The sequence below is a fragment of the Streptomyces griseocarneus genome, from assembly GCF_014655595.1.
In the GTDB taxonomy this organism is placed as follows: Bacteria; Actinomycetota; Actinomycetes; order Streptomycetales; family Streptomycetaceae; genus Streptomyces; species Streptomyces griseocarneus.
The window spans coordinates 208,755-266,425 of sequence record NZ_BNBL01000011.1 but is presented as its reverse complement, the minus strand read 5'-3'; the positions used below and the strand labels follow the sequence as shown (position 1 = coordinate 266,425).

The 57,671-nt window shown below is 73.0% G+C and carries 25 protein-coding genes and 2 pseudogenes (1 of these 27 only partly in view); 16 read left to right on the top strand and 11 right to left on the bottom strand.

The window, feature by feature from the left end; genetic code table 11:
- The 3 genes from IE295_RS26200 to IE295_RS26190 form a co-directional block, all read right to left on the bottom strand.
- On the bottom strand, positions 1-434 hold the start of the coding sequence (locus IE295_RS26200) for a cytochrome P450 family protein (protein WP_190066231.1). 778 nt of this gene lie to the left of the window's left edge; 434 of the gene's 1,212 nt are visible here — the first part of the coding sequence; its start codon is at positions 432-434; its stop codon lies beyond the left edge, outside the window.
- Positions 431-3,559: an amino acid adenylation domain-containing protein gene (locus tag IE295_RS26195; RefSeq protein WP_190066230.1), complete on the bottom strand. Its 3,129-nt coding sequence runs from the start codon at positions 3,557-3,559 to the stop codon at positions 431-433. The genes IE295_RS26200 and IE295_RS26195 overlap by 4 nt, the downstream gene beginning before the upstream one ends.
- Positions 3,560-3,670: 111 nt before the next feature.
- Positions 3,671-4,159 (bottom strand): pyridoxamine 5'-phosphate oxidase family protein, encoded by a 489-nt coding sequence (locus tag IE295_RS26190; RefSeq protein WP_224323319.1) that lies wholly within the window; start codon positions 4,157-4,159, stop codon positions 3,671-3,673.
- Positions 4,160-4,404: 245 nt separating this feature from the next.
- Here IE295_RS26190 and IE295_RS26185 point away from each other — a divergent pair, with 245 nt between their 5' ends.
- The 6 genes from IE295_RS26185 (at position 4,405) to IE295_RS26160 (ending at position 9,661) form a co-directional block, all read left to right on the top strand.
- Positions 4,405-5,331, top strand: a complete 927-nt coding sequence (locus IE295_RS26185; protein ID WP_190066229.1) for a helix-turn-helix transcriptional regulator — start codon at positions 4,405-4,407, stop codon at positions 5,329-5,331.
- A 129-nt stretch (positions 5,332-5,460) separates the two neighbouring features.
- Complete coding sequence (locus tag IE295_RS26180; RefSeq protein WP_190066228.1) at positions 5,461-6,123, top strand: dioxygenase family protein; 663 nt, start codon at positions 5,461-5,463, stop codon at positions 6,121-6,123.
- A gap of 83 nt (positions 6,124-6,206) precedes the next feature.
- Positions 6,207-7,007, top strand: coding sequence for an alpha/beta fold hydrolase (locus IE295_RS26175; protein WP_190066227.1), 801 nt, complete (start codon positions 6,207-6,209; stop codon positions 7,005-7,007).
- A gap of 158 nt (positions 7,008-7,165) precedes the next feature.
- Positions 7,166-7,573 carry a hypothetical protein gene (locus tag IE295_RS26170; protein WP_190066226.1) on the top strand — a complete coding sequence of 136 codons (408 nt, stop codon included), beginning with the start codon at positions 7,166-7,168 and terminating at the stop codon, positions 7,571-7,573.
- 279 nt (positions 7,574-7,852) lie between these two features.
- Positions 7,853-8,560 carry a M24 family metallopeptidase gene (locus IE295_RS26165; RefSeq protein WP_190066225.1) on the top strand — a complete coding sequence of 236 codons (708 nt, stop codon included), beginning with the start codon at positions 7,853-7,855 and terminating at the stop codon, positions 8,558-8,560.
- Between the two features lie 150 nt (positions 8,561-8,710).
- Positions 8,711-9,661 (top strand): GDSL-type esterase/lipase family protein, encoded by a 951-nt coding sequence (locus IE295_RS26160; protein WP_229923001.1) that lies wholly within the window; start codon positions 8,711-8,713, stop codon positions 9,659-9,661.
- 75 nt (positions 9,662-9,736) lie between these two features.
- Here the strand turns inward: IE295_RS26160 and IE295_RS26155 are convergent, their stop codons facing one another.
- Positions 9,737-11,077 carry a YhgE/Pip domain-containing protein gene (locus tag IE295_RS26155; protein WP_190066224.1) on the bottom strand — a complete coding sequence of 447 codons (1,341 nt, stop codon included), beginning with the start codon at positions 11,075-11,077 and terminating at the stop codon, positions 9,737-9,739.
- 133 nt (positions 11,078-11,210) lie between these two features.
- Here IE295_RS26155 and IE295_RS26150 point away from each other — a divergent pair, with 133 nt between their 5' ends.
- Positions 11,211-11,873 carry a MerR family transcriptional regulator gene (locus tag IE295_RS26150; protein ID WP_190066223.1) on the top strand — a complete coding sequence of 221 codons (663 nt, stop codon included), beginning with the start codon at positions 11,211-11,213 and terminating at the stop codon, positions 11,871-11,873.
- 73 nt (positions 11,874-11,946) lie between these two features.
- On the opposite strand, the gene IE295_RS26145 is transcribed toward IE295_RS26150, so the two are convergent.
- Complete coding sequence (locus IE295_RS26145) at positions 11,947-12,846, bottom strand: helix-turn-helix domain-containing protein (RefSeq protein WP_190066222.1); 900 nt, start codon at positions 12,844-12,846, stop codon at positions 11,947-11,949.
- Positions 12,847-12,928: 82 nt separating this feature from the next.
- On the opposite strand from IE295_RS26145, the gene IE295_RS26140 reads away from it, so the two are divergent.
- Positions 12,929-13,723, top strand: coding sequence for an NAD(P)H-dependent oxidoreductase (locus IE295_RS26140; RefSeq protein WP_190066221.1), 795 nt, complete (start codon positions 12,929-12,931; stop codon positions 13,721-13,723).
- A gap of 27 nt (positions 13,724-13,750) precedes the next feature.
- Here the strand turns inward: IE295_RS26140 and IE295_RS26135 are convergent, their stop codons facing one another.
- The 6 genes from IE295_RS26135 to IE295_RS26110 are packed head-to-tail and all read right to left on the bottom strand — an operon-like array spanning position 13,751 to position 21,015.
- Positions 13,751-14,575: an SDR family NAD(P)-dependent oxidoreductase gene (locus IE295_RS26135; protein ID WP_190066220.1), complete on the bottom strand. Its 825-nt coding sequence runs from the start codon at positions 14,573-14,575 to the stop codon at positions 13,751-13,753.
- Between the two features lie 27 nt (positions 14,576-14,602).
- Positions 14,603-15,355 carry an SDR family NAD(P)-dependent oxidoreductase gene (locus IE295_RS26130; protein ID WP_190066219.1) on the bottom strand — a complete coding sequence of 251 codons (753 nt, stop codon included), beginning with the start codon at positions 15,353-15,355 and terminating at the stop codon, positions 14,603-14,605.
- On the bottom strand, positions 15,355-16,524 hold the full coding sequence (locus IE295_RS26125) for an enolase C-terminal domain-like protein (protein ID WP_190066218.1): 1,170 nt from the start codon (positions 16,522-16,524) through the stop codon (positions 15,355-15,357). Before IE295_RS26125 ends, IE295_RS26130 begins: the two co-directional genes overlap by 1 nt.
- On the bottom strand, positions 16,521-17,339 hold the full coding sequence (locus IE295_RS26120; protein ID WP_190066217.1) for an alpha/beta hydrolase: 819 nt from the start codon (positions 17,337-17,339) through the stop codon (positions 16,521-16,523). Before IE295_RS26120 ends, IE295_RS26125 begins: the two co-directional genes overlap by 4 nt.
- 11 nt (positions 17,340-17,350) lie before the next feature.
- Positions 17,351-18,970, bottom strand: coding sequence for a thiamine pyrophosphate-binding protein (locus tag IE295_RS26115; RefSeq protein ID WP_190066216.1), 1,620 nt, complete (start codon positions 18,968-18,970; stop codon positions 17,351-17,353).
- Positions 18,967-21,015: a CoA transferase gene (locus tag IE295_RS26110; RefSeq protein ID WP_190066215.1), complete on the bottom strand. Its 2,049-nt coding sequence runs from the start codon at positions 21,013-21,015 to the stop codon at positions 18,967-18,969. Before IE295_RS26110 ends, IE295_RS26115 begins: the two co-directional genes overlap by 4 nt.
- Before the next feature lie 830 nt (positions 21,016-21,845).
- On the opposite strand from IE295_RS26110, the gene IE295_RS26105 reads away from it, so the two are divergent.
- From IE295_RS26105 to IE295_RS26075, 8 genes and pseudogenes are all read left to right on the top strand, one after another.
- Positions 21,846-24,305, top strand: a complete 2,460-nt coding sequence (locus IE295_RS26105; protein WP_190066214.1) for an acyltransferase domain-containing protein — start codon at positions 21,846-21,848, stop codon at positions 24,303-24,305.
- A gap of 150 nt (positions 24,306-24,455) precedes the next feature.
- Positions 24,456-28,889, top strand: a pseudogene (locus IE295_RS26100) (type I polyketide synthase); the annotation flags it as partial.
- A gap of 347 nt (positions 28,890-29,236) precedes the next feature.
- Positions 29,237-39,748: a type I polyketide synthase gene (locus IE295_RS26095; protein WP_190066212.1), complete on the top strand. Its 10,512-nt coding sequence runs from the start codon at positions 29,237-29,239 to the stop codon at positions 39,746-39,748.
- Positions 39,745-44,640 carry a type I polyketide synthase gene (locus tag IE295_RS26090; RefSeq protein ID WP_190066211.1) on the top strand — a complete coding sequence of 1,632 codons (4,896 nt, stop codon included), beginning with the start codon at positions 39,745-39,747 and terminating at the stop codon, positions 44,638-44,640. Before IE295_RS26095 ends, IE295_RS26090 begins: the two co-directional genes overlap by 4 nt.
- A 38-nt stretch (positions 44,641-44,678) precedes the next feature.
- Positions 44,679-51,086 (top strand): type I polyketide synthase, encoded by a 6,408-nt coding sequence (locus IE295_RS26085; protein WP_190066210.1) that lies wholly within the window; start codon positions 44,679-44,681, stop codon positions 51,084-51,086.
- A pseudogene (locus IE295_RS26080) lies at positions 51,083-54,958 on the top strand (type I polyketide synthase); the annotation flags it as partial. The gene IE295_RS26085 and the pseudogene IE295_RS26080, both read left to right, overlap by 4 nt.
- Positions 54,950-56,311 (top strand): thioesterase domain-containing protein, encoded by a 1,362-nt coding sequence (locus IE295_RS34650; protein ID WP_444545288.1) that lies wholly within the window; start codon positions 54,950-54,952, stop codon positions 56,309-56,311. The pseudogene IE295_RS26080 and the gene IE295_RS34650, both read left to right, overlap by 9 nt.
- A gap of 64 nt (positions 56,312-56,375) precedes the next feature.
- Positions 56,376-57,563, top strand: a complete 1,188-nt coding sequence (locus IE295_RS26075; RefSeq protein WP_190066208.1) for a cytochrome P450 — start codon at positions 56,376-56,378, stop codon at positions 57,561-57,563.
- Positions 57,564-57,671: the final 108 nt, after the last annotated feature.

The following is a 57,671-nucleotide window of genomic DNA, read 5'->3' as shown; positions in this document are numbered from 1 at the left end:
TCGGCGTAGGCGGCGACGAGGTCCGCCGTGCCGTCCTGCGCCCCGGCCACCATCGCGTCGACGAGTTCCTCGGCCATCGTCCTGATCCGGGGCCCCATGAACTCCAGCCGTTTCCGGCCGAACATCGGCAGAACGGTACGACGCACGCGTTCGTGGTGCGCGCCGGTCATCTCCAGGAAGGTCGGCAGGCACGGCGGCGGGGCGTCGTCGCCCTCGCGGGGCGGCCAGGCCGACAGCAGCGGCCGTACGAGCCGGGGGTCGGCGAACGCGGCGCGTGCGTCCTCGTAGCGGCTGATGAGCCAGCCCGTCTCGCCGTTGGGAAGCTGTGCCTTGACGACGGGTGCTTCGGAACGCAGGCGGGCGTAGGCGCACGGCGGTCCGGCGGTACCGGGCTCGACCTCCGGGACGGGGACGAGGGCCTCGGGGTGGCTCATGCGGTGTGCTCCGATCCCTCGGGCCGTGCGATGTAGCCGGAGGTGAAGAAGTGCTCCAGGTACCGGTCCAGCAGCGCGGAGTCGACCGGTGGGCAGTGCAGTCCGCTGCCGGCCAGCGCCTCCTCGGCGTTGCGCCGCCCCAGGACCGGGAAGGTGTCCTTGAGGTACATCTCCTTGACGGACATGTCGGCGTTGCGGCTGCGGTCGACGCACAGGGACACGAAAGGCGCCGTGGCGCTCGTCGGGTTCTCGGCGACGTGGCGCACCAGCTCGCCGACCCACCGGTCGTACGGCAGCGTGCGCAGGGTGAAGCCCGCCGCGCGCATCCGGTCCAGGACGTCCGACAGCATCGCCGGGCGGGGGTTGGTGAGGTGGTAGACCCGGCCGTCGGCCGGCCGGCGGGTGGCGATGTGGACCACGGACTCGGCGAGGTGGTCGACGGGGACGAAGTCCATCGGCAGGTCGATGTCGGGGGCCACACCCGTTTCCGCGATCGTCTTGAACAACGAGCAGATGGCCGTCTCGGTGTTGCACGCGCCCTTCACCCGGTCGCCGGTCACCTCGTACGGCCGGTACACGGCCACCGGCAGGCCCTGTTCGGCCGCCCGCCGCAGCACTCCTTCGGCGACCCACTTGCTCTCGGCGTAGCCCATGGTGAGCCCGTCCGCGTGGGCGAGCGGCAGGTCCTCGTCCACCTCGCGTACCCCGGCGGTGCCGAATCCGGCGACGACGGCGACGGTCGAGACGAAGTGCACCGGCACGCGGCGGGGTGCCGCGAGACGGATGACCTCCCGGGTTCCGTCGACGTTCGCCGGGCGCAACTGCTCGTAGGGGTAGAGGAAGTTGACCCGGGCGCCGTTGTGCAGGACCAGGTCCAGCCGGCGGGCCAGTTCGGCGGCGTGTCCGGCCGGCAGCCCCAGCCCGGGCTGGGTCAGGTCGCCGGGGAAGCACTCCACGCGCTGCCACTCGGCCTCGTCGAGGCGCAGCCCGTAGCGGGCGAGCGCGGTGCGCACCCGCTGCTCGGCGTGGGCCGGACTCGTCGCCCGTACGGGGCAGTGGACGCGGGCGGCCGTCGAGCGCAGCAGACGGTGCAGCAGGAACACGCCGACGAACCCCGAAGCGCCCGTGAGCAGCACGTCCTTCGGGTCCTGCGGGCACGGGGCCGGGCCCTCGGCGGCAGGGAGGGCGAAGCCCAGTTCGGTCTCCCGGACGAAGTCGACGGCCGGTTCCGGTCCTGCCGTCCCGCCGAAGCCGCCCCGCGCCTCGCGCACGGCGGCGGTGAAGCCCTCCAGCGTGGGTGTGGCCAAAAGGGCCCTGATCAGGGTGGAGCCCAGGGCGGCGTCGAGGCTGAGCACGGCGAGGGTGCGCGTGACGGCCTCCGAGGCGAGCAGGGAGTCGCCGCCGAGGAGGAAGAAGTCGTCCTGGGGCAGGGGGCGTACGCGCAGCACCTGATGCCACACCTCGGTGAGGACGTCGAGCAGGCCCTCGACCTTCGGCTCGTCCGTCTCCTCCGGGCCCATGGTGGATATGAGCGGTGCCGTGGCCTTCAGCCGGGTGCGGTCGACCTTGCCGCCGCTGGTCACCGGGAAGTGCTCCATGGGCACCAGGGCGGGGACGGCCTGCGGGGGGAGCCACTGGGCGCAGTAGGCGCGCAGGGCGGGCAGCGGCAGGGGCCGGCCGGGTACGGCGGCGGTGACGTAGGCGGTCAGGGAGCCCGACTCGACCTCGACGACGGCTTCGCCGACCTCGGGGTGGGCCCGTAATCGGGCCTCCACCTCGTCGAGCTCCACGCGTGCGCCCCGCAGCTTGACCTGGCGGTCGAGGCGTCCGCGGTACTCCAGCAGGCCGTCGGCGTGCCGCACGACCCGGTCGCCGGTCCGGTACAGCAGTCCGCCCGGTTCCACGGCGGGCAGCGGGACGAACCGCTCGGCGGTCAGCCGCGGGTCGCCGAGGTAGCCCAGGGCCAGTCCGTCCCCGCCGACGTACAGCTCCCCTTCCTCGCCCGGCTCCGCGACCGAGCCGTCGGACCGCAGGACGTGGCAGGTGGAGGCGCCGAAGGGGCGGCCCAGGGGGACGTGCGCGGCGTCCTCGGGCAGGGGGCGCAGCACATGGGCGGTGGAGACCACGGCGTTCTCGGTCGGGCCGTAGAAGTTGACCACCGTGGTGCCGGGGCAGGCCGCGAGGACGGCGTTCGCGAGGTGCGGGTCCATCGCCTCCCCGCCGGCGGAGACGAAGCGCAGCACGGCCAGCGCCTCGGGGCGGGTCCGGGCGACGAGGTGGAAGACGCTCGTCGTCAGATAGGCCACGGTGACGTCCGCCGCGCGGAAGAGCCGTTCCAGTGCGGCGGGGGAGAGCAGTTCCTCCCGGTCGGCGATGACCAGGCAGGCGCCGGTGAGCAGCGCGCCCCAGATCTCGATCGTCGAGGCGTCGGAGGACAGGCCGTAGGCGTGCAGCACCCCGTCGGCCGGTGTGGGCGGGGGCAGTTCGGGGTCGGACAGCACCAGGCGCACCACGCCCCGGTGGGGTATCGCGACCGGCTTGGGGCGACCGGTCGTACCGGACGTGAAGACCACGTAGGCGCAGTCGCTCGCGGAGCCGGTACGGGCGGGGGCGGCGGCCCGGTCGACGGCGGCAAGCGCGGGGTCGCCGACGGCCCCGTCGAGGGAGCCGACCTCGACCGACGCGCGTAGACCACGCACGCGGCGCGTACTGCCCGGCAGGGTGACCGCGGCGCTCAGCCCCGCGTCCTCGGCCATGGCCCGCAACCGGGACGGCGGAAGGTCGTCGTCGAGCGGTACGTACGCGCAGCCGGCCTTGAGGATGCCCAGCAGCGCCACCAGCGCCTCCAGCGAGCGGCTGCCGCACACGCCGATCAGCTCACCGGGGCGGACGCCGTGCGCGATCAGGCGCGCCGCCAAGGCGTCGGCATGGGCGTCGAGTTGCCCGTAGGTCACGACCCGCTCCCCGTGCCGGGCCGCCGGCGCGTCCGGCCGCGCCGCGGCCTGCGCCTCGAACAGCTCCGGAATGCGGCTGTCCCGTGGATAGCCGGGCACGGGCGGCCCGGCCGCCGGGGACGAGGCCGGGGCCAGGGGTAACGGGCGTGACGAAACGTCGATGTCGGTCATCAAGTCCTTCTCGGTCGATCGGCTTTCCTGCGACGCGGCCGTGCGGCCGGCGCGACGATGCGGCGATGCCGCGACGCGGCCGGTACAGCCGTGCGGCTGACGCGGCGGTGCTCAGCCGGTGCGTCCCTCCACGCCGGCGGCCTCCTCGGCGAAGTCCGCCGCGAACGCGGCGAAGTCGGCGCAGCGCCAGTGCTGCGGGCGCATGCGGAAGAGGACGTCGTCCTCGAGCTGGGCCGAGGTCGCCGCCAGATACGCGCGCGCCTCCTCGGGGTCCAGGTAGCGGTGGGCCAGGGCCTCCCGTACGGCCGGATCCACCGGGTCCTCGATCGCCGTGACCGGCCCCTCGACGCTGACGTACCGGTACGGCCGCGCCTCGTCCTGCACGCAGAGGCTGAAGCGCCCGGCGGTGCGCAGGAGCTGCGCCTTGATGGTCTCCCGGCCCGTCCCGACGACGACCTCGCCACCGGGCTCGTAGCCGTACCACACCGGCACGGTCAGGGGAGCGCGGTCGCCGCCCCGGGAGTCGGTGACACCCAGGACGCCGACACGCGGTTCGGCGAGGAATCGTTCACGGACGTGGCGTGGCATGGAAGGCAGCACGCGGGGCTCCTGTCTCGGCGAATGTGGCTGACGTGACGCTGTTGCGGTGACCTCACCGCGATCAAAAATCTTGAGAGCGAGAGATCACTCCCCGACCGAATAGCCAATAAACTCAGGTTTTAGGCGGTTTTGAGCCGCTTCCTGCGGTGCCGTGATGTCCGGATCGGACACTCCGGGGGACGTTCTGCGCGCGGCAGCCGGTGAGCCGGCCGAGGGCCCGGGCCGCCCGGACCGAGAGGCGGAGCATGAACGCGTGCACGCACGACGACGCGCACCACACCGACCCCGTCCCCCTGCACCGGCTGCGGGTCCCCCCGCCGCAGGTGCCGCCGTTCGCCATGGGCTCGTTCGAGTCCCTCGGCCCCGACTCCCGGGCGGGCTATCCCCACCGGCACACCTTCTACGAGATCGTGTACGTCACCGGCGGCTCGGGGACCCACGTCATCGACCTCGTCCGCCGGCCGCTGCACCCGCCGCACCTGTGCGTCCTGCTGCCCGGCCAGGTGCACTACTGGGAAGCGGCGTCCGACCTGAGCGGTGTCCTGATGCTGTTCACCGAGGACTTCCTCCTGACCCGCCCCGGCGACCGGCACCTTCTGCGCGCGCTCGGCGAGCGGTCCTGGCTGCGGCTGCCGCCCGGGCCGACGGCCGGGCCGGGCGAGGACGCCGCCGGCATCGGGACGCTGGTGCGGTCGATGGAACGGGAGTGCACCGCCAAGGCGGACGGCTACGCCTCCGTACTGGAGGCCTACCTGCACATCCTCCTCGTCCGCGCCCTGCGCCTGCCCGCCGCGCGGGAGCACGGCACGGCCACGGGCGGTCGCGACGGCCGGGCCGCGGAGGTGGCCCGGACGTTCGGCCTGCTCCTGGCCGAGAGCGCGGGGGCCGAGGGGTCCGTCGGCGCCTACGCGGCCCGCCTCGGCGTCTCGGTCGGCCATCTCAACGAGGTGGTGAAGCAGGCGACCGGCCGCACCCCCGGCGAACTGGTGCGCGCGGCCCGGCTCCTGGAGGCGAAGCGGCTGCTGACCGGCTCCGGCCTCGCCGTGGGGCAGGTCGCGCGGCGCGTGGGGTTCACGGATCCCGCGTACTTCTGCCGCTTCTTCCGCCGGGAGACCGGCATCAGCCCGGGGACGTTCCGGCGGGCGGCCTCGGGGGCGGCCGCGGACGAGTGAGCCCGGGGCCGCCGGCCCGCGTCCACAGGACCCGAAGGAATCACCACGTTCACCGAACGGAGTCCATCGATCCGCCCGTTCGTCCTCCCTAGGTTCGTCAATGAGCCACTCACCCCCAGGAGGCGGACCATGACGGACGACGAGCACACCGGCACCGGCACCCCCGAGCCCGTGGGGCAACGGCCGGTCAGCCGCAAGACGCTGCTGAAGGCGGCACTCATCGCGGTGCCCATGCCGGCACTGCTCGGCAGTGGCGTGGCCCTCGCGCGCGACCACCGGCCGTCGGACCCGCCCCTCACCCCGACGCCGTACTGCGACGACGGTGACGACCCGACGCCGCCGCAGACCGAAGGCCCGTACTTCAAGCCCCACTCTCCCGAACGCGCCTCCCTGCTGGAACCCGGCATGCGAGGCACCCGGCTCACGGTCAGCGGCTACGTCTTCGGCCCGACCTGCCGACCGGTCGCGCACGCTCTGCTCGACTTCTGGCAGGCGGACACGGCCGGCGCGTACGACAACACGGGATTCCGGTTGAGAGGGCATCAGTACACCGACGTACGCGGAGCGTTCGCGCTGACCACGATCGTCCCCGGGCTCTATCCGAGCCGCACCCGCCACATCCATGTCAAGGTCCAGGCCCCCGGTGGCCCCATCCTCACCACCCAGCTCTACTTCCCCGGTGAGCCCCGCAACAACACCGACCCGATCTTCAACGCGGCCCTCCTGATGAACGTCCGCCAGGCCGGTCCCGCGAAGCAGGCGACCTTCGACTTCGTCGTCGCCGGAGGCTGAACGTATCGTGCGGAATTGCCACGCACGGGCCATTGCCGGACGTCCCGTCGCCGGTGCACCCTGATGGTCCTATGGAGACAGGTATGTTGACCGTGCCCGGGGCCGAGATCTACTACGAAGTGCGCGGATCGGGCCGGCCGCTTCTGCTCGTCAACGGTGGTGACGGTGACGCGGCCCTCTTCGGGCCGCTGGCCGCGCTGTTGGCGGAGTACTGCACCGTCATCACGTTCGACCTGCGCGGCAACTCCCGCAGCCGCCTCACCGGCCCGCCCGAGGAGCAGCGGATCGAGGGGCACGGCCAGGACGCCCACCTGCTGCTGAGCGCGGTCGCCGGCGGCGAACCGGCGTACGTCTTCGGCACCAGCTACGGCGGGATGATCGGCATGGACCTGCTGGCCCGGCACCCCGGCCAGGTGCGGGCGCTGGTGGCGCACGAGCCGTTCGTGATCGACCTCCTGCCCGACGCGGACCGCTGGCACGCGTTCTTCCAGGAGGTCTGCGAGCTGCACGAGCGCGAGGGTCTCGACCCCGCCCTCCAGAAGTTCTGCGACGCGCTCGGCGTGGACGCGCCGCCGGAACCGGCGGAGGAACTGCCCGAGCCGGTGCGGCAGGTGCTGGCGCGCCTGAGGGCCAACGTGGACACCTGCCTGAAGTACGAGCTCCGCTCGTTCGTCCGGTTCAGGCCGGACGTCGCCGCACTGCGCTCGGCGCGGTTCACGCTGGTGACCGGCGGCGAGGGGCCGCGGACGCTGCTCCACCGTACGACGAGCGCCCTCGCGGACAGCGTGGGCACCGGGATCGTGGAATTCCCGGGCGGACACGTGGGCTTCCTGACGCACCCGGCGGATTTCGCCACGGCGCTGCGCGCGACCTTCGAGAGCTGAACCGCCACGGCGGGCCCCGGACGGCCCGCCGTGGCCTTCGTGGTCGTGTGCGGGCCTGCTCCCCTTCGAGTGAAACAGCCGGATCGGCCGTGTCCCGGCCTGTGGTCGGCTCCTAGCCTGGCCGCACAGGCCGTCAGTCCCAGGGGGAGGACCGATTCATGCTCGGCAGGACGCTGCTCGCCACCACTGCCCTCGCCGCCGCGATGACCGTCCCGGCGGCGTTTCCGGATGCCGCGGCGGCGGTGCGCGCCATCGCGACGCTGTCCAACGCCGACAACGGGCGCTCCGTCACCGTTCATCAGGGTGACCGCGTCAGGGTCCAGCTGCGCGCCGTCACGAGGAACGGCGAGAAGTGGGCGTGGGACGAGCCCACGACGTCCGCACCCGACGTGCTCGGCCGGGACAGCGGCAGTACCGCATCGAACGGGGACGCCTCCGCCGACTTCACCGCCTCCGCCCTCGGCGCCGGCGACATCACCGCCCACCGTCGCTGCGTCGTCGCCAGGCCCGGTCACACCTGCCCTCACGTGACCCCCCGCTGGAAGGTCACGATTCACGTCAAGTGAGCACGTGACACCGGGCGGAGGACAGGAAGCCGCCCGGCCGGGCGGGCGGGTGGCCGGCGTCCCGTATTCCCGTGCGCCCGCGCGGAACGGTGTGGTGATCGACACGCAGATGCGCGGCTCGGTGGATGGCTAAGCTGACGAACGCGTGGCCGATGAAAGGTTTTTCCGGTGGCGGCGGCTCCGCGCCCGTGGGCGTGGCGGGGCCGCCTGCGTACGAGCGGGCCGGTCCGCCGTCGCGAGGAGCAGACCACCGTTCCAGGTGAAGTGGGGGAATCGAACATGGCAGTGGATCCGCCCGGGCACGACGAGGCCCGACGCGTCGCGGGCCTGGAAGCCGCACAGGAGAAGGCGATCGCGCTGTTCGCCGAGGTGGAGGCGCGCGGGCTGGTGACCCCCGGGGTGGGGGAGCGGGAGGCGAGCGACCGCATCCGGGACCTGGCGAACGAGATGTTCGGCACGACCAAGCACTGGCACAAGCGCATCGTCCGATCCGGCCCCAACACCCTCGCCCCGTACCAGGAGAACCCGCCGGACCGCCTCATCGGCGAGAACGACATCGCCTTCGCCGACTTCGGCCCGATCTTCGAGGAGTACGAGGCGGACTTCGGCCGGACCTACGTCTTCGGTGACGACCCGGACAAGCACCGGCTCGTACGCGACCTCCCCCGCATCTTCGACGCCGGGCGCGCCGCGTTCGAGGCCGATCCCGAGATCACCGGCAAGCAGCTGTACGCCGAGGTCGAGCGCCTGGCCGCCGAGGCCGGCTGGGAGATCGGCATCTGGCACGCGGGGCACCTCGTCGGCGAGTTCCCGCACCAGACCAACGAGGGCGTGAAGGCCCAGTCCTACATCACGCCCGACAACGACGGCCTCCTGCGCCGCACCGACCGCGCGGGACGGGTCTGCCACTGGATCCTGGAGCTGCACCTCGTCGACGAACGGCGCCGGTTCGGCGGCTTCTACGAGCAGCTGCTCGACCTGGCCTGACGTTCGCCGTACGCCGCCGGCGCGGGGGAGGGCGCCGGTGGGGTCGGCGGGGCGTCGTCGCAGGTGAGGGGTGTGCGGTGGGCCTCCCCGGCCTGTCCCGCGGCCCGGCTCGGTCATTAGGGTGGAGTGATCATTCCTTGAAGAAAGGCCATGGCGCTCACGGTGACCGAGTCCCGTCCCCACTCCCTGTTTTCCTTCGGCACGCTGATGGACGAGCGGGTCCAGACCGCTCTCTTCGGCCACGCCGTGCCCAGTTCGGCGGCGTCGCTGACCGGCTACACGACCAGGCCCCTGCCGATCACCGACCAGTCCGTGATCGACGCCAGCGGCCTCGACGTGCACCTGACTCTGGAGCGTGAGTACGGAGCCGTGGTCGAGGGCGCCGTCCTGCGCCTCAGCGACGAGGACCTCGCGGCGGCCGACGCCTACGAGGTCGACGACTACGCCCGCCGGCGGGTGCTCCTCTCCTCGGGGGAGACCGCCTGGGCCTACCTGGACGCGAAGCCGCTGCGCTCGGCGGAGCGCATCGTGATCGTGGGCGACAGCATCGCCTACGGGCGCTGCGATCCGCGCGGAGGATGGGCGGCGCACCTGGCGGCCACTCACATCGCCCGGAACGAGGCCGCACACCGGGTCTTCAACCTGGCCATCCCCGGCAGCACCCTGACCGGTGTCAGTGAGCAGACGCCCGCGCTCCTGGCCGCTCGCCTGCCCGACACCCTCCTGGTCGCCGCCGGCATCAACGACTCGGCCCTGCCCCTCGCCACGTCACAGGCCCCCCGCGACGGGCTGGCGCACCTCGCGGACAACCTCGGCTCGCTGGCCGCCACGGCCCTGAGCCACAACGCGCGACTCGTCGTCGCGGGACCGGCGTGGCTGGACGAAGCACGCACCGGCGACTACGGGGGCCTGCGCTTCACCCGGGCGCGGGCGCTGGACCTGCGGGAGTCCATACAGGCCTGGTGCGCCGAGAACTACGTCGACTTCCTCGACATGTGGGAGCCGCTGCGCGACAGCGCCGAACTGTTCGTCGACGGCCTGCATCCCACCGCCGAAGGGCACCAGGCGCTGTACCGGCACCTCGAGGCCCTCAGCCGCTGAGGCCGGAAATGAGCGAGCGGCGAGGGCCCGTGCCGACCGGCACGGGCCCTCGCCGCTCTGGTGTTGCTACGCCCCTCAGGCCGATGCCGGTGCCGGTGCGGACTCGGCGGCCTTGTCGGACTCGTCGGAGTCGGCGGACTCGTCGGTGTCGGTGGGACGGGGGATGCGGTGCAGGCCCTTGCGGTCGTAGAGGCGGGTGACGCCGAAGCCGAAGACGACGGAGACGGCCAGGGCGATGCCCATGGAGACCCAGGCGCGGGCGAGGCCGGCGTCGGCCTGGGCGTCGTAGTAGAGGATGGAGCGCAGGCCCCCGGTGATCTGCCGGAGCGGCTCGAATTCACCGAGCGCGCGGAAGAAGTCGGGCAGTGCCTGCAGCGGGACGGTCGCTCCGGAGGAGGGGACGGCCATGGCGACGAAGATGATGGCCGAGAGCAGCATGCCGGGCGTGCCGAAGGCGGCGAGCAGCGCCAGGGCGCTCACGCCGACGACCGCGATGGTGGCCACGGAGTAGACCCACAGCAGACCGAGGTGGGAGGCGTCCATGTCGAGGATGCCGACGGTGGCCACCTGGACGAGCGAACCCATGACGACCGAGAGGCCGAGCATCAGGACGGTGCCGATGGCCAGCGTGCGCACCCGGCTGGTGTGCTGCACGGGCATGCGCTGGCGGAAGGGCCCGAAGTCGGTGTGCACGTAGCCGAGGGCGGTGTCGACCTGCGAGCTGATCGCGTTGGCGCCGAGCATGCCGCAGACGACCAGGACCAGTGCGTAGTAGAAGGCGCTCAGGCCCATGGCGCTGTGCGAGCCGACCGGGTGGCCGTCGGCGATCTCCACGGCCGCGGGGTCGGCGAGCATCAGCTGGGCGGCCGGGGCGAGCCGGGCCCCCTGCTTGTTCGCACGGCTGAGGAGTTCCTTGCCGATCTGGGCCGAGGCGGCGTGGGCGGCCTTCTGGGTCGCCTGGCTGGCCATGGAGGAGCCGATGCTGCCGGCCGACTGGTTGGTCAGCACCGTCAGGGTCGGCCGGGCGGCCTGCTTCTGCTGCGGGCTGGTCAGCCCCGACACCGCGGCGGTGAAGTCCTTCGGCACGACGAGCGCGCCGAAGACCTTGCCCTGACCCAGCCGCTTGTCGGCTTCCTTCCGGCTGAGGACCTGCCAGTCGATGCTGTGGTTGTTCGCGGCGTTCTTCTTGATGCCCGAGACGACCTGGTCGCCGAGGTTGACGTGCTTGCCGCCCGTGTCGGCGCCGCGGTCGCTGTTGACCAGGGCGACGGGCAGGTCGCGAAGGTTGCCCTTGGGGTTCACGTTGCCACCCACATAGAGCAGGGCGAACAGGGTGGAGACCACGGCGAGGATGAGGCCCGATCCGATCCACAGCCGCGGGCTGCGGAGCGCGGAGGGAGGCTGAGGGGAAGGCATGACTGCTCCGGATGGTTACATAGAGTAGCTAGATACTTTGGGTATCCAGTACTGGATAGTGGCAGTATCTTCTTAGGGTGTCCAGTCGTCACCGGCGGCGGATGTCCGGCCGCACCATCAGCGAGGACGCCGTATGAAGATCTCGGAGCTCAGCCGCAGGACCGGCGTGCCGGTCGCCAGCATCAAGTACTTCCGGCGGGAAGACCTGCTGCCCGCCGGAAGGGCGACGGCCGCGACGCTGGCCGAGTACGGGGAGGAGCACGTCCAGCGGCTGCGGCTGATCAAGGCGCTGACCACCCTGGGCGGGCTGTCCATCGCCGCCACCCGCGACGTCCTGGCGGCGGTCGACCAGGCCGAGAGCACCGACAAGACCCTCGAGGCGATCAGCTACGCCCTGCCCGTGCCCGTCACGGCGGCCTCGGCCGGGGACGCCGACCGGGACGCGGCCGCCGAATCGGCCGCGGAAGCGGACGTGGCGGGCCTGATCGCGGCCATGGACTGGCAGGTCCCCAGCACCTCCCCCCACTTCCGGGGGCTGACGACGGCGCTGAGGGAGCTCAGGCGGCTCGACGCGGACTACCGGCCGGAAAGGCTCGTCGCCTACGCGGAGCTGGCCCATTCCATCGCCCGCCTGGACCTCGAGCGCGCGGCCGCCTTCGACGACTCACCGGCCCTGGCCGAACAGGCGGTCATCGTCCTCGCTCTCTCCGGCCCCATGCTCGAACTGCTGCGACGGCTCGCCCAGGAGGACCAGGTCCGCCGCCGGGCCGCCCCCGACGGTCCTGACGCCGGATGACTCCCGCCGTCCTGGACGGCGGCGTTCCGGGCCTGTGACAGGTCGAACCGTTCTCCCCCGGGGCCGCCCCCGGTCACCCCGCGCGCGGCTCGGGCGTCTCCGTCAGGGTCATGGCCAGCCCGGCGAGGGCGACGGCCTCCCGGCTGCCCTCCTCGGCGCTGAACACGTGCACCAACAGCCCCGTCTCGCCCGGGGCCGCCGGCACGTGCAGCGTCTCGAAGTCCAGGGTGAGCAGCCCGGCCTCCGGGTGACGCAGCCGCTTCCGTCCCGCCGCGCACGTCACGACCTCGCCGCTGTCCCAGATCTCGCGGAACTCGGCGCTGAGCGCGACCAGTTCGGTGACGAGCTCGGCCAGTTCCGCGTCGTCGGGGTAGCGCCCCGTGGCGACCCTCAGCTGCCCCACGGCCTCCCTGGCCCTGTCCTCCCAGTCCGGGTGGACGAGCCGGGAGGCGGGGTCGAGGAAGAGGTACCTGGCGTTGTTCCGGTCGCGGCGCTCGGGGTCGTCCAGGCCGCCGGTCAGTTCGGCGCCCAGGCTGTTCCAGGCCACCACGTCGAGGCGGTGGTCGGTCGCGAAGGCCGGCATGCGGGTCATGGAGTCCAGGAGCCGCCGCAGCAGGGGGCTGACCCGGGCCCGGGGTGCGGGGGCGCGCCTGCCGCAGGCCAGGGTGGTGAGGTGATCGCGCTCCGCCGTGTCGAGGCCGAGCGCCTTGGCGAGCGCGTCGAGCACCTCGAGGGACGGCTGGGTGGCCCGGCCCTGCTCGAGGCGTACGTAGTAGTCCACGCTGATCCCCGCGAGCTGGGCCAGCTCCTCGCGGCGCAGCCCGCGCACCCGCCGGCGCCGGCCTCCGGCGAGCCCGACGTGCTCCGGAGCGACGCGCCCCCGGCGGGCGCGCAGGAAACCGCCGAGCGCCCGCCGGGTGTCACCGACCCCGTCGATTCCGTCGCTGCTCACGTCCTTGATCACGCCGCTCATGCGCTCAAGTATGGGTGGCCCTCGCAGTACCAGGAACAACAGGGTGCTGGCTGCCCGGCCGCGCCCGGGAGAACGTGGCGTCATGACCGAAACCACGTCGCGGCAGCAGAAGAAGATCCTCGTCGTCAGCGCCCACCCGGAGCCCCGTTCGCTCAACGCCAACCTGACCGCCTTCGCGGTCGAGCACCTGCGTGCGGCAGGACACGAGGTGCGGGTGTCCGACCTCTATGCGATGAAGTGGAAGGCGGCGGTGGACGCCGACGACTTCCCCGACCACCCCGGGGACCGGCGGCTGTCGGTGATGGCCGCCTCCGAACGGGCCACGCTGGACGGCCGGCTGTCGGCCGACGTCTCGGCCGAGCAGGAGAAGGTGCGCTGGTCGGACGCGGTGATCCTGCAGTTCCCGATGTGGTGGTTCTCGATGCCCGCGATCCTGAAGGGCTGGGTCGACCGGGTGTTCACCGCCGGCTTCGGCTACGGCCCGGCGGTCCCTCCGCCCTATGCCGAGGGCGCCCTGGCGGGGCGGCGCGCGCTGGTGTCGGTGACGGCCGGTGCCCGGGAGTCGGCGTTCTCCGACCGGGGCATCCACGGGCGGCTGGCGGACGTCCTCCATCCGGTGCAGCACGGCCTGTTCTGGTTCACCGGCATGGCGCCGCTCGAACCGTTCGCGGTGTACGGCGCGAACGACCTGCCGGAGGAGCGGGTCGAGGCGGCGAAGCGGGAGTACGGGCGCCGGCTCGACCGGCTCTTCACGGACGAGCCGGTCCCCTTCCGTTCGCTCGTCGGCGGCGACTACGACCACGACATGCGGCTGCTGCCGGACGTGGAGGCACCGGGGACGAACGGCCTGGACCTCCACGTCCGCCCGCGCGACTGAGCGGCAGCACGGGCGGGCAGAGCGCGGCTACGAGCGGCCTGCCCCTTCCCCCAAGCGATCGCCGGGACGCTCGCCGGGGCGGTCGCTCCGGGGTACGGCCGAGCCGGCCGTGACGCCGCCGTCGACGACGATCGTCTGCCCCGTGACGTATCCGGACAGCGGACTGATCAGCCAGGCGGCCGCGTTGGCCACCTCCTCGCAGGTGCCGAGCCGGCCCAGCGGGGCCCGGCGGGCTCGCAGGGCCAGGGCGTCGGGGTCGGCGTAGAGGTCGCGGAGCATGGGCGTGTCGGTGGATCCGGGGCTGACCACGTTGACCCGGATGCCGTCGCCCGCGTACTGCAGCGCCGCCGACTTGCTCAGGCCGATGACGGCGTGCTTGGTCGCCGAATACACCGGGCTCTGGGCGTGGCCGATGTGCCCGGCCACCGACGCGCAGTTCACGATGGAGCCGCCGCCCGTGGCCAGCATGGCCCGGGTCTGGCCGCGCACGCACGCCCACACCCCGCGGAGGTTGGTGGCGACGACGCTGTCGAAGTTGGCGGGGGTGTCCTCGTGCAGCGGGCCGAACGCGCCGAAGGTGCCCGCGTTGTTGAACGCCCCGTCCAGCCGGCCGAACCGGGCGATCGTGTCGGCCACGAGGGCGTCCACCCGCTCGGGATCGGCGACGTCGCAGGGCGCCACGAGGTGGTTCTCCGGGGGCAGGCCGGCGGCCGCCTCCCGCAGGGTCTCCTCGGTGCGGCCCGCCAGGACGACGCGCGCGCCGAGCCGCGCGAACAGCCGGGCCGCCGCCCGTCCGATGCCGCTGCCGGCCCCGGTGACCACGATGACGCGGTCGGTGAGTTCCAGGCTCATCGATGTCCAGCTCTCCGTTCTCGTTCCTCAGATGTGCAGTCCGCCGTTGACGTCGACGACCGCGCCGGTGGTGTACCCGGAGTCCTCGTCGCAGAGGTGACAGACGATGCCCGCGGCTTCCGCCACGGTGCCGAACCGGCCGGCCGGGATGTGGCCGACCCTGTCGGCCATCCACTGCGCGGGCTTGTCCTGCCAGGCCAGGCGGATGCGTTCGGTGCCGATGGCCCCGTGGGCGACCGCGTTCACGGTGATGCCGTGCGGGGCCAGTTCGAAGGCGCACTGCTTGGTGAACCCGATGACGCCCGCCTTCGCCGCGACGTACGCGGCGTTGCTGAAACGGGTGTAGGTGCGGCCCGCGACCGACGCCAGATTGACGATGCGGCCCCAGCCCGCCTCGATCATCGCCGGCGCGCAGAGCCTGGTCGTGTTGAACACGCTGCTCAGGTTGTGCGCGACGGCCGTCTGGAGGTCGGCCTCGGTCAATTCGGTCAGTGGGCGCCCCCGGGTGTCGCCGCCCACGCCGTTCACCAGGACGCCGGGCCTGCGGTCGTCCGGCAACGAGGCGATGGCGGACTCCAGCGCCCGCGTGTCGGTCACGTCGACGACCAGGGGGTCGCACGCCAGCCGGTCACCGAGCTCGTCCGCGAGGCGGTGCACCGCCTCGGGGTCCTTGTCCAGCAGGACGAGCCGCATGTTCCGGCCGGCCAGGCCGCGCGCGACCTCCGCGCAGATGCCGCTGCCCGCGCCCGTCACCAGGGCCACTCGCTGTGGTGGTGTCATCACTTCCTCTGCCAGCCGCTGTCGGGTCGCCATGCCGCCAGGCACCGCGTGTGCCGCAGCAGTGCCTCGGTGGGTTCGATGCCGATGCCCGGCCCGGCCAGGGGCATCACCTGGTGCCGGACCCTGTCGACCGTGAACGGCGGCCGGGTCAGCCGGTCGGGGAACCATTCGTCCCCCCGGCCCGCTTCGACCGTCTGCCACGGCCCCCACTCGGTGGCCAGCGCCCGGCCCGCCGCCCAGAGCGGTCCGACCTCGGCGACGTGCACGCCCAACTGGCAGCCGACGCCGAGCTCCTCGGCCCTGGCCGCCAGCCGTGCGGCGGCGAACAACCCGCCGCACTTCGACAGCCGTACGTTGATGTGGTCGGCCGCACCGGTGTCGACGGCGGTGTGCAGGTCCGCCGGGCCGGTGCACGACTCGTCGAGCATGACCGGCAGCCCGGTGCGCCGCCGCAGCCGCGCCAGCTCCGGCCAGGAACGCGGCGCGAGGGGCTCCTCGACCCACGCCACCCCGGTGAGTCCGCCCGCGACCTCCTCGGCCTCGGCCGGGGACCAGCTTCCGTTGACGTCCAGCGAGACGCGGGCGCCGGCCGGTAACCGGTCGCGCGCCGCGGACAGCCGCCGGGCGGCGTCGGCGGGATCCGCCACCTTGATCTTCACGTGCCGCAGCTCCGCCAGGGCACGCGGCTCCAGGGCGTCCAGCGTCGCGGCGACGTCGCGGGAGAGGTGGATCACCAGGCTCACGCTCGCCGGCCCGCTCCGGCGCGGCCGGGCGGGCGCGCCGAGCACCCGCAGGGCGTCGGCCAGCGGCCGGTCGAAGCGCCTGCACACCGCGTCGAGCAGGGCGATCTCCAGCGCGGCCGCGGCCGACGGGCCGGCGACGAGCTCCGGCAGGTCCAGCGCGGCGACGGACGCGACGGTGCCGTCGAACGTACGCCAGTCGATCCGGTCGGCGAGCGCGGCGACGTCGCACGCCTGTAAGGCCTCGGCCGTGCTCTCCAGCGTCTCGCCCGTGACGTAGCCGCGCGGGGCTCCCTCGCCCCACCCGCGCACACCGCCCGCCCACAGCTCGACCAGGACGGACTCCGACCGCCGGCGCGAGCGGGTGGCGTGGTCGAAGGCCGTGGCCATGGGCACGGTCGCGGTGTGCAGTCGCACGTGGCTGATCACGCGGCCTCCAGGACGCGAGCGGCCAGCCAGTCCCAGTACGCGGTCCTGGCCGTGGTGAACTCGAGATAGTGCCGGTCGGCCCCGAAGACCTCCGCGCGGGCCCCGGGTGCCAGGCAGTGCAGCACCGCGCGCGCGGCGGTCAGGTCGATGATCGGGTCACGGGCGGGCAGGGCCAGGTCGACGGGGAGCGCGGTCCGGGGTGACGCGCCGGTGTAGAGGTCCTCCAGGCGCACCAGCGTCGCCTGGGTCGCCGACGTGACCTCACGCAGCATCAGGGGATCGGCCGCCAGGAACGTCCGGTAGCCGGGCAGGTCGGTGTAGTCCTCGTCGGCGAGCCCGACCGGCTGGGGAGCGTGCCCGGTACGGCCGCGGCGGTCCTCGAGGACGGCCGGCGCGTGGCGTGCGCGCTGCTGCCCCAGCGCAGGCGCGCAGAAGATCAGCCTGTGCACCGGCAGGTCGTGGCCGCACCACAGGGCGGCCAGCACGCTGCCGCCCATGCTCTGGCCCAGGGCGGCCAGGCCGCGGCCGCCCACCTCCTCGGCCACGACCCGCAGCGCGTGCGCGTGGTCGTCCAGGACCTGCCCGGCCGACGGCAGGTGCCCGCGAAGCCCTCCGCTGCGCCCGGAGCCCCGGCGGTCCAGGGCGTAGACGTCGATGCCGCGCGCGTTGAGCTCGGGACCGGTCTCGTACAGCCAGCCGGCGTGGCTCTGGATGCCGTGGATGTAGAACAGCGCCGCGGTGGCACCGGTCACCGTCCACCGGTGCAGGGCGAGCGCGGTGCCGTCGGCCGCGGTCAGCGTGCTGATGCCTGGCATGTCCCTCCCTTTCAGTACCGGACGAGGTTGACGTCCGGGTCGAGCCGGACGTCGATCAGGAGCGGGCCGTCGAGCTTCGGTAGAAGCTCCCCGACGGCGTCGAGTTCCCCGGCCTCGCGGACGGTCAGCGCCCGCGCGCCCATGACGGTGGCCAGGTCGGCGAGGTCCGGCCAGGCGAAGGCCGAATGGGCCGGGTCGTAGCCGTGGTTCCTCAGCTTGTAGTGCTCGGCGCCGTAGGCGCCGTCGTTGAGGACGACCACGACGAGCGGCAGCTTCTGGCGCACCGCGGTGGTGAGCTCCGCCAGGTGCATCATGAATCCGCCGTCCCCGACCGTGGCGACCACGGGCCGGTCCCGGCCCGCCATCGCCGCGCCGATGGCCCCGGCCAGCCCGAGCCCGATCGAACCGAAAGCGCCCATGACGGTGAAGTGCAGCGGGTCCGCCACCCGCAGATAGGGCCAGACACCCACATTGAAGCGGCCGATGTCACTGACCACCGTGCGCCGTTCGGGCAGCACCCGGTCCAGACGGATCATGGCCGAGCGGATGTCCACCGTGCCCGGGCCGCTGCGGTCGGCGAAGTCGTCCTGCGGAGTCCAGTCCGCCATCGCCTTCTCGATCCGCTCGGCCCAGTGCCGCTTCCCGCCGGGTGGCAGGGCCTCGTCCAGCAGCGCGTTCATCGCCTCCGCGGTCAGCCGGGCGTCCCCGGCCACGCACTCGTCGGCCGGCGTGTACGAGCCGAACCGCGCCGGGTCGGTGTCCACGTGCACGACCTTCTTGCCCCTGAACAGCTCGCCGTTGAGCGCGGTCCACATGTTGAGGCTCGCGCCGAAGGCGATCACGCAGTCGGACTCGGCGATGACCGTGCTCGCGACGCCGTGCGCGAGGCTGCCGAAGATGCCGATGTCGCGGGGATGGCCGGCGAACATCTCCTTGGCCGCCACGGTGGTCGCCAGCGCCGCGCCGAGGCGGTCGGCGAGCCCGGTGAGGCTGTCCCGTGCCCCCGATACGGCCGCGCCGTGCCCGGCCAGCACCAGGGGACGCCGCGCCGAGGTGATCAGGCCCAGCGCGCCGTCCAGTGCTTCCGGGCGCGGCCCCGCGGCGGCCGGCGGTGCCACCGGCAGTACCACCGGGGCCTGTTCGCCGGCCTCGGCCTGCATGAAGGCGATGGGGATGTTGAGCACGACCGGCCGCCGCTCGGCGACGATCCGCCGCAGCGCCCGGTTGAGGTCCCGGACCAGCGACGCGGGCTCGTAGACCTTCTCGTACGCCGCGCCCGCCGCGGTGGTGGCCGTCTCGATGTCGAAGTGGTGGAAATGGCTGGGCACCGGCGGCGGGTCGCCCGTGATCAGCAGGACGTGGCTGCGGTTGCGGACGGCCTCGACCAGGGAGGTCAGGGTGTTGGTGAACGCGGGGCCGTGCGTCACCGAGGCCACGCCGACCCTGCCTGACATCCGTGCGTAGCCGTCGGCCATGGCGACCGCGCCCGCCTCGTGGGTCACTGCGACGAAACGCCCCCCGGTGTCCGCGAACGCTGGCAGGTAGAGCAGGTTGGCGTTGCCCATCAGCCCGAAGACGGTGTCGACGCCGTGCCGGGCCAGCGCGTCCGCCAGCGCTTGGAAGACCTTCATCCTTGTCCTTCGATCGTGGTGGGCACGAGCGTGGTGGGCACGAGCCAGGCGGGCTCGTCGTGGTCCACCGGAGCCGGACCCGGTGCCGGTGCGCCCCGCAGCAGGGAACGCAGGTGGTTGCCCGTGATCAGCACGGTGGTGCCCGCGCAGGCCTGTTCGACGACCATGTGCCGGGCGCGGACCTGCGGATGCCGCACCACCCGGGTCAGATCGTGCAGGGGGGCGGCCGGCAGCCCGGCGGCCGCCGCCGCCTCGACGACCGCGGAGACCGGGCCGCCGGTCCCGGGCAGCGGTCGTGCGGTGTCGGCGACGACCGTCCCGTCCGCCGCCTCGATCAACTGCGGCGCCTCCACCGGAACGTCGTCGAACCACCGGTCCTGTGTCGCCCACACCGCCGCGTCGAACAACGCGACGTCGGCGGTGGCCCCGGCGCCCGTGCGCAGGCGGACGTAGGACGACACGATGGCGGCCGCGGCGGCCAGATAGGCCCCCATCACGTCGGCGCTGGAGACCGGGGTGCGCTGCGGCGTGCCGGTCGCGCCGCCCACCAGGTGCATCACCCCGGATTCGGCCTGGATCACCGTGTCGACGCTGCGGTCGGCGGCGGCCAGGCCGTGGCCGGTCACCGCGCAGTGCACGACGGCGTGCCGGGGCAGTACCTGCTCCGGCGCGATGCCGCCCGCGGCCAGTGTGTCGGCCGCGAGGTTGGTGAGCAGGATGTCGGCGTTCGCGATCAGGCCGTCGAACGTGCTCCGGTCGCCGGGGTCGCCCAGGTCGAGCCGGCAGGAACGTTTGCCCGCGTTGTTGACGACGTACAGATAGCCGACCGGTCCGACGCGCTGGGCCAGGTGCCGGGAGCCCTCGCCCCGCGGCGGCTCGACCTTCAGCACGTCGGCGCCCAGTTGGGCGAGCAGCCTGCCCGCGTGCGGTCCGGCCGTGTACGAGCCGACCTCCAGCAGCCGGACCCCGCTCAACGGTGGGCTCCCGCGCGGTATCGGCTCCCACAGGCGGCCCTGCCGGGGGGACGGTCCAGTGGTGTGCACGGTCGGCACCAGCGAGCGCAGCGGGCTGCCCGGCTCGCCGAGCGGGCCGGTCGCCAGGCCGCGGCGCCGGGCCGCGGTGCCGTGCCGTACGTCTTCGGGCGTCGCGATCCGTGCGGACGGGATTCCCTCCGCACGCAGCCGGGCCACGAGCTCGTCGGCCTCGTGTCCGGCGGTCCACTCGGCGAGGGCGCCGTCGAGCTCGCCGGCGTGCCGCACCCGGGCGGCGGTGTCGGCGAACCGCGGGTCGTCGATGAGCTCCGGCCGTCCGGCCAGAGTGGCGAGCCGCCGCCACATCGTCTCGCCCATGGTGCAGATGACGACGGGCGCGTCGCGGCAGGGATAGGTGTTCCACGGGGCGGCCATGCCGTGCCGGTTGCCCGTGCGCCGTGGTGGGCGGCCGGTGAGGGCGACGCTCGGCAGGATGGTGCCGACATGGGTGAGGAGGCTGTCGAACTCGGCGATGTCCAGGTAGTCGCCGCCGGCGCCGCGTGCGCGGCCGATGAGCTGGGCCGTGACGGCGATCAGGCCGGAGAGCGCGGCGGTGCGGGAGGCGAGGCCGACCGTGGACGTGGCCGGGGGTTCCCCTTCGGCTCCGGTCGCCGCGGTCAGCCCGGCCAGCGCCTGCAGGGTCCGTTCGGTGGCCGGTGCGTCGCGCAACGGGCCCGTGAGGCCGAACGCGCTCAGCCGTACGGTGACCAGTTCGGGGTACGCCTCGAGTAATGTCCGGGGATCCAGGCCGCGTTCGGCGAGACGGTCGCCGCCCCGCGCGTCGCACACCAGCACATCGGCCCCGCCCAGCAGCCGGTCCGCCTCGTCCCATCCGACGGCGGGTGCCAGGCCGGTGCGCAGCCACCGTTCGAACCCGCCGGCCGGCTGCGGGCGTTCGCCCACGGGTGTCGCACGGGCGCCGAGGTCCACGAGCAGCTTGACCAGCAGCGCGGCCGTGGTGTCATGGCCCGCCGCGATGACGGTCATGCCGTTCAACGGCTGTTCCGTTGTCATTCAAGCCCCCCTTGCAGCGCTTCGAATTCCCCTGCATTCGCCCTGCGTCGGTGTGCACGGTGCCCGTGCCGTCACCGTCACCATCACTGTCGTCGTCGGTTGTGAGGCAGTCCGCGTCAGCTGTGCCGGGTGTCGCATCGGCAGGCCCGTACGGCCGCCTGCTGTCTTTCTCGGATCGGTGAATCGGAGCCGGTGAGCGTTCCTCCGGCCGACCGTTGGGCGGGTTTCCGTTTTTTCGGTCCCACGTGATCACTTCGGGGGCGACGGTATCACCGGTGTCGCCGTATAAACCACTGCGCGATTTCATGGATTGGAATCGACCAGCCCATACCGCAAGGTGGTGGGACGGTCAACAAACTTCACAGAAAAATTGCCGTGGCCGGGTCGATTTACCGAAGGCATGACACTGGCGGGTGACCGATTTAACCCGACAGATTCGTATTTTTAGAGCTCCGTCGCGTGATCTGGGTCACGTTGAACGTTGGTTGACGCAAGATCTTTGAGGCTGGCACAGTGCATCGGGAAGTTGCTTCTGGAAGATGCATGAATAGCGGCCGTTAATCTTGCCGCAATCTGGAAGGGGCGTTACGGGGGATGCTTGTTTCGAGTTGTTCCTATGGATCGATCTGATGGCGGAACGCCCCATTTCTATAGCGCCCGGTGAAGGTTCCGTGGCAGACACACAAAGCGTCGACGAGGCAATCGATAACGACTGTTCCGGTGCGATGCGCGATGAGAACCCGATCGTCGTCATAGGCGTCACGGGTTTGCCGGACAAAGATGTCCGGTCGGGCCGGGACGCCGCAGACGAACGGGCCGCGGGCGAACGGATGGTGGAAGCGGCGCGCGCGGCAGTTGAACACGCCGACCTGGGCCTGGATATGCTGCGGGAAGACGGCACGGCGGTGGTCACCGGTGCGGCAGACCGGACCGGCTCCGCCGGCCGCATCGCCGCCGCCCTCGGCCTGACCGGCCCGTCGATCTCCCTCAACACCGCCCACACACCCGCACTGGCCGCCCTCCACCTCGCCGCCCAGACGCTGCGCTCGGGCGAAAGCTCCTACGCACTGATCGGCACGGAACTGCACGACGGAGTCTGCGCGTTACTCCTGACCCGGGAGTCACGCCTGGCCTCCACCAAAACCACGGCGCTCGCCGTGTTACGCGGCTCGGCCATGGGCCACGACCCCGCACCGGACGACCGGACGCGGGTGACCGGCCAAGCGCTGAAGGCCGCCTGCCTGGAGCCGGGTGAGATCGTGACGCAGCCGGCCGGCGGGCTGGCCGGAGTGATCGAAACCGTGCTCACCGGGCCGTCCCGCGAGGCGGATCCCCCCGAAGAGCCCGGACCGAGGCGACCCACCGTCGTGTCGGAGTCCGGCGCCGACGGCACCACCGTGCACGTGGTCCTGGACGCCCCCCGCACCGGGACGGACTCCGCTCAACTCCCCTGGGTGGTCACGGCCATGAGCCGACCGGCCCTCCAGGCACGCGCCGCGAGCCTGGCCGTCCACCTCGACGCCGCACCGGCCTCACCCGCCGATGCCGCCCACTCGCTGCTGACGATCCCGCCCGCCCGCCACCGAGCGGTCGTCGTGGGATCCGGCCGGACCGCGATGCGCCAGGGACTGCGGGCACTCGCCACGGGCGGCGACGCACCCCACCTCGTACGCGGCACCGCGAACGAGGCACGACGCCCGGTGTTCGTCTTCCCCGGACAGGGGTCGCAGTGGATCGGCATGGCCGTCGAACTGCTCGACTCCTCCGACGTCTTCCGCGACAGCGTGCACGCCTGCGCCGACGCGCTGTCCGAGTTCGTCGACTGGTCACTGATCGACGTACTGCGCGAGGCACCTGGCGCGCCACCACTGCGCCGCGTCGACGTCCTGCAACCCACGCTGTGGGCGACGATGGTCTCGCTGGCCGAGGTCTGGCGCTCCTACGGAGTGGAACCGGCGGCCGTGGTGGGGCACTGCTACGGGGAGATCGCCGCCGCCCAGGTGGCGGGCGCTCTCGACCTGCGCGACGCCGCGCGACTGCTGGCACGGCGCAGCCGCGCATGGCTGCGGCTGGTCGGCAAGGGCACCGTGATCTCGGTCGGCACGTCCGAACAGGACATCACCGGCCGCATGGCCGCCTGGCCCGACTCCGTGGAGCTGGCGGCCGTCAACGGCCCCCGATCGGTGGCCCTGTCCGGACCGCCCGATGCGCTGGACGACATCGTTGCCGAACTCACCGCTCAGGGCGTCTACGCCAAACGGATCCCCGGCGTGGAGACCGTAGGACACTGCTCCCAGGTCGACACGTTGCGCGAGCACCTCCTGGAGGTCCTCCGCCCCGTCTCGCCCAGAGCGTCCCTCGTTCCCTTCCATTCCACAGTGGACGGCCAACAGCGGGACACGGCGACGCTCGACACGGACTACTGGTACCTCAACACCCGCAGCCAGGTGCGGTTCCACGACGCCGTACGATCGCTGCTCGCCGCCGGGCATCGGACGTTCATCGAGGTCAGCCCGCATCCGCTGCTCGGCATGTCCATCGAGGACACGGCCGCCGAGCTCGGCATCCGGGACGTGACCGTGCTGGGCACGCTGCGCCGCGGCCAGGGGGACACCCACCGGGTGCTCACCTCGGTGGCCGAGGCGTACGTCCGCGGCGTGGACGTCGACTGGTCGCCGGCCTTCGCCGGAACGCACACCCGGCGGATCGACCTGCCGGCTCTCGTGGACTTCAGCACCGACGCCGAGTCGTCCTGGACGGACCGCGTCGGAGCGCTGCCCGAGGCCGACCGGGCGGAGGCCGTGCTGGAGCTCGTCCGCCGCACGCTCACCGAGGTGCTCGCACCGGACTCCACCGACGACATCGAGGCCGGGACCGCCTTCAAGGAGATGGGCCTCGGCTCCCTCAGTGCCGTTCAACTGCGCAACCGGCTCAAGGAAGTTACAGGACTGCACCTGCCCGCTACGATCGCCTTCGACCACCCCACCCCCGCCGCGCTGGCCCGACATCTGCAGACCGCGCTCTTCGAGAACACCGGCGCTCGGCGGCCGCAGGAGCGCCCCGAGGCCGCGCTCCTCGCCGCCCTGGACCAGGCCGACGCGGCACTGGAACGACTGTCGGCCGACAACGACTCCGCCCAGCGGATCGAGGAACGCCTCAAGGCCCTGACGGACAGGGTCAGGCGGATGCGGCACACCGACGACCCGGAGGGCTCCGCCGCCGACCGGTTCGAGTCGGCCGACGACGACGAGATGTTCGCCCTCATCGAGGAGCGGTTCGGCATCTCCTGAACCGGCCCCCGAGCCCCCCACGCACTGCCCGATTGCCGACGGCGACTTTCCGACGCCGTTTTCCCGAACCCCAGCGCACTCGCCGCTCCCTGAACGCGCCGGTGGCTGTACGAGTCCGCCGAATCCCACCAGTCCTGAAGGCAGTCTCCCATGGCACATGAAGACAAGCTTCGATACTTCCTCAAGCGGGTCAGCGCCGAGCTCGACGAGGCGCGGCAGCGGGTGCGTGAGCTGGAGGACGGCGAGCGCGAGCCGATCGCGATCGTGGGCATGAGCTGCCGCCTGCCCGGGGGCGCGGGGTCGCCGGAGGAGTTCTGGGAGCTGCTCGAGGCGGGCGTCGACGCGGTGTCGGAGTTCCCGGAGGACCGCGGCTGGGACGTGCCGAACCTGTACGACCCCGATCCGGACGCGCCGGGCAAGTCGTACGTGCGGGAAGGCGGATTCCTGCACGACGCGGGCGAGTTCGACGCGGGGTTCTTCGGGATCTCGCCGCGTGAGGCGCTGGCGATGGACCCGCAGCAGCGGTTGCTGCTGGAGTGCTCGTGGGAGGCCATCGAGCGGGCCAGGATCGACCCCCGCTCGCTGCACGGCAGCCGCACGGGCGTCTTCGCCGGCTCCAACTGGCAGGACTACAACACCCTCTTGCTGCGCGCGGACGAGCGGTCGCAGAGCTACCTGGCCACCGGTGCCTCCGGCAGCGTCCTCTCCGGGCGGATCTCCTACTCCCTGGGCCTGGAGGGCCCGGCGATCACCGTCAACACAGCCTGCTCGTCCTCGTTGGTGGCCGTGCACCTGGCGGCACGCGCGCTGCGGGCGGGCGAGTGCGACCTGGCCCTGGCCGGCGCCGTCACGGTCATGTCGACGCCGCAGCTGCCGGTGGCCTTCTCCCGCCAGCGCGGACTCGCGCTGGACGGGCGCTCCAAGGCGTTCGCCAAGGCCGCCGACGGGATGGGCTTCGGCGAGGGCGTGGGCGTGCTGGTACTCGAGCGATTGTCGGTCGCACGGCGGAACGGTCACCGTGTGCTGGCGGTGGTGCGGGGTTCTGCGGTGAACCAGGACGGTGCGTCGAATGGTCTGACGGCGCCGAGTGGTCCGTCGCAGCAGCGGGTGATCCGGGCGGCGTTGGAGAGTGCGGGTCTGGGTCCGTCCGATGTGGACGTGGTCGAGGCGCACGGTACGGGGACGCGGCTGGGTGACCCCATCGAGGCCCAGGCGCTGCTGGCCACGTACGGGCAGGACCGGGATGCCGAACGGCCTTTGTGGCTCGGGTCGGTGAAGTCGAACATCGGTCATGCGCAGGCCGCTGCGGGAGCGGCGGGGATCATCAAGATGGTCATGGCGATGCGGGCCGGTGCGCTGCCGAGGACGTTGCACGTGGACGAGCTGTCGCCGGAGGTGGACTGGTCGTCGGGTGCGGTGCGGCTGCTGACGGAGGCGCAAGCCTGGCCGGCGGTGGAGGGTCGTCCGCGGCGGGCGGGGGTGTCGTCGTTCGGCATCAGCGGGACGAACGCGCACGTGATCATCGAAGAGGCTCCGGCAGTCGAGTCGGTTGCGGGGGAGCAGCCTGTCGCGGGCGTGGTGCCGTGGGTGGTGTCGGGGCGTACCGAGGATGCGTTGCGGGAGCAGGCGGGGCGGCTGGCTTCGTTCGTGTCCAGCCGGCCCGACGCGAGCCCGGCGGACGTGGGCTGGTCGTTGGCTGCGACGCGGAGTGCGTTCGAGCGTCGTGCGGTGGTGTTCGGCTCGGGGCGTGAGGAGTTCGTCGAGGGTCTTTCCGCTGTGGCGGAGGGGCGTGCGGTGGCGAACGCGGTGACGGGCTCGGTCGGTTCCGGGCGCCTCGGCTTCGTTTTCCCTGGTCAGGGGAGTCAGCGGCTGGGCATGGGCCGGGGGCTTCATGAGCGGTTCCCGGTGTTCGCCGAGGCGTTCGACGAGGTGTGTGCGGGTCTCGATCCGGGTCTGCGTGAGGTGGTGTTCGGTTCGGATGCGGAGGCGTTGGATCGGACGGTGTGGGCTCAGGCGGGGTTGTTCGCGCTTGAGGTGTCGTTGTTCCGGCTGTTCGAGTCGTGGGGTGTGCGGCCCGCGTATGTGGTGGGGCACTCCATCGGTGAGCTGGCGGCCGCGTATGTGGCGGGTGTGTGGTCGCTCGAGGATGCGTGTCGTGTGGTGGCCGCGCGGGGCCGATTGATGCAGGCACTGCCGGCCGGCGGCGCGATGGCCGCTGTGCAGGCCGATGCCGCTGAGATTGCCGATGTGCTGGGCGATGACCTGGTCGTGGCGTCGGTGAACGCGCCGGGACAGCTGGTCGTTTCCGGCACCGAGGCGGCCGTAGATCGTGCGGTTGCCGCGGTCAAGGCGCGGGGCGGTCGCGCGCGGCGCCTGACGGTTTCGCACGCTTTCCACTCGCCGTTGATGGAGCCGATGCTGGAGGCGTTCCGCAGCGTCCTGGAGGGCGTGGAGTTCCGTAAGCCGGCGCTGTCGGCGGTCTCCAATGTCACCGGTACCTGGGTGGACCCGCAGGAGTGGTGCTCGCCCGAGTACTGGGTGCGCCAGGTCCGCGAGCCCGTCCTCTTCGCCGACGGCGTCCGTACCCTCCTCGACGCGGGCGTCACGACCTGGCTGGAGCTCGGGCCGGCAGGCACGTTGACCTCGATGGTCGCCCACTGCGCCGACGCGATGACCCAGCAGGTCGTCACGGCGCCCGCCCTGCGCCCGGATCACGACGACGCATCCACCGTCCTGGCCGCCCTCTCCACCGTCCACGTCAACGGGCACGCGGTCGACTGGTCTGCTCTCTTCCCGCACGCCCGTACGGTCGACCTCCCCACGTACGCCTTCCAGCACCAGCACTACTGGCTGGACGCCCTCCCTCTGTTCACCGCCTCCGCGTCGGCACAGGGCGACGCGTGGCGTTACCGCATCGACTGGCGCCGGCGCGGGACCGGAGGTTCCGGCAGCCTCTCGGGGCGCTGGCTGCTGCTGGTGCCCGAACCGAACGGATCGAACAGGTCGGAGCCGTGGACGGCCGGTGCCGAGCGGATGCTGGCCGAGCACGGCTGTGAAACGGTTCGCGTACAGATCGCGGCCACGGAGGACCGGGCAGCCCTGGCCACGGCAGTTCGCGAGGCGGTCGCCGGGCGTCGGATCGACGGGGTCCTCAGCCTCCTGGCGCTCGACGACCGGCCCCACCCGGAGGCGGACGCGGTTTCCGCCGGGCTGGTCGCCGTGGCGCACACCGTGCAGGTCTGCGAGGAGCTCGGCATCGGGCCGCTGTGGGTCGCCACCCGGCATGCCGTCTCCGCCGACGCCACCGACGGTCCGGCGCGGGCCTCGCAGGCGCAGATCTGGGGCCTCGGCCGGGTCGCCGCTCTGGAGAAGCCGCAGCTGTGGGCCGGGCTCGTCGACCTTCCCGCGCACGCCGACGACCGTATGCGAGGCCTGGTCGCCGACGTCCTGTCCGCTCCGGAGGCCGAAGATCAACTGGCCGTTCGCGAAAGCGGCGTCTTCGTACGCCGCATGGTGCGCGCCACCGCTCCGGCTACGGCCGAGGGCTGGCGGCCGAGCGGTACCGTGCTGGTCACCGGGGGTACCGGTGGCGTCGGCGCCAACATCGCGCGCTGGCTCGTCACACAGGACATCGAGCATCTGGTGCTGGTCAGCCGGCGTGGCCCGGAGGCGCCCGGGGCGGCCGCGCTGCTGGAGGAGCTGGCGGCCCCCGGCATCCCCGTGACCATCGAGGCATGCGACGTCACCGACGCCGGCGCCGTGCGGAGGCTGGTCGAGGGCGTCTCCGCCGACCGGCCGTTGAGCGCCGTGATCCATGCCGCGGGCACGCTGGACGACTGCCTCGTCGACGCCCTGACGCCGCAGCGTTTCGCGGGCGCACTGGACGTCAAGGTCAAGGGCGCGCTCAACCTGCACGAGTGCATCGAGGACGCGCACCTGGTCCTCTTCTCCTCGCTCGCCGGAACCACCGGCACCAAGGGCCAGGGCAACTACGCCGCGGCCAACGCCTACCTCGACGCGCTCGCCGAACGACGTCGTGCGGAAGGCCTGCCGGCGACCTCGGTCGCATGGGGCGCCTGGCAGGGCGAAGGCATGGTCGCCGACGAGGCCGTCGCCGGCCGTACGCGGCGCTACGGCCTGCCGCTGATGAACCCCGAGCAGGCCGTCGAGGCCATGCGGCAGGTCATGGCCGAACCGGGCGCCACGCACATCGTGGCGGACATCGACTGGCCCCGCTTCGCCGTCGACTTCACCGCGTCGCGTCCCAGCCGGCTCATCGCCGACCTGCCCGAGGTGCGGTCGCTGGGCGACCTCGGCGTGCCCGAGCAGGGTACGGGGATGCTGGACGCGCTGGCCGGGATGGCCGAGGCCGAACGCGGACAGGCGCTGCTCGAGCTGGTGCAGGAGCTGGTCACCACGGTGCTCGGGCACGACTCACGGGCCTCGATCGGCCCCGACAGCTCCTTCCACAGCATCGGCTTCGACTCGCTCACCGCCGTGGAGCTGCGCAACCTCCTCGCCGTCCACATCGGGGTGAAGCTGCCCGCCACCCTCGTCTACGACTACCCGACGCTCGCGTCCCTGGCCGACCACCTGCGCGAACACCTGGCCTTCGACGACGGGGACACGGTGGACGGCCTGTTCGCCGAACTGGACGCGCTGGGTGCCAAACTCGCGGCCGCGGAGCTGGACGAGGACGACCGGTCCCGCCTCACCCGCAGGCTCAAGGAGATGCAGTCCGCCTGCGCTCCGCAGTCGGACCCCTCGCGTGACCTCCAGTCGGCCTCCCGTGCCGAAGTGCTCGATTTCCTCACCAACGAGCTCGGAATCTCTCGATGACAGTTGACCGCCTTCGACGGCCGCCGGATGCCCCGCGCAGGTAGCCATGCCGACCACCGAACCCGATCGACGCACCGGAAGCGGGACCACCAATGCCCAACGATGAAGAGCTCCTCGACTATTTGAAGCAGACCGCCGCCAATCTCCACGAGGCGCGGCAGCGCGTGCGTGAGCTGGAGGACGGCGAGCGCGAGCCGATCGCGATCGTGGGCATGAGCTGCCGCCTGCCCGGGGGCGTGCGGACACCGGAGGAGTTCTGGGAGCTGCTCGACGCGGGCGTCGACGCGGTGTCGGACTTCCCGGAGGACCGCGGCTGGGACCTGGAGAACCTCTTCGACCCGGACCCGGACGCGCCGGGCAAGTCGTACGCACGCGAAGGCGCGTTCCTGCGGGACGCCGGCGGTTTCGACCCGGGATTCTTCGGCATCTCGCCGCGTGAGGCGCTCGTCATGGACCCGCAGCAGCGGTTGCTGCTGGAGTGCTCGTGGGAGGCGATCGAGCGGGCCAGGATCGATCCCGGGGCGCTGAAGGGCAGCCGGACCGGCGTCTTCGTGGGCTCCAACGGCCAGGACTACGGCACCCTGCTGCTGCGCGCCGACGAACGGTCGCACGGCTACCTGGCCACCGCCGCGTCGGCGAGCGTGATGTCCGGACGGATCTCCTACTCGCTGGGCCTGGAGGGCCCGGCGATCACGATCAGCACGGCCTGTTCGTCGTCACTGGTGGGCATGCACCTGGCGGCGCGCGCGTTGCGGGCAGGCGAATGCGAACTGGCCCTGGCCGGCGGCGTGACGGTGATGCCGACGACTCGCCTGTTCGAGGTCTTCTCCCGGCAGCGGGGACTGTCCGCCGACGGCCGGTGCAAGGCGTTCGCCGAGTCCGCCGACGGAACGGGCTGGGGCGAGGGCATCGGCATTCTGCTCCTGGAGCGGTTGTCGGACGCCCGGCGGAACGGCCATCGCGTGCTGGCCGTGATGCGGGGCTCGGCGGTCAACCAGGACGGCGCATCGAACGGTCTGACGGCGCCGAACGGCCCGTCGCAGCAGCGCGTCATCCGCGCGGCATTGGAGAGTGCGGGTCTGACGCCGTCCGATGTGGACGCGGTCGAGGCGCACGGCACGGGAACGCGGCTGGGTGACCCGATCGAGGCCCAGGCGTTGCTGGCCACGTACGGGCAGGGACGGCCGGCAGACCGGCCGTTGTGGCTCGGATCGGTGAAATCCAACGTCGGTCATGCGCAGGCGGCCGCCGGTGTGGCCGGTGTGATCAAGATGGTCATGGCGATGCGGGCGGGGGTGCTGCCGAGGACGTTGCATGTGGAGGAGCCGTCGTCCGAGGTGGACTGGTCGTCGGGTGCGGTGCGGCTGCTGACGGAGGCGCAAGCTTGGCCGGCGGTGGAGGGCCGTCTGCGGCGGGCGGGGGTGTCGTCGTTCGGCATCAGCGGGACGAACGCGCACGTGATCATCGAGGAGGCTCCGGAGGAGGACGAGCCCTCGGGTGACGCTGCGACCCCTGCGGGAGCAGTGGTGCCCTGGGTGGTGTCGGGGCGTACCGAGGGTGCGTTGCGGGAGCAGGCGGGGCGGCTGGCTTCGTTCGTGTCGGGCCGGTCTGACGTGAGTCCGGCTGATGTGGGGTGGTCGCTGTCGTCGACCCGGAGCGCGTTCGAGCACCGCGCGGTGGTGTTCGGCTCGGAGTGCGAGGACTTCGTCGAGGGTCTGTCCGCTGTGGCGGAGGGGCGTTCGGTGGCGAATGCGGTGACGGGTTCGGTTGCCGCGGGTGGTCTGGCGCTCGTGTTCACCGGTCAGGGGAGTCAGCGGCTGGGCATGGGCCGGGAGTTGTACGAGCGGTTCCCGGTGTTCGCGGAGGCGTTCGACGAGGTCTGCGCGTCTGTGGACCCGGGTCTGCGCGATGTCGTATTCGGTTCCGATGCGGAGGTGTTGGACCGGACGGTGTGGGCTCAGGCGGGGTTGTTCGCGCTTGAGGTGTCGCTGTTCCGGCTGTTCGCGTCCTGGGGTGTGAAGCCTGGCTATGTCGTCGGGCATTCGATCGGCGAGCTGGCGGCAGCCCATGTGGCGGGTGTCTGGTCGCTCGAGGATGCGTGTCGTGTGGTGGCCGCGCGGGGCCGGTTGATGCAGGCATTGCCGGCCGGCGGCGCGATGGCCGCCGTACAGACCGACCCCGCTGAGATCGCCGATCTTCTCGGCGATGACCTGGTCGTGGCGTCGGTGAACGCACCGGGTCAGATCGTGCTCTCCGGCACCGAGCAAGCTGTCGACCATGCCGTCGCTGCGGTCGTGGAGAAGGGTGGGCGTGCGCGGCGTCTTACGGTCTCGCACGCGTTCCACTCGCCGTTGATGGAGCCGATGCTCGCTGAGTTCCGCAGCGTCCTGGAGGCCGTGGAGTTCCGCAAGCCGACGCTGCCGGCGGTCTCCAACGTCACTGGCACCTGGGTTGACAATGCGTGGTGCTCGCCCGAGTACTGGGTCCGCCAGGTCCGCGAGCCTGTCCTCTTCGCCGACGGAGTCCGTACCCTCCTCGACGCGGGTGTCACGACCTGGCTGGAGCTGGGCCCCGCGGGCACCCTCACCTCGATGGTCGCCCACTGCGCCGACGCGACGACCCAGCAGGTCACCACGGCGCCCGCCCTGCGCCCCGGCCACGACGACGTATCCACCGTCCTGACCGCCCTGTCCACCGTCCACGTCAACGGACACACCGTCGACTGGTCCCCCCTCTTCCCCCACGCCCGCACGGTCGACCTCCCCACCTATGCCTTCCAGCACCAGCACTACTGGATGCGCACCGGCACGGGTGCCGCCGAGCCTGCGGAGATCGGCCTCGGTGATGTGCGTCATCCGTTGCTGGGTGCCGCCGTCAGCATCGCGGGCGACGACAAGGTCGTGCTCACCGGACGCCTTTCCCTGCGTACGCACTCGTGGCTGGCCGACCACACCGTGCTGGGTTCGGTGCTGCTGCCCGGTACCGCCTTCGTCGAGCTCGGCATCCGGGCCGGTGACGAGGTGGGCTGCCCGGTCCTGGAGGACCTCACCCTGCATCAGCCGCTGGTGATGCCGCAGCGGGGTTCGGTGCAGGTGCAGGTGGCCGTCGGTGCTCTCGAGAGCGACGGCAGGCGTGCGCTCACCGTGCACTCGCGGCCGTACGACGAGGCCGCCGAGCACGAGTGGACGCAGCATGCGAGCGGCCTGCTGGCTCCCGGCCGGGCTCCGGAGCCCGGGGCCCTCGCGGCCGAGCAGTGGCCGCCGGCGCACGCGCAGGCCGTCGACCTCGGCGACTTCTACGGTGGCTTGGCCGAGCACGGCTACCACTACGGTCCGCTGTTCCAGGGGCTGCGGGCCGTGTGGCGCCAGGGCGACGAGATCTACGCGGAGGTCACGCTGCCCGAGGCGGCCGGTGCCGAGGGCGGCAGGTTCGGCATGCATCCGGCGCTGCTCGACGCGGCCCTGCACGCCGCCCGGCTGGGCGGATTCCACGAGCAGCCCGATGCGAAGTACCTCCCCTTCGCCTGGTCCGGGGTCACCCTGCGGGCCCGGGGCGCCACCGCCGTGCGGGTACGGCTCTCCCGGGCGGGCACCGACGCCGTCCGGCTGGACGTCACCGACACCGTCGGCCGGCCGGTGCTGGACGTCGACTCGCTGACCCTGCGCCCGGTCTCCGCGACGCGGCTCGGCCCGGGAACCCCCGACTCGCTGTTCCGCCTCGACTGGACCCCGGTGCCCGCCGTCGACGGCTCCGGTCTGCGCGTCGTCGTCGCCGGCACTCCGCAGGAGGCGGAGGCACTCGCCCGGGACGCCGACGTCGTGGTGGTGCCGTGCCGGGAGGCCGGCACTCCCCGTCAGGCCACCCGCGAGGCGCTGGCCCTGCTGCAGGGCTGGCTGGCCGCCGACACCGGCGCGAAGCTCGCGCTGCTCACTTACGGGGCCGTCCCGGTCGCCGGGGAGGTGCGCGACCTCGCCCATGCGCCGTTGTGGGGGCTGGTCCGTACCGCCCAGACCGAGCACCCCGACCGTTTCGTACTGATCGATGTGGACGAGCCCCGGCCCGCTCCGGACGCTCTGGCCGCCGCCATCGCCACCGGCGAGCCTCAACTGGCGGTCCGCGACGGCGCCGTCCTGGTGCCCCGCCTCGCCGCCGTCACCGCCGCAGCGCAGGCAGCGCCCGAGTGGAACACCGACGGCACCGTGCTGATCACCGGTGGGTCGGGCGCTCTCGCCGGGCTGGTGGCCGCGCACGCGGTGCGGAGTCTGGGCGTACGCCGCCTGATTCTCGCCAGCCGCAGCGGCAGGCCGGCGCCCGGCACCGAGCTGCTCGACGCGGAGATCACCTCGGTGCGCTGCGACGTGTCCGACCGCGACGCCGTCGCGGAGCTGATCGCGTCGGTGCCCGCCGCGCATCCGCTGACCGCGGTCGTGCACACCGCCGGTGTGCTGGACGACGGCGTCGTGCACGCCCTGACCCCCGAGCGCATCGACACCTCCTTTGCCGCGAAGGCCGACGGCGCCCGGCACCTGCACGAGCTGACGGCCGGCCTGGATCTGGCGGCGTTCGTGTTGTTCTCCTCGGCGGCGGGCGTCCTCGGTTCCGCCGGCCAGGGCAACTACGCGGCCGCGAACGCCTACCTGGACGCGCTCGCGACCCATCGCCGGGCGCTCGGCCTGCCCGCGGTCTCCCTCGCCTGGGGGTTGTGGGCCGAGCAGGGGAGCATGGCGCGGGACCTCGGGGACGCCGAGCTGACCCGGATCTCCCGGATCGGCGTCGCCGCGCTGACGTCCGAGGAGGGCATGCGGCTGTTCGACGCCGGACGGGCCTTCGAGCATGCGGTGCTGGTGCCGATGCGGGTGGACACGGCGATGCTGCGCGGGCGGCGGGACCGGCTCCCGGTGCCCATGCGCGGTCTGGTGCGGGGTGCGGAGCGTACGGTACAGAGCTCCCCGGCGGCCGGCGGGCTCGCGGGGGTGTCCGGCGCCGACCGGTCGCGGATGGTGCTCAACATCGTGCGTACCGCCGTCGCCGACACGCTCGGCTACAACGCCGCCGACGGCGTGCGGCCCGACCAGAACCTGCACGAGGCGGGCTTCGACTCCCTCACCGCCGTGGAGTTCCGCAACCGGCTCGCCGCGGCCACCGGCCTGCGGCTGCCCGCCACGCTGACGTACGACTATCCGAGCCCCCGGGCGATCGCCGAGCACGTGCTGGAGATCCTCACCGTCCCGGAGCCCGCCCCGGAGTCCGAGGTTCCGGTGGTTGCCAGGGCCATCGCTCCGGCCGGCGACGACCCGGTCGTCATCGTGGGCATGGCCGGTCGCTACCCCGGAGGCGTCCGTACCCCCGAGGACCTGTGGGACCTGGTGCTCTCCGGTGGTGACGGGATCTCCGAGTGGCCGGCAGACCGCGGCTGGGACGTGCACGGCCTGTTCGATCCCGACCCGGACGCCGCGGGCAAGTCGTACGTGCGGGAGGGCGGGTTCCTGCACGACGCGGCCCGGTTCGACGCGGGGTTCTTCGGGATCTCGCCGCGTGAGGCGCTGGCGATGGATCCGCAGCAGCGGTTGCTGCTGGAGTGTTCGTGGGAGGCGCTCGAGCAGGCGGGCATCGACCCCGCGTCCCTGAAGGGCAGCCGGACCGGGGTCTACGCGGGCGTGATGTACCACGAGTACGCCTCCCGGCTGGGCACGTCTCCCGAGGGGTACGAGGGCACGCTCGGCACCGGAAGCGCGGGCAGCATCGCCTCCGGCCGCATCTCCTACACGTTCGACTTCGTCGGACCGGCGGTCACCGTGGACACCGCGTGTTCGACGTCCCTGGTGGGGCTGCACCTGGCCGCGCAGGCGCTGCGGGCCGGGGAGTGCGAACTGGCCCTGGCGGGCGGCGTGACGGTGATGCACACCCCGCGTCCGTTCGTCGAGTTCTCCCGCCAGCGCGGGCTGGCCGCCGACGGCCGCAGCAAGGCGTTCGCGAAGGCCGCCGACGGCGTGGCCTGGGGCGAGGGCGTCGGGATCCTGGTGCTGGAGCGGTTGTCGGACGCGCGGCGCAACGGTCACCGTGTGCTCGCGGTGGTGCGGGGTTCCGCGGTGAACCAGGACGGTGCGTCGAACGGTCTGACGGCACCGAATGGTCCGTCGCAGCAGCGGGTGATCCGGGCGGCGTTGGAGAGTGCGGGTCTGGGTCCGTCCGATGTGGACGTGGTCGAGGCGCACGGTACGGGGACGCGGCTGGGTGACCCGATCGAGGCCCAGGCGCTGCTGGCCACGTACGGGCGGGGACGGCCCGCGGACCGGCCGCTGTGGCTGGGGTCGGTGAAGTCCAACATCGGGCACACCCAGGCCGCCGCCGGGGTGGCCGGTGTCATCAAGATGATCAAGGCGATGCAGACCGGTGTGCTGCCGAGGACGCTGCACGTGGACGAGCCGACGCCGGACGTCGACTGGTCTTCAGGCGCCGTGCGGCTGCTCACCTCGCAGCAGGACTGGTCCGTGGAGGACGGTCGTCCGCGCCGTGCGGGAGTGTCCTCGTTCGGCATCAGCGGGACCAACGCCCACGTGATCATCGAGCAGCCGCCGGAGGACCGGCCGGCCGACACCCAGGCCGCCGCCGACGTGGTGCCCTGGGTGGTGTCGGGCCGTACCGAGGAGGCGCTGCGGGCGCAGGCCGCGCGGCTGGCCGGTCATGTGTCGGCCCGGCCGGAGCTGGGCGCCCTGGACGTGGGGTGGTCGCTGGTGTCCACCCGCAGTGCGTTCGAGCACCGCGCGGTGGTCGTGGGCCGGGACCGGGAGGAGCTGCTGGCGGGCCTGTCGGCCGTCGCCGACGGTGCCCACCCGGCCGTGACGGCCGGTGACGACGGCGTGGTCCTGGTGTTCGCCGGCCAGGGCTGCCAGTGGGCCGGCATGGGCACGGCGCTGCTGGAGTCGTCGCCGGTCTTCCGGGAGTCGATGCGGCGTTGCGCCGAGGCCCTGGCCCCGTTCGTCGACTTCGACCTGGTGGACGTCCTGGGCGACGAGGCGGCCCTGGCCCGGGTCGACGTGGTGCAGCCCGCGCTGTGGGCGGTGATGGTCTCGCTCGCCGAGCTCTGGCGGTCGTTCGGCGTCACGGTCGCCGCGGTGATCGGGCACTCGCAGGGCGAGATAGCGGCGGCCGCGGTGTCCGGCGCGTTGTCGTACGAGGACGCCGCGCGCGTGGTGGCGCTGCGGAGCCGGCTGATCGCGGAGAAGCTGTCCGGCCTGGGCGCAATGGCGTCGGTCGCGCTGCCCCGCGAGAAGGTCGACGCGATGCTGCGGGAGTACCCGGGGGTATCGGTGGCGGCGGTCAACGGCGCCTCGTCCACCGTGGTCTCCGGTGACGTCGCCGGGCTGGACGCCCTGCTCGCCTCCTGCGCGGAACAGGGCGTACGCGCCCGCCGGATCGACGTGGACTACGCCTCGCACTCCGCCCAGGTGGAGCTGATCCGCGAGGAGCTAGTGGCGGTGCTGGAGGGGATTCGCCCGCTGCCGGCCGATGTTCCGTTCGTCTCGACGGTGACCGGCGAGCGGATCGACACCGCCCGGCTCGGTCCGGAGTACTGGTACCGGAACCTGCGGCAGACGGTCGAGTTCCGTGCCGGCGTGGAACACCTGCTGGGCCTGGGCCACGACGTCTTCCTGGAGTCCAGCCCGCACCCGGTGCTGACGGTGGGCATCGAGGAGAGCGCCGACCGGGTCGTCGTACTGGAGAGCCTGCGCCGCGGCGAGGGCGACCTGGCCAGGGTGATCAGTGCGGCCGCCGAGGCCTGGACCCGGGGCGTGGCGATCGACTGGACGCCGTTCGTCGCCGGCGGCCACCGGGTGGAGCTGCCGACCTACGCCTTCCAGCACCGGCACCACTGGCTCGAGGCCGCGCCCGGTCACGCCGGCGACGTGGCCGCCGTCGGGCTGGGGAAGGCCGGACACGCGCTGGCGCCCGTGACGGTGGAGCTGCCGGGCGGCCAGTCGGTGTGGACCGGACAGCTGTCGGCACGGACCGTCCCCTGGCTGACCGATCACACGGTCCTGGGCTCGGTGCTGCTGCCCGGCGCGGCCTGGGTGGAACTGGCGCTGCACGCCGGTCACCAGGTCGGCCTCGGCCGCGTGGAGGAACTGACCCTGCAGGCCCCGCTGGTGCTGGACGGGACGGCCCCGGCGCAGATCAGAGTGGTGGTCACCGAGACCGGTGACGCCGGCCGCCGGGCGGTGTCGATGCACTCGCGGGGCGCGGACGGGACCTGGACGACCCACGCGGAGGGAATCCTCGGCGCCGAGGGGCCACAGCCGGACGCCCTCCTCGAGTGGCCGCCGGCCGGGGCGACCCCGGTCGACGTCGACGGGTTCTACGAGACCCTCGAGGCGGCCGGGTACCACTACGGGCCGGTCTTCCGCGGCCTGCGGCGGGCCTGGCGGGCGGGCGACGAGGTGTTCGCCGAGATCGAGCTGCCCGAAGGTGCCGCGCCCGACGGCTACGGCATCCACCCCGCGCTGTTCGACGCGGCCCTGCACGTCCTCGCCTGCGACAGGAGGACGGCCGAGCACGGACCGGAGGAGACCCGGCTGCCCTTCTCCTTCACCGACGTCCGGCTGTTCGCGACCGGCGCGACCTCGCTGCGCGTGCGGCTCGACCCGAAGGAAGCCTCCTGGCAGGCATGGGACTCCGGCGGACTGCCGGTGTTCGGCCTCGGGCGGCTCGTCACCCGGCCGGTCGACGCCGCGCAACTGGCGGTGAAACGCGCCGGAACCCTGTTCCGGGTCGCCTGGGAGGAGACGGCCCCCGCCGCCGGGCCCGCCGGAACCTCCTGCGTGGTCCTGGGCCCCGACCCCCTCGGTGTCGGCCCCGCCCTGCGGGAAGCGGGCTGGCGGGTGGACACCGCCGCCGGCCCGGCCGCCGTGGAGACCGTGCCCGAGGTCGTACTGCTCCCGTGCCGCCGGCCCGCACACGACGACGCCGACGTGCCCGCCGCCGTCCGCGCGGAGACCGGACACGTGCTCGACGTGCTGCAGGAATGGCTCGCCGACCCCCGCTTCGCCGACTCGCGCCTGGTCGTCGTCACCCGCGACGCCTCCTCCGGCGACCTCGCCCACGGCGCGGTCAGAGGCCTGCTGCGCTCCGCACAGGCCGAACACCCGGACCGGATCACCCTCGTCGGCCTCGACGACCACCCCGACTCGCTCGCCGCCCTGCCCGGCTTCGCGCTCACGGACGAACCCGAGATCGCGATCCGCGCCGGAACGGGGAGCGCGCCCCGGCTGGCACGGCCGGACGAACCGGCCGCGGGCGGTTCGCTGGGCACCGGCACCGTCCTGATCACCGGCGGCACCGGCACCCTCGGCGGACTGCTGGCCCGGCACATCGTCGACGTGCACGGCATCACCCGGCTGCTGCTGGTCAGCCGCCGGGGACCGGCCGCCGACGGCGCCGAGCGGCTGCGCGCCGAGCTCACCGCCCTCGGCGCCCACGTCGACATCGTGGCCGCCGACCTGGCCGATCGTTCCGCCGTGGCCGCCCTGCTCGCCGGCGTGGACCCACGGCACCCGCTGTCCGCCGTCGTGCACGCCGCCGGCGTACTGGACGACGGCGTGCTCGGCACGCGGTCCCCCCAGTGGCTGGACACGGTCCTGCGCCCCAAGGCCGACGCGGCATGGCACTTGCACGAACTGACAGTTGATCAAAAACTCGGCGCCTTCGTGCTATTCTCCTCCGCATCCTCGGTGCTGGGCGCCACAGGTCAGGCCAACTACGCTGCGGCGAACGGCTTTTTGGACGCGCTCGCCGTCCACCGCAGCACGCGTGGTCTGCCCGGGCTGTCGCTGGCGTGGGGCCTGTGGGCCCACCGCAGCGAGCTGACCGAGAAGACCGGATCCCCCTCGCGCAACATCGCCGCCGTCGGCGCGCTGTCCACCGAGGAGGCACTGGCGGCCTTCGACGCCGCGCTCGGCTCCGGCGAATCGCCGGCGGTGCCCATCCGGATCGACGCGGTCTCCACGCAGGACGTTCCGGCGATGCTGCGCGGCGTGGTGCAGGTGCCGCGCCGGGCGGTCGCGGCCGCGGAGTCCCCGGGCTCGCGGGACGGGCGGTTCGCCCAGCGGCTGGCCGGCCTGGGCGCCGAGGAGCGGCTGCGGCTGGTGCAGAACGTCGTCCTGGGCACCGTGGCCGCGGTGCTCGGTCACGAGAGCCGGGAGGCGATCACCCCGTCGCGAGGCTTCCTCGAGCTGGGATTCGACTCCCTGACCGGGGTGCGGCTGCGCAACAGGCTGGCCAAGGAACTGGGCCTGCGCCTGCCCGCCACCACGGTGTTCGACCATCCCAGCCCCGGAGAGCTGGCCGCCCACCTGGTGGAGCTGCTGGTGGGCACGGTCGACACCACCGCGCTGGCGCTGGAGCGGCTGGACGAGCTCCGGCGCAGCGTCACCGGCCCGGCGCCGGACGACCTGGACCGGGACCTGATCGCGCAGCGGCTCACGGCGCTGCTGGAGGAACTACGGCCGCCGGCGCCCGAAGCCGGCGCCGGTGACCTGGACGCCGCCACGGCGGACGAGATCTACGCCTACATCGACAACGAGCTGGGGATCGGAGGTGCGCAATGAACGGCGACGCCAAGGCACTTGACTACCTCAAGCGGGTCACCGCAGATCTGCGGTCCGCTCGGACGCGGCTGCGCGAACTGGAGTCCGCGGCCACCGAGCCGGTCGCCATCGTGGCCATGGCCTGCCGCTATCCCGGCGGCGTCCGGACGCCGGAGGACCTGTGGGACCTCGTCGCCCGGGGCCGGGACGCGATCGCGCCGTTCCCGGCCGACCGGGGCTGGGACGCGGACCTCTACGATCCCGACCCCGACGCTCCCGGCAAGTCCACCGTGCGCGAGGGCGGGTTCATCTACGACGTCGCCGACTTCGACCCCGCCTTCTTCGGGATCTCGCCGCGCGAGGCCCTGGCGATGGACCCGCAGCACCGCCTGCTGCTGGAGTGCTCGTGGGAGGCGCTGGAACGGGCGGGCATCGCCCCGGAGTCCCTCCAGGGCAGCCGCACCGGCGTCTACACCGGGCTGATGACGCACGAATACGCCACCCGGCTCCCCGAGATCGACGAGGACCTCGAGGGCTTCGTCGGGGTCGGCAACGCGGGCAGCGCCGCCTCCGGACGGGTCGCCTACACCCTCGGGCTGAACGGCCCCGCCGTCACCGTGGACACGGCCTGCTCGTCCTCGCTGGTGGCGCTGCACCTGGCCGCCCGTGCGCTGCGGGCCGGGGAGTGCGAACTGGCGCTGGCCGGGGGAGCGTCGGTCATCTCGGCGCCCACGGTGTTCACCACCTTCAGCAGGCAGCGCGGACTCGCGGCGGACGGCCGCTGCAAGCCGTTCTCGGCCGCGGCGGACGGTACGGGCTTCGGCGAGGGCGTCGGCGTGCTGGTGCTGGAGAGGCTCTCCGACGCCCGGCGCAACGGCCACGAGGTGCTGGCCGTGCTGCGCGGCTCGGCGGTCAACCAGGACGGTGCCAGCAGCGGGTTCACCGCGCCGCGGGGCCCGTCGCAGCAGGAGGTCATCCGGCAGGCCCTGGCGGACGCCCGGCTGTCGCCGGACCAGGTCGACGCCGTGGAGGCCCACGGCACCGGCACCACTCTGGGTGACCCCATCGAGGCCCAGGCGCTCCTCGCGGCCTACGGGCAGCGGCGGCCGGAGGGCCGTCCGCTGTGGCTGGGGTCGGTGAAGTCGAACCTCGGCCACACCCAGGGCGCCGCCGGCGTCGCCGGCGTGATCAAGATGGTCATGGCCATGCGGGAGGAGACCCTGCCCCGCACGCTGCACGCGGACGAGCCGACGCCCGAAGTGGACTGGTCCTCGGGGGCGGTGCGACTGCTGACGGCACAGCGGGAGTGGCCCGCCGCGGACGGACACGTGCGCCGCGCCGGTGTCTCGGCCTTCGGGATCTCCGGCACCAACGCCCACGTGATCATCGAGCAGGCCCCGGACGAGACCTCCGACGGCACGACGGCACCCGAAGCGGACACGGCGCCCGCAGCGGACGTAGTGCCCGGGACGGACGTGGTGCCGTGGGTGGTGTCGGGCAGGTCGGCCGAGGCACTGCGGGCCCAGGCCGCGCGCCTGGTGGCGTACCTCTCCGCTCACCCCGAGCCCACCGCGAGGGACGTGGGCTGGTCGCTGGCCGCCACGCGCAGCGCGTTCGAGCACCGTGCCGTAGTGGTGGGCCGGGACCGGCAGGAGCTCCTCGCCGGCATGTCGGCGGTGGCCGCCGACGGCGATATCCCAGGGGCGACGGCCACCCGGGACGGTGTGGTGCTGGTGTTCGCCGGTCAGGGCTGTCAGTGGGTCGGCATGGGCAAGGCGCTGCTGGAGTCGTCGCCGGTCTTTGAAGAATCGATGCGGCGGTGCGCCGAGGCGCTGGAGCCGTTTGTCGACTTCGAGCTGTTGGACGTGCTGGACGACGAGACGGCCTTGGCGCGGGTGGAGGTGGTGCAGCCGGCGCTGTGGGCGGTGATGGTGTCGCTGGCCGGTCTCTGGCGCTCGTGGGGTGTTCCGGTGGCCGCGGTGATCGGCCATTCGCAGGGCGAGATCGCGGCGGCCGCGGTGTCCGGTGCGCTGTCGTACGAGGACGCCGCGCGCGTGGTGGCGTTGCGCAGCCGGCTGATCGCGGAGAAGCTGTCGGGTCCGGGCGGGATGGTCTCGGTCGCGCTGCCCCGTGACGAGGTCGTGCCGCTGCTGGCCGACTACCCCGGAGTGTCGGTGGCGGCGGTCAACGGCGCCTCGTCCACCGTGGTCTCCGGTGATGTCGCCGGGCTGGACGCCCTGCTCGCCGAGTGCGAGGCACTGGGCGTACGCGCCCGCCGGATCGACGTGGACTACGCCTCGCACTCCGCGCAGATCGACCTCATCCGCGACGAACTGCTCACCCTGCTCTCCGGCATCTCCCCCCGGACGTCGGACATCCCGTTCGTCTCGACGGTGACCGGCGAGCGGATCGACACCGCCCGGCTCGGTCCGGAGTACTGGTACCGCAACCTGCGGCAGACCGTGGAGTTCCGGGCCGGCGTCGAGCACCTGCTGCGCGAGGGCCACACGGTGTTCCTCGAGTCCAGCCCCCACCCCGTCCTCACCGTCGGCATCGAGGAGACGGCCGACCGGGCGGTGGTGCTGGAGAGCCTGCGGCGGGACGACGGGGACCTCACCCGGATGACCACGGCGGCCTCCGAGGCCTGGACCCGGGGCGTACCGGTCGACTGGACGCGGCTGCTGCCCGGCGGCAGGCGCGTCGCCCTGCCCACCTACGCCTTCCAGCGCCGGCGCTACTGGCTCGAGGCCCCGGACCGCCCCCGGACGGCCGCGCACCAGGGCGACCAGGACTTCTGGGCCGTGGTGGAGGAAGAGGACGCCGACCGGCTGGCGGACATGCTGCGCGGCCCGGTCGCCGACGACCTCCGCCGGCCGCTGAAGGACGTACTGCCCGCGCTGGCCGCCTGGCGCCGGGAACAGCGGCGCAAGTCCACGGTGGACGGCTGGCGGTACGTCGTCGCCTGGCGGCCCGTCGCCGACACCCCCGCCCCGGCCGCCCTGACCGGCAGCTGGACCGTGGTGGTGCCCGCCGGACACGAGCATGACGCCGTCACCGACTGGGCCCGCTCGGCACTGCGCGGCCACGGAGCCGATGTCGAGTGCCTGGTCCTGGGGCCGGGGGACACCCGGCAAACGCTCGCCGAGCGGCTCGGTGCCGCCGAGCCGGCCGGGCTCGTATCCCTGCTGGGCCTGGACGACGCCCCGCACCCGGACCACGAGGCGCTGCCCCGGGCGGTGCACGGCACCGTGCTGCTCGTCCAGGCGCTGACCGACGCCGGGGTGAGGGCCCCGCTGTGGTCGCTCACCCGCAACGGCGTCACCGCCACCGACGCCGACCCCGCAGGCTCCACGGCGGCCGCGCAACTGTGGGCCCTGGCCCGGGTGGCGGGCCTTGAGCACCCCGAACTGTGGGGCGGCCTGGTCGACCTGCCCTCCGGCCTCGACGAACGCTGCGCGGCGCTGCTGGCCGGAGCGCTGTCGGCACGCGAGGGCGAGGACCAGCTCGCGTTGCGTCCGGCCGGACTGATGGCCCGGAGGCTGGTACGGGCGCCCGCACCGGACGGCACACCGGCCCCCGCCTGGCGCGCCCGTGACACCGCGCTGGTCACCGGCGGGACCGGCGGCCTGGGCGGCCACGTCGCCCGATGGCTGGCCCGCGCGGGCGCGGAGCACGTGGTGCTGGTCAGCCGCCGGGGAGCCGACGCCGAGGGAGCGCAGCAACTGCGCGACGACCTCGCCGCCCTCGGTGCCAAGGTCACCGTCGCCGCCTGCGACGTCGCCGACCGCAAGGCGCTGGCCGCGCTCGTCGAGCGGGTCCAGCAGGACGGCCCGCCGATCCGTACCGTCGTACACACGGCGGGCTCCGGACGGTCGGCGCGACTGGCGGACACCGACGCCGCCGAGATCGCCGCCGTGCTCGCACCGAAGGCGGCCGGCGCGCGGAACCTGCACGAACTGCTCGGCGACCTCGACGCGTTCGTGCTGTTCTCCTCCGGCGCCGGAGTGTGGGGCAGCGGCGGCCAGGGAGCCTATGCCGCGGCCAACGCCCACCTGGACGCGCTCGCCGAACAGCGCAGGAGCCAGGGTCTGGCGGCCACCTCCGTGGCCTGGGGCGCCTGGGCCGGCGGCGGCATGGCGGCCGGAGCCGCCGAGGAATGGCTGCACAAGCAGGGCCTGCGCTTCATGCCGCCACAGACCGCGATCGGCGCCCTGCACGAGGTCCTCGACCGCGACGAGACCACGGTGGTCGTCGCCGACATCGACTGGCAGGCCTTCGCGCCGCGCTACGCCTCGGCGCGGCCCCGGCCGCTGATCGGTGAGATCCCCGAGGCCCGCCCGGCGCGGGAGGCGGACACGGCGGAGCAGGCCCCCGACCTGGTGGCCAGGCTGGCCGGGCTGTCGGGCGACGAGCGACGCCGCGCGCTGCTCGCCGACGTACGGGCCCAGGCCGCCGTCGTGCTCGGGTACTCCGGAGGGGACGCCGTCCCGGCCGACCGGCCGTTCCGCGAGCTCGGCTTCGACTCGCTCACCGCGGTCCGGCTGCGCAACCGGCTCGCCGCGGCCACCGGGCTGACCCTTCCGGCCACGGTCGTCTTCGACCACCCGACCTCGGCGGCACTCGCCGCGCACCTCGGCTCCCGGCTGGCGTCGGACGACAACGCGGCCCGGTCCGCGCTGCTCGACGAGCTGGCCGGGCTGGAGTCCGCGGTCGCGTCGCTGACCGCGGACACCCTGCCCACCGTCGTGCCGGACGCCCGTGAACGGGCGGCCCTCACCGTGCGGCTGCGCGCCCTGCTGACCAAGTGGGAGCAGGCGCAGGGCAGCGAGCAGAACACATCCCGAGAACAGATCGACGACGTGAGCGACGACGATCTCTTCGACTTCATCGACGCCAAGTTCGGCCGTTCGTGACCTCTGTCGACTACCACGCGAAAAGGACGGGTCTCTCCATGGGGGACGAGCAGAAACTCCGCACCTACCTCCGGCGCGTCACCGCGGATCTGGCGGACGTGAGCGAGCGGCTGCGGCAGGCGGAGGACAAGAACTCCGAGCCCATCGCGATCGTCGGCATGGGCTGCCGCTACCCGGGCGGGGTCCGTACGCCCGAGGAGTTCTGGGCGCTGCTCGACGAAGGAGTCGACGCGGTGGCCGGATTCCCGGACGACCGGGGCTGGGACCTGGAGAACCTCTACGACCCGGACCCCGACGAGCCGGGCAAGTGCTACGTCCGCGAGGGCGGGTTCCTCTACGACGCGGGCGAGTTCGACGCGGCGTTCTTCGGGATATCCCCGCGCGAGGCGCTGGCCATGGATCCCCAGCAGCGCCTGCTGCTGGAGTGCTCCTGGGGCGCGCTGGAGCGGGCGGGCATCGCCCCGGCATCCCTGCGCGGCGAGGACGTCGGCGTCTACATCGGCGCCTGGAACAGCAACTACGGCAAGACGAGCGGGGCGGAGAGCTCCGAGGGACACCTGCTGACCGGCAACGCCTCCAGCGTCGTCTCCGGCCGGGTCTCCTACGCCCTGGGCCTGGAAGGCCCCGCGGTCACCGTGGACACCGCCTGCTCCTCCTCGCTGGTCGGGCTGCACCTGGCCGCCCAGGCGCTGCGGGCCGGGGAGTGCGGACTGGCGTTGGCCGGCGGCGTGACGGTGATGTCCACCCCGCTGTCGCTGGTGTCCTTCTCCCGGCAGCGCGGACTGGCCATGGACGGCCGCTCCAAGGCGTTCTCGGCGTCCGCCGACGGCATGGGCATGGCCGAGGGCGTCGGCGTGCTGGTGCTGGAGCGGCTCTCCGACGCCCGGCGCAACGGCCATGAGGTGCTGGCCGTGCTGCGCGGCTCGGCGGTCAACCAGGACGGCGCGTCCAACGGCCTGACCGCGCCGAACGGCCCGTCGCAGCAGCGGGTCATCCAGGCGGCGCTGGCCAACGCCCGGATCGCTCCCTCGGACGTGGACGTGGTCGAGGCGCACGGCACCGGCACGCCCCTGGGCGACCCGATCGAGGTGCAGGCCCTGCAGGCCGCCTACGGACAGAGCCGGCCGGAGGGCCGTCCGCTGTGGCTGGGGTCGGTGAAGTCGAACGTCGGTCACACGCAGGCCGCCGCCGGTGTGGCCGGTGTGATCAAGATGGTGCTGGCCATGCGCGAGGGCGTGCTGCCCAGGACCCTGCACGTCGAGGAGCCGACGGCGGAGGTGGACTGGTCCGCCGGTGAGGTACGGCTCCTGACGGAACACCGGCAGTGGTCCGCGACGGACGGCCGCCCGCGCCGGGCCGGAGTGTCCTCCTTCGGGATCTCCGGCACCAACGCCCACGTGATCGTGGAGGAGGCGCCGCCCGCCGAGGCGGCCCCCACCGGCGACGCCGGACCGGCCGCCGACGTGGTTCCCTGGGTGCTGTCCGGCCGTACCCCTGCGGCGCTGCGGGCGCAGGCGGACCGGCTGGCCGCGCACGCGTCGCAGCTGGACCCGGTCGACGTGGGCTGGTCGCTGGCCGCCACGCGCAGCGCGTTCGAGCACCGTGCCGTGGTGGTGGGCCGGGACCGGGAGGAGCTGCTGGCGGGCCTGCGCGAGGTGGCCGACGCCGCCGACGCCCCGGCCGTGGCCGACACCGACGGCGGTGTGGTGCTGGTGTTCGCGGGTCAGGGCTGTCAATGGGTCGGCATGGGCAAGGCCCTTCTCGAGTCGTCGCCGGTCTTCCGGGAGTCGATGCGGCGGTGTGCCGAGGCGCTGGAGCCGTTTGTCGACTTCGAGCTGTTGGACGTGCTGGACGACGAGACGGCTCTGGCGCGGGTGGAGGTGGTGCAGCCGGCGCTGTGGGCGGTGATGGTGTCGCTGGCCGGTCTCTGGCGCTCGTGGGGTGTTCCGGTGGCCGCGGTGATCGGGCATTCGCAGGGCGAGATCGCCGCCGCGGCCGTCTCCGGCGCGCTGTCCCTCGAGGACGCCGCCCGGGTGGCCGCCCTGCGGAGCCGGCTGATCGCGGAGAAGCTGTCGGGCCTGGGCGGAATGGTCTCGGTCGCGCTGCCCCGCGACCAGGTCGTGCCGCTGCTGGCCGACTACCCCGGAGTGTCGGTGGCGGCGGTCAACGGCGCCTCGTCCACCGTCGTCTCCGGCGACGTCGCCGGACTCGAAGGCCTGCTCGCCTCCTGCGAGGCCACGGGGATCCGGGCCCGCCGCATCGAGGTGGACTACGCCTCGCACTCCGCGCAGGTGGAGCTGATCCACGACGAGCTGCTGGAGGTTCTGGCCGGCATCTCCCCCCGGACGTCGGACATCCCGTTCGTGTCGACCGTGACCGGCGAGCGGATCGACACAGCCGGGATGGACGCGGAGTACTGGTACCGCAACCTGCGGCAGACCGTGGAGTTCCGGGCCGGCGTCGAGTACCTGCTGGGCCAGGGCCACACGGTGTTCCTCGAGTCCAGCCCCCACCCCGTCCTCACCGTAGGCATCGAGGAGACCGTGCACGAGGCGGGCGCGCGGGCCGTCGTGCTCCACACCCTGCGCCGCGACGAGGGCGACCTGGCCAGGATGCTCACCTCCGCCGGTGAGGCCTGGACGCGCGGTCTGCCCGTCGACTGGCCGGCCCTGCTGACCGGCGGCCGGCGCGTGGACCTGCCGACGTACGCCTTCCAGCGGGAGCGCCTGTGGCTGGAGCCGCCGCGCGCCCGGGCCGGTGACGTCGGCGCGGTCGGGCTGGTGGAGGCCGGGCACGAACTGCTGCCCGCGGCGGTGGAACTGCCCGGCGGGCAGTGGGCGTGGACCGGCAGGCTGTCGCTGTCGGCCCACCCGTGGCTGGCCGACCACCAGGTGCTCGGGTCGGTGCTGGTGCCGGGCGTGGTGTGGGTCGAGCAGGCCCTGCACGCGGGCCACCAGGTCGGATTCGGCTGCGTCGAGGAACTGACGCTGCAGGCACCCCTGGTGCTCGACGAGTCGGAGGAGCCGGTGCACATCCGGGTGGTCGTCGCCGACATCGGCGAGGACGGCCGCCGGTCGGTGTCCGTGCACTCGCGGGGCGCGGAGGAGGCGTGGGTGACGCACGCCGAGGGCTTCCTGACGGCCGAGGGGCCGCAGCAGCCGCAGAGCGTGGCGGTGTGGCCGCCCGCCGGGGCGACCCCGGTGGAGTCGGACGGGTTCTACGAACGGCTCGACGACGCGGGATACCGCTACGGAACGGTGTTCCAGGGCGTCCGCAGGGTCTGGAAGGCGGGCGACGACCTGTTCGCCGAGGTCGAGCTGGCCGAGGACGTCGACGTGGAGGGCTTCGGCATCCACCCCGGCCTGTTCGACGCCGCACTGCACACCGCCGCCGTCGGCAACCTCGGCGCCGGCGAGACCCGGCTGCCGTTCTCCTTCGCCGACGTGCGCCTGTTCGCCACCGGAGCCAGGTCCCTGCGGGTGCGGGTCGGCCCGGCCGCCGACGGACAGGGAATGTCCTGGCAGGCCTGGGACGCCACCGGACTCCCGGTGTTCACCCTCGGCTCGCTCGCCACCCGGCCGGTCAGCGCCGACCAGCTGTCGGCCAAGCGACCGGAATCGCTGTTCAAGGTGACGTGGGACGAAGCCGTCCCCGTCGTCGGGGCGGCCTCCGCCGCACACGGCGTGATCCTCGGGGACGACCGGCTCGGCCTCGCCGACGCCCTGCGCACGGCGGGCTGGACGGTGGACACCGCCACCGGCCCGGTCTCCGTCGAGGACACCCCCGAGATCCTGGTGCTGCCGTGCGTGGCACCGGCACCGCACGACGAGGACCTTCCCGCGGCGGTCCGGGCCGTCACCGGGCACGTCCTGGGCGTGCTCCAGGAGTGGCTCGCCGACGAGCGGCTCGGCGACTCCCGCCTGGTCGTCGTCACGCGCGACGCCCTGCCGCGCGACCTGGTCCACAGCCCCGTCTGGGGCCTGGTCCGCTCCGCGCAGACCGAGAACCCCGGGCGCATCACCCTCGTCGACGTCGACGGCCACCCCGACTCGTCGGCGGCCCTGGCCGACGCGGTCCTCTCCGACGAACCCCGGATCATGATCCGGGCGGGCAAGGCGACGGCCGCCCGGCTGGTGCGGGCCACGCCCCCCGACCTCGTACCGCCCGCCGGAGCGGACGCCTGGCGGCTGGAGATCACCGAACCGGGCACCTTCGACAACCTCACCCTGGGCGTCTACCCGCACGCCCAGAAGCCCCTGGCGGACAACGAGGTCCGCGTCGCGGTGCACGCCGGCGGCCTGAACTTCCACGACGTGGTGGCCGCGCTGGGCATGGTCGACGACGACCTGACGCTGGGCCGCGAGGCCGCCGGCGTGGTCGTCGAAGTCGGCAGCGCCGTGCCGGACCTGTCCCCGGGGGACCGGGTGATGGGCATCCTCTCCGCGGGCTTCGGACCGCTGGCGGTGACCGACCACCGCTACCTGGCGCGCATCCCGGCCGACTGGACCTTCGCCCAGGCCGCATCGGTGCCCGCGGCGTTCCTCACCGCCTACTACGGCCTGTGCGACCTCGGCGGCGTCGGCAAGGGCGACCGCGTGCTGATCCACGCCGCCGCCGGCGGCGTCGGCATGGCCGCCGTGCAGATCGCCCGGCACCTGGGCGCGGAGGTCTTCGGCACCGCCAGCCCCCGGAAGTGGGGCACGCTGCGCGAACTGGGGCTCGACGACGCGCACCTGTCCTCCTCCCGCACGCTCGACTTCGAGAAGCGATTCCTGGACGCCACCGGCGGTCGCGGCGTCGACCTCGTACTGAACTCGCTGGCCAGGGAGTTCGTCGACGCCTCGCTGCGGCTGATGCCCGGCGGCGGCCGGTTCGTCGACATGGGCAAGACCGACATCCGCCGGCCCGAGGAGGTGGCCGAGGCCCACCCCGGCGTCACCTACCGCGCCTTCGACCTCGTCGAGGCGGGCCCGCAGCGGACCGGGGAGATGCTCGCCGAGATCGTCCGGCTGTTCGAGGCCGGGGAGTTCCGGCTGCTGCCGATCACCCAGTGGGACGTGCGCCGGGCGCCGGAGGCGTTCCGCCACATCAGCCAGGCCAAGCACGTCGGCAAGATCGTCCTGACCGTTCCCCGCCCCCTCAGGACGGACGGCACGGTGATGGTGACCGGCGCCTCCGGCACGCTGGGCGGCTTCGTCGCCCGGCACCTGGTCACCGAGCACGGCGCGACGCGGCTGCTGCTGCTCAGCCGCGGCCCCGAGCGGACCGAACTGGTCCGCGAGCTGACCGGACTCGGCGCCACCGTCACCTGGGCCTCCTGCGACGTGGCCGACGCCGCCGCGCTGGAGCGCGTGGTGAGCACCGTCGACGACCGGCACCCGCTGGTCGCGGTGGTCCACTCGGCGGGCGTGCTGGACGACGGCGTGATCGACAAGCAGACCCCCGAGCGCCTCGACACCGTGATGCGCCCGAAGGTCGACGCGGCGTGGAACCTGCACCGGCTGGTCGGCAACGCCCCGCTGACCGACTTCGTGCTCTTCTCCTCGGCCAGCGGCGTACTCGGCGGAGCCGGTCAGTCCAACTACGCGGCGGCCAACGCCTTCCTCGACGCCCTGGCCGAACACCGGCGCACCACCGGCCTCGCCGGACAGTCGCTGGCCTGGGGACTGTGGACCGACCGCAGCACCATGACCGGACAGCTCGGCTCCACGGAGCTGGCCAGGATCGCCCGCAACGGCGTCGCCGAGATGTCCGAACAGGACGGACTGGCACTGTTCGACGCCGCCCGCGACGCCGGCGAGGCGCTGCTGCTGCCCATGCACCTGGACGTCGCCAGGCTGCGCGGCCGCGGCGGGGAGGTGCCCGCGATGTTCCGCAAGCTCGTGCGCTCCTCGGCCCGGCGCACGGTGACCGCCGCCGTGCAGAACTCCGGCCTCGAGCAGCAGCTCGCCTCGCTGTCCGCGGCCGAACGCGCCGAGGTGCTGCTCGGCCTGGTGCGCGACCACGCGGCCGCGGTGCTCGGCCACGGCACGTCCGACGCGATCTCCACCGACCGTCCGTTCCGGGAACTGGGCTTCGACTCGCTGACCGCGGTGGAACTGCGCAACAGGTTCTCCTCCCTCACCGGGCTGCGGCTGCCCGCGACCCTGGTGTTCGACCACCCGACACCGCAGGCGCTGGCGACGTACCTCGGCGGGCAGCTGGCCACCGACGCGGCGTCCCCCACGGAACCGGTGCTGGCCGCGGTCAGCCGCCTGCGCGGGGACCTACGGGCGCTCGCGCCGGACGCCGAGGGCGTCGACGACGTCACGATCCAGCTCGAAGCGCTGCTCGCCGAGTGGCGCGAGGCGACGGCCGCCCGGGACCGGGTGACCGGGTACGACCTGTCGGCCGCCACCGACGAAGACCTCTTCGCGCTGGTCGACAGCGAGATGGAGGAGTCCTGATGACGGCCGGGGCCACCGAGACCAAGCTCCGTGAATACCTGAAAAAGGCCGTCACGGACCTGCACAGCACCAGGCAGCGGCTGCGCGAGGCCGAGCGCAAGGACGCCGAGCCGCTGGCGATCGTCGGCATGAGCTGCCGGCTTCCCGGCGGAGCCCGCTCGCCGGAACGGTTCTGGGAACTGCTCGACGACGGCGTGGACGCCCTGGCACCGCTCCCCACCGACCGGGGCTGGAAGGCGGACACCGCATTCGACGAGAACCAGTCGTACGTACGGGAGGGCGGTTTCCTCTACGACGCGGGCGAGTTCGACGCGGGGTTCTTCGGGATCTCGCCGCGTGAGGCGCTGGCGATGGACCCGCAACAGCGGTTGCTGCTGGAGTGCTCGTGGGAGGCCATCGAGCGGGCCAGGATCGACCCCCGCACGCTGCGGGGCAGCCGGACCGGCGTCTACTTCGGCACGATCGGCCAGGACTACTTCTCGCTGTTCGCCGGATCGGGCGGCGAGTACGCCAACTACCTGGCCACCGCGTGCTCGGCGAGCGTCATGTCCGGCAGGGTGTCCTACGTGCTGGGCCTGGAAGGCCCGGCGGTCACCGTGGACACGGCATGTTCGTCGTCGCTGGTGAGCCTGCACACCGCCGCGCAGGCGCTGCGGTCGGGCGAGTGCGAACTGGCACTGGTCGGCGGCGCCACCGTCATGGCGACGCCCACCGTGTTCACCGCGTTCTCCCACCAGCGCGGACTGGCCACGGACGGCCGTGCGAAGGCGTTCTCGTCCACGGCGGACGGCGCGGGCTTCGCCGAGGGCGTCGGCGTGCTGGTACTGGAACGGTTGTCGGACGCCCGCCGCAACGGCCACCACGTACTGGCCGTGGTCCGGGGCTCGGCGGTCAACCAGGACGGCGCGTCGAACGGTCTGACGGCGCCGAACGGCCCGTCGCAGCAGCGCGTCATCCGCGCGGCGCTGGCCAATGCCCGGCTGACGCCCTCCGACGTGGACGCCGTCGAGGCACACGGCACCGGTACGTCCCTGGGCGACCCGATCGAAGCGCAGGCCCTGCTGGGCGTCTACGGCCAGGACCGGTCACCGGACCACCCACTGTGGCTGGGATCCGTGAAGTCGAACATCGGCCACACACAGGCGGCCGCGGGCGTCGCCGGTGTGATCAAGATGGTCATGGCGATGCGGGCCGGTGTGCTGCCGAGGACGCTGCACGTGGACGAGCCGTCGCCGGAGGTGGACTGGTCGTCGGGTGCGGTGCGGCTGCTGACGGAGGCGCGGGACTGGCCGGCCGTGGAGGGCCGTCCGCGGCGGGCGGGGGTGTCGTCGTTCGGCATCAGCGGCACCAACGCGCACGTGATCATCGAGGAGGCCCCGGCGATCGAGCCGCCTGCGGGGGAGCCTGATGCGGGCGTGGTGCCGTGGGTGGTGTCGGGGCGTACCGAGGATGCGTTGCGGGAGCAGGCGGGGCGGCTGGCTTCATTCGTGTCCGGCCGGCCCGACGCGAGCCCGGCGGACGTGGGCTGGTCGTTGGCCGCGACGCGGAGTGCGTTCGAGCGTCGTGCGGTGGTGTTCGGCTCGGGGCGTGAGGAGTTCGTCGAGGGTCTTTCCGCTGTGGCGGAGGGACGTTCGGCGGCGAATGCGGTGACGGGTTCGGTTGCCGCGGGTGGTCTGGCGTTCGTGTTCACCGGTCAGGGGAGTCAGCGGCTCGGCATGGGCCGGGAGTTGTACGAGCGGTTCCCGGTGTTCGCCGAGGCGTTCGACGAGGTCTGCGCGTCTGTGGACCCGGGTCTGCGCGATGTCGTATTCGGTTCCGATGCGGAGGCGTTGGACCGGACCGTGTGGGCTCAGGCGGGGTTGTTCGCGCTTGAGGTATCGCTCTTCCGGCTGCTCGCGTCCTGGGGCGTGAAGCCTGGTTACCTCGTCGGGCATTCCATCGGCGAGCTGTCGGCCGCGTATGTGGCGGGTGTCTGGTCGCTCGAGGATGCGTGTCGTGTGGTGGCCGCGCGGGGCCGGTTGATGCAGGCACTGCCGGCCGGCGGCGCGATGGCCGCGGTGGAGACCCACCTCGGTGAGATCACTGATCTGCTGGGCGATGACCTGGTGGTCGCCTCGGTGAACGCGCCGGGCCAGCTGGTCGTTTCCGGCACCGAGGCGGCCGTCGACCGGGCGGTTGCCGCGGTCAAGGCGCGGGGCGGTCGCGCGCGGCGCCTTACGGTCTCGCACGCTTTCCACTCGCCGTTGATGGAGCCGATGCTGGTGGCGTTCCGCAGCGTCCTGGAGACGGTGGAGTTCCACAAGCCGACGTTGTCGGCGGTCTCCAACGTCACCGGCACCTGGGTGGACCCGCAGGAGTGGTGCTCGCCCGGCTACTGGGTGCGCCAGGTCCGCGAGCCCGTCCTCTTCGCCGACGGCGTCCGTACCCTCCTCGACGCGGGCGTCACAACCTGGCTGGAGCTCGGCCCGGCAGGCACCCTCACCTCGATGGTCGCCCACTGCGCCGACACCGAACGCGTCGCCGCGACAGCCACGTTGCGTCCCGGCCACGACGAGGTGTCCACCGTCCTGACCGCCCTGTCCACCGTCCACGTCAACGGACACACCGTCGACTGGGCCCCCCTCTTCCCCCACGCCCGCACGGTCGACCTCCCCACCTATGCCTTCCAGCGCCAGCACTACTGGATGCGGCGTTCCACCCCGGCCTCCACCCCGGCCCCCGCCGGGACCACGCCGGGCACGCCGCTGGACGACTGGACCTACCGGATCGACTGGATGCCGGTGGACGAGGGCGCGGCGGCGCCCGTGCTGTCGGGGAGCTGGCTGGTGATCCGGCCGGCGGGGGAGTGCCCTCTCGCCGACGCCGTCGAGGCCGCGTTGGCCGGGCACGGTGCCACCGTGATCGGCGCCGGCGAGGCCGGGCCCCCGCACGGCGCCGGCCTGGCCGGAGTGGTCTCCCTGCTGGGTCTCGGTTCCGACGCCGACGGCGGCCTGAAGGCGACGCTGCGCGTCGTCCAGGACCTGGTGGCCGAGGACTCCGGGGTTCCCCTGTGGGTGCTCACCAGTGGTGCCGTGGCCGTCGGCGACTCGGATCCGGTGACGCACCCGGAACGGGCCACGCTGTGGGGTCTGGGCCGGGCGGCCGCGGCGGAGCATCCGGAACTCGGCGCCGTGCGGATCGACCTGCCCGCCGAGCTCACCGACCGCACCGGCAGCCGCCTGTGTGCCCTTCTGCTCGCCCGCGACGAGCAGGAGGTCGCCATCCGTCCGGCGGGCGTGTTCGCCAGGCGCCTGGTCCGTACGCGTCCCGCCGCCGAACGCTGGTCGCCCAGGGGCACCGTTGTGGTCACCGGTGGTACGGGCGCGCTGGCCGCGCACGTCGCGCGCTGGCTGGCGGACCAGGGCGCCGAGCACGTGGTGCTGGCCGGGCGACGGGGTCCGGACGGCCCCGGGGCCGGGGCGCTGCACGCCGAGCTGATCGCCGCCGGGGTGAAGGCGACGGTCGCCCGGTGCGACGTCACCGACCGCGAAGCGGTCCGGGAGTTGCTCGACACGTACCGGCCGAACGCGGTGGTGCACACGGCCGCCGTCCTCGACGACGGCGTGATCGCCTCGCTCACTCCCGGACAGGTCGACCGGGTGCTGCGGCCCAAGCTGCTCGGTGCGAAGCACCTGCACGAGCTCACCCGCGACAGGGACCTCGACGCGTTCGTGCTGTTCTCCTCCCTGGCCGGTGTCCTCGGCGGCGCGGGCCAGGCCCACTACGCCGCCGCCAACGCCTACCTCGACGCCCTGGCGGCCCACCGCACGGCCGAGGGCCTGCCCGCCGCCTCCCTGGCCTGGGGGCCGTGGGCGGGCGACGGGATGGCCGGCACCCAGGTCGTCGAGGACCGGCTGCGCCGCAGCGGCCTGGCCCCGCTGGCACCGGAGGACGCCGTGCGGGCCCTGGGCCGGGCGCACGGGCCGGTGGTGGTGGCCGACGTGGACTGGGGGCGCCTGGCCGGTGGGGCCGGGCACCGCCTGCTCGACGGCCTCCCCGAGGCGCGTCCGGCCGCCCCGCCCGCCCGGGACGAGCAGCCGGACGCGCTGCGGAGCCTGGAAGGGCGTACCGCCGAGGAACAGTCGCGCGTGCTGCTGGAGGCCGTCCGCACGGAGATCGCCGCCGTGCTGCGCTACGACGACCCGGCGCGGATCGACCCCGGCCACGAGTTCCTCGCGCTCGGCTTCGACTCGCTGACCTCGATCGAGCTGCGCAACCGGCTCGTCTCCCGCACCGGCCTGGCGCTCCCCGCCTCGCTCACGCTCGAACACCGCACGCCCGCCGGCCTCGCCGAGCACCTGCGGGAGAGGATCGGCGCCGGCGGCCCGGGCGCACCGGACACCACGGGGAGCCTCGGCGAGCTGTGGCAGGAAGCGGACCGGCACGGCAGGCGGCTGGAGTTCATCGACCTGCTGACGACGGCCTCCGGCTTCCGGGCGTCGTACGACGATCCGGCCGAGCTGGACCTGCCGCCGTTGCGGCTGACCTCCGGCGGAACGGACACCCCCGTGTTCTGCATCCCGTCGCACCTGGGCAAGGCCGACCCGCACAAGTTCGTCCCGTTCGGCGCGGCCCTGCGCGGCAGGCGCGACGTGTTCGTGCTGCGCGAGCCGGGCTTCGTGACGGGGCAGCCGGTTCCCGCCACCCTGGACGTCCTGCTCGCCACCCACGCGCGGGCCCTGGAGGGGCGGGACGAGGTCGTGCTGCTCGGCTACTCCGCGGGCGGCCTGGCCGCGCACGCCCTCGCCGCCCATCTCGCCGCCCTGGGACGGCCGCCCGCCGCCGTCGTGCTGGTCGACACCTACGCGCCCGAGCAGGGCGACGTGATGACCCGCATCCAGGCGGCCATGGAGCAGGGCCAGCGGGAGCGCGACGGACGGACCGGCGAGGCGCTGGGCGAGGCGTGGCTGACCGCGATGGGCCGCTACTTCGGCTTCGACTGGACGCCGTCTCCCGTCGACGTACCCGTGCTGCACGTACGCGCCGGCGACCCGATGTCCGGCATGCCCTCCGACGGGCGGTGGCAGGCCCGCTGGACGCTGCCGCACACCGGAACGGACGTGCCCGGCGACCACTTCACCATGATGGAACACCACGCGCCCCGGACCGCCGACGTCGTGCACGACTGGCTGGTCACGGCCGTTCACCGACCCCCTGGAGACCACGGCGGCCCCGCCGTGCGCTGACCCGAGGTCTCAGGAGCACCACCCGAGCACCACCCATTCGCAAGTCCTTGAAATGGAGCTGGCAATGCCTTCTTTCCCCGTTCGCCGTACCGTGCCGGACACCCCTCCGGTCGAGCACCTGGATCTGCTGAAGGAAGGGGGCGTGTGCCCGTTCACCATGGAGGACGGCCGGGCGGCCTGGCTCGCGGCCAGCCATGAGGCGGTGCGCGGCCTGCTCGCCGACCGCCGCATCAGCAACAACCCCGCGAAGACCCCGTCGTTCTCGCAGCGCGAGACCCTGCAGAAGCAGCGCGGCCAGTTCAGCCGTCACCTGTTCAACATGGACTCGCCGGAGCACGACATCGCCCGCCGCATGGTGGCCGAGGACTTCACGCCCCGGCACGCCGAGGAGGTCCGCCCGTTCTTCGAGGAGATCTTCGGCGAGATCGTGGACGAGATCGTCCGCAAGGGCCCGGGCGCCGAGATGGTGGAGGCGTTCGCCTTCCCCGTCGCCACGAAGACCATCTGCAAGGTGCTGGACATCCCCGAGGAGGACTGCCAGTACTTCCAGAAGCGCACCGAGCAGATCATCGAGATGGACCGGGGCGAGGAGAACCTCGAGGCCGTCATCGAGCTGCGCGGCTACGTCGAGCGCCTCATGCGGGAGCGGACGGAGAACCCCGGCGACGACCTGCTCAGCCGGCTGATCCTCAAGGCGCAGGCGTCCGGCGACATCGAGCTCAGCGCCTCCGACCTGGTGGACAACGCGCTGTTCCTGCTGGTCGCCGGCCACGAGCCGTCGGCGAACATGCTCGGTCTCGGGGTGCTCGCGCTCGCCGAGTTCCCGCACGTCGCCGAGGAGCTGCGCGCCGACCCCAGCCTCTGGCCGGGGGCGATCGACGAGATGCTGCGCTACTACACCATCGCCCGGGCCACCAAGCGCGTCGCCGCCGCGGACATCGAGATCGAGGGCCAGACGATCAAGGAGGGGGACGCGGTGATCGTGCTGCTGGACACCAGCAACCGCGACCCGAAGGTGTACTCCGACCCGCACGTGCTCGACATCCACCGCCCCGCGGGCAACCACCTCTCCTTCAGTCACGGGCCGCACCAGTGCCTGGGCAAGCACCTGGTCCGGGTGCAGCTGGAGGTGGCGCTGCGGGCGGTGGCCGAGCGCATCCCCGGCCTGCGGCTGGACATCGCCAAGGAGGACATCCCCTTCCGCGGGGACGCCCTCTCCTACGGGCCGCGCCAGCTCCGCGTCACCTGGTAGCAGCCGGGGAGGGCTGGCTCGCCGGCCGCGTCGCGGCCCGCGGCCGGGGCCTGGTCGCCGACGCGATCGCCGCGGAGGGGCTGAAGCTGATGCAGCACGCGGTGCTGG

Excerpts from the sequence above, each read along its gene's own strand:
- IE295_RS26175 (WP_190066227.1), top strand. The coding sequence starts at position 6,207 with ATGTTGACCGTGCCCGGGGCCGAGATCTACTACGAAGTGCGCGGATCG.
- IE295_RS26160 (WP_229923001.1), top strand. The coding sequence starts at position 8,711 with ATGGCGCTCACGGTGACCGAGTCCCGTCCCCACTCCCTGTTTTCCTTC.
- IE295_RS26165 (WP_190066225.1), top strand. The coding sequence starts at position 7,853 with ATGGCAGTGGATCCGCCCGGGCACGACGAGGCCCGACGCGTCGCGGGC.
- IE295_RS26185 (WP_190066229.1), top strand. The coding sequence starts at position 4,405 with ATGAACGCGTGCACGCACGACGACGCGCACCACACCGACCCCGTCCCC.
- IE295_RS26090 (WP_190066211.1), top strand. The coding sequence starts at position 39,745 with ATGAACGGCGACGCCAAGGCACTTGACTACCTCAAGCGGGTCACCGCA.
- IE295_RS26155 (WP_190066224.1), bottom strand. The coding sequence starts at position 11,077 with ATGCCTTCCCCTCAGCCTCCCTCCGCGCTCCGCAGCCCGCGGCTGTGG.
- IE295_RS26180 (WP_190066228.1), top strand. The coding sequence starts at position 5,461 with ATGACGGACGACGAGCACACCGGCACCGGCACCCCCGAGCCCGTGGGG.
- IE295_RS26135 (WP_190066220.1), bottom strand. The coding sequence starts at position 14,575 with ATGAGCCTGGAACTCACCGACCGCGTCATCGTGGTCACCGGGGCCGGC.
- IE295_RS26145 (WP_190066222.1), bottom strand. The coding sequence starts at position 12,846 with ATGAGCGGCGTGATCAAGGACGTGAGCAGCGACGGAATCGACGGGGTC.
- IE295_RS26085 (WP_190066210.1), top strand. The coding sequence starts at position 44,679 with ATGGGGGACGAGCAGAAACTCCGCACCTACCTCCGGCGCGTCACCGCG.
- IE295_RS26120 (WP_190066217.1), bottom strand. The coding sequence starts at position 17,339 with ATGCCAGGCATCAGCACGCTGACCGCGGCCGACGGCACCGCGCTCGCC.
- IE295_RS34650 (WP_444545288.1), top strand. The coding sequence starts at position 54,950 with ATGGCCGGCACCCAGGTCGTCGAGGACCGGCTGCGCCGCAGCGGCCTG.
- IE295_RS26150 (WP_190066223.1), top strand. The coding sequence starts at position 11,211 with ATGAAGATCTCGGAGCTCAGCCGCAGGACCGGCGTGCCGGTCGCCAGC.
- IE295_RS26095 (WP_190066212.1), top strand. The coding sequence starts at position 29,237 with ATGCCCAACGATGAAGAGCTCCTCGACTATTTGAAGCAGACCGCCGCC.
- IE295_RS26115 (WP_190066216.1), bottom strand. The coding sequence starts at position 18,970 with ATGAAGGTCTTCCAAGCGCTGGCGGACGCGCTGGCCCGGCACGGCGTC.
- IE295_RS26110 (WP_190066215.1), bottom strand. The coding sequence starts at position 21,015 with ATGACAACGGAACAGCCGTTGAACGGCATGACCGTCATCGCGGCGGGC.
- IE295_RS26105 (WP_190066214.1), top strand. The coding sequence starts at position 21,846 with ATGGTGGAAGCGGCGCGCGCGGCAGTTGAACACGCCGACCTGGGCCTG.
- IE295_RS26130 (WP_190066219.1), bottom strand. The coding sequence starts at position 15,355 with ATGACACCACCACAGCGAGTGGCCCTGGTGACGGGCGCGGGCAGCGGC.
- IE295_RS26170 (WP_190066226.1), top strand. The coding sequence starts at position 7,166 with ATGCTCGGCAGGACGCTGCTCGCCACCACTGCCCTCGCCGCCGCGATG.
- IE295_RS26140 (WP_190066221.1), top strand. The coding sequence starts at position 12,929 with ATGACCGAAACCACGTCGCGGCAGCAGAAGAAGATCCTCGTCGTCAGC.
- IE295_RS26195 (WP_190066230.1), bottom strand. The coding sequence starts at position 3,559 with ATGACCGACATCGACGTTTCGTCACGCCCGTTACCCCTGGCCCCGGCC.
- IE295_RS26075 (WP_190066208.1), top strand. The coding sequence starts at position 56,376 with ATGCCTTCTTTCCCCGTTCGCCGTACCGTGCCGGACACCCCTCCGGTC.